Source organism: Serratia sp. X3 (genome assembly GCF_014982455.1).
GTDB lineage: Bacteria > Pseudomonadota > Gammaproteobacteria > Enterobacterales > Enterobacteriaceae > Serratia > Serratia ureilytica.
Genome location: NZ_JADCNB010000005.1, coordinates 224056 through 279831, shown reverse-complemented (window position 1 = coordinate 279831; position 55776 = coordinate 224056). Strand labels below are relative to the sequence as shown.

Annotated in this window: 58 protein-coding genes (2 of these 58 cut by a window edge); 33 read left to right on the top strand and 25 right to left on the bottom strand. The window is 60.1% G+C overall.

Translation table 11 applies throughout. The annotated features are described in order from the left end of the window. Together lpxP and lpxO are read right to left on the bottom strand one after the other, a co-directional pair. Positions 1-574 carry the 5' portion of a kdo(2)-lipid IV(A) palmitoleoyltransferase gene (lpxP, locus tag IMX17_RS19730; protein ID WP_182265477.1) on the bottom strand. It extends 347 nt beyond the left edge of the window, so 574 of the gene's 921 nt are visible here — the first part of the coding sequence; the start codon lies at positions 572-574; its stop codon lies off the left edge, out of view. 297 nt (positions 575-871) lie between these two features. Further along, positions 872-1777, bottom strand: a complete 906-nt coding sequence (lpxO, locus tag IMX17_RS19725) for a lipid A hydroxylase LpxO (RefSeq protein ID WP_182265476.1) — start codon at positions 1775-1777, stop codon at positions 872-874. 248 nt (positions 1778-2025) lie between these two features. Here lpxO and IMX17_RS19720 point away from each other — a divergent pair, with 248 nt between their 5' ends. Then, the gene (locus IMX17_RS19720; RefSeq protein WP_182265475.1) at positions 2026-2367 is read left to right on the top strand and encodes a hypothetical protein; all 342 of its coding nucleotides are present in this window, start codon (positions 2026-2028) and stop codon (positions 2365-2367) included. Between the two features lie 127 nt (positions 2368-2494). Here the strand turns inward: IMX17_RS19720 and fis are convergent, their stop codons facing one another. From fis to IMX17_RS19665, 11 genes are all read right to left on the bottom strand, one after another. Then, positions 2495-2791, bottom strand: coding sequence for a DNA-binding transcriptional regulator Fis (gene fis, locus IMX17_RS19715; RefSeq protein WP_000462905.1), 297 nt, complete (start codon positions 2789-2791; stop codon positions 2495-2497). After that, the gene (gene dusB, locus IMX17_RS19710; RefSeq protein ID WP_046897213.1) at positions 2773-3777 is read right to left on the bottom strand and encodes a tRNA dihydrouridine synthase DusB; all 1005 of its coding nucleotides are present in this window, start codon (positions 3775-3777) and stop codon (positions 2773-2775) included. Before dusB ends, fis begins: the two co-directional genes overlap by 19 nt. Before the next feature lie 394 nt (positions 3778-4171). Next, positions 4172-5053: a 50S ribosomal protein L11 methyltransferase gene (gene prmA / locus IMX17_RS19705; protein WP_033644444.1), complete on the bottom strand. Its 882-nt coding sequence runs from the start codon at positions 5051-5053 to the stop codon at positions 4172-4174. An 11-nt stretch (positions 5054-5064) separates the two neighbouring features. Then, a complete protein-coding gene (panF, locus tag IMX17_RS19700; protein ID WP_046897214.1) occupies positions 5065-6510 on the bottom strand; it encodes a sodium/pantothenate symporter in 1446 nt (481 codons plus the stop codon). Continuing rightward, positions 6500-6742 (bottom strand): YhdT family protein, encoded by a 243-nt coding sequence (locus IMX17_RS19695; RefSeq protein WP_004936865.1) that lies wholly within the window; start codon positions 6740-6742, stop codon positions 6500-6502. Before IMX17_RS19695 ends, panF begins: the two co-directional genes overlap by 11 nt. Before the next feature lie 151 nt (positions 6743-6893). Beyond that, entirely contained in the window at positions 6894-8243 is a 1350-nt protein-coding gene (accC, locus tag IMX17_RS19690) for an acetyl-CoA carboxylase biotin carboxylase subunit (protein ID WP_004936886.1), read from the bottom strand. 12 nt (positions 8244-8255) lie between these two features. Continuing rightward, positions 8256-8723, bottom strand: coding sequence for an acetyl-CoA carboxylase biotin carboxyl carrier protein (gene accB / locus IMX17_RS19685; RefSeq protein WP_046897215.1), 468 nt, complete (start codon positions 8721-8723; stop codon positions 8256-8258). Between the two features lie 32 nt (positions 8724-8755). Then, complete coding sequence (gene aroQ, locus IMX17_RS19680; RefSeq protein WP_193550143.1) at positions 8756-9208, bottom strand: type II 3-dehydroquinate dehydratase; 453 nt, start codon at positions 9206-9208, stop codon at positions 8756-8758. A gap of 287 nt (positions 9209-9495) precedes the next feature. Continuing rightward, complete coding sequence (msrQ, locus tag IMX17_RS19675; RefSeq protein WP_046897217.1) at positions 9496-10095, bottom strand: protein-methionine-sulfoxide reductase heme-binding subunit MsrQ; 600 nt, start codon at positions 10093-10095, stop codon at positions 9496-9498. Beyond that, complete coding sequence (gene msrP, locus IMX17_RS19670; protein ID WP_193550142.1) at positions 10096-11097, bottom strand: protein-methionine-sulfoxide reductase catalytic subunit MsrP; 1002 nt, start codon at positions 11095-11097, stop codon at positions 10096-10098. Positions 11098-11253: 156 nt separating this feature from the next. Next, positions 11254-12231 carry an MDR family oxidoreductase gene (locus IMX17_RS19665; protein ID WP_046897219.1) on the bottom strand — a complete coding sequence of 326 codons (978 nt, stop codon included), beginning with the start codon at positions 12229-12231 and terminating at the stop codon, positions 11254-11256. Positions 12232-12435: 204 nt separating this feature from the next. On the opposite strand from IMX17_RS19665, the gene csrD reads away from it, so the two are divergent. The 10 genes from csrD (at position 12436) to IMX17_RS19615 (ending at position 26637) form a co-directional block, all read left to right on the top strand. After that, positions 12436-14370, top strand: a complete 1935-nt coding sequence (gene csrD / locus IMX17_RS19660) for an RNase E specificity factor CsrD (protein ID WP_193550141.1) — start codon at positions 12436-12438, stop codon at positions 14368-14370. Positions 14371-14782: 412 nt separating this feature from the next. Further along, positions 14783-15826 carry a rod shape-determining protein MreB gene (gene mreB, locus IMX17_RS19655; RefSeq protein ID WP_003855260.1) on the top strand — a complete coding sequence of 348 codons (1044 nt, stop codon included), beginning with the start codon at positions 14783-14785 and terminating at the stop codon, positions 15824-15826. Positions 15827-15920: 94 nt separating this feature from the next. Further along, a complete protein-coding gene (mreC, locus tag IMX17_RS19650) occupies positions 15921-16934 on the top strand; it encodes a rod shape-determining protein MreC (protein ID WP_193550140.1) in 1014 nt (337 codons plus the stop codon). Further along, a complete protein-coding gene (gene mreD, locus IMX17_RS19645; RefSeq protein WP_004936918.1) occupies positions 16931-17419 on the top strand; it encodes a rod shape-determining protein MreD in 489 nt (162 codons plus the stop codon). Before mreC ends, mreD begins: the two co-directional genes overlap by 4 nt. 10 nt (positions 17420-17429) lie before the next feature. Next, complete coding sequence (locus IMX17_RS19640; protein WP_046897221.1) at positions 17430-18014, top strand: nucleoside triphosphate pyrophosphatase; 585 nt, start codon at positions 17430-17432, stop codon at positions 18012-18014. A gap of 38 nt (positions 18015-18052) precedes the next feature. Further along, entirely contained in the window at positions 18053-19522 is a 1470-nt protein-coding gene (gene rng / locus IMX17_RS19635; RefSeq protein WP_019453170.1) for a ribonuclease G, read from the top strand. 88 nt (positions 19523-19610) lie between these two features. Then, a complete protein-coding gene (gene yhdP / locus IMX17_RS19630) occupies positions 19611-23411 on the top strand; it encodes an AsmA2 domain-containing protein YhdP (RefSeq protein WP_193550139.1) in 3801 nt (1266 codons plus the stop codon). After that, on the top strand, positions 23408-24268 hold the full coding sequence (gene nit1 / locus IMX17_RS19625; RefSeq protein WP_046897223.1) for a deaminated glutathione amidase: 861 nt from the start codon (positions 23408-23410) through the stop codon (positions 24266-24268). The genes yhdP and nit1 overlap by 4 nt, the downstream gene beginning before the upstream one ends. Positions 24269-24275: 7 nt before the next feature. Beyond that, entirely contained in the window at positions 24276-25721 is a 1446-nt protein-coding gene (tldD, locus tag IMX17_RS19620) for a metalloprotease TldD (protein WP_046897224.1), read from the top strand. Between the two features lie 151 nt (positions 25722-25872). After that, the gene (locus IMX17_RS19615) at positions 25873-26637 is read left to right on the top strand and encodes a CDP-diacylglycerol diphosphatase (RefSeq protein ID WP_182265492.1); all 765 of its coding nucleotides are present in this window, start codon (positions 25873-25875) and stop codon (positions 26635-26637) included. Positions 26638-26697: 60 nt separating this feature from the next. Here the strand turns inward: IMX17_RS19615 and IMX17_RS19610 are convergent, their stop codons facing one another. Together IMX17_RS19610 and IMX17_RS19605 are read right to left on the bottom strand one after the other, a co-directional pair. Continuing rightward, positions 26698-28380 (bottom strand): PglL family O-oligosaccharyltransferase, encoded by a 1683-nt coding sequence (locus tag IMX17_RS19610; RefSeq protein WP_182265471.1) that lies wholly within the window; start codon positions 28378-28380, stop codon positions 26698-26700. A gap of 691 nt (positions 28381-29071) precedes the next feature. After that, a complete protein-coding gene (locus IMX17_RS19605) occupies positions 29072-30013 on the bottom strand; it encodes a nucleoside hydrolase (RefSeq protein WP_046897226.1) in 942 nt (313 codons plus the stop codon). Positions 30014-30220: 207 nt separating this feature from the next. On the opposite strand from IMX17_RS19605, the gene IMX17_RS19600 reads away from it, so the two are divergent. Both IMX17_RS19600 and IMX17_RS19595 read left to right on the top strand, forming a co-directional pair. Continuing rightward, complete coding sequence (locus IMX17_RS19600) at positions 30221-30496, top strand: zinc ribbon domain-containing protein (protein ID WP_182265470.1); 276 nt, start codon at positions 30221-30223, stop codon at positions 30494-30496. Next, complete coding sequence (locus tag IMX17_RS19595) at positions 30493-30837, top strand: hypothetical protein (RefSeq protein ID WP_182265469.1); 345 nt, start codon at positions 30493-30495, stop codon at positions 30835-30837. The genes IMX17_RS19600 and IMX17_RS19595 overlap by 4 nt, the downstream gene beginning before the upstream one ends. On the opposite strand, the gene aaeR is transcribed toward IMX17_RS19595, so the two are convergent. Continuing rightward, a complete protein-coding gene (gene aaeR, locus IMX17_RS19590; RefSeq protein WP_004936950.1) occupies positions 30828-31739 on the bottom strand; it encodes an HTH-type transcriptional activator AaeR in 912 nt (303 codons plus the stop codon). The two genes, IMX17_RS19595 and aaeR, sit on opposite strands and share 10 nt — an antisense overlap. Positions 31740-32053: 314 nt before the next feature. On the opposite strand from aaeR, the gene aaeX reads away from it, so the two are divergent. The 5 genes from aaeX to IMX17_RS19565 all read left to right on the top strand — a co-directional run bounded on the left by aaeX (position 32054) and on the right by IMX17_RS19565 (position 36219). Beyond that, on the top strand, positions 32054-32257 hold the full coding sequence (gene aaeX / locus IMX17_RS19585) for a p-hydroxybenzoic acid efflux pump operon protein AaeX (RefSeq protein ID WP_004936952.1): 204 nt from the start codon (positions 32054-32056) through the stop codon (positions 32255-32257). Positions 32258-32264: 7 nt separating this feature from the next. Beyond that, positions 32265-33200 carry a p-hydroxybenzoic acid efflux pump subunit AaeA gene (gene aaeA, locus IMX17_RS19580; protein ID WP_033644462.1) on the top strand — a complete coding sequence of 312 codons (936 nt, stop codon included), beginning with the start codon at positions 32265-32267 and terminating at the stop codon, positions 33198-33200. After that, entirely contained in the window at positions 33200-35167 is a 1968-nt protein-coding gene (aaeB, locus tag IMX17_RS19575; protein ID WP_033644464.1) for a p-hydroxybenzoic acid efflux pump subunit AaeB, read from the top strand. Before aaeA ends, aaeB begins: the two co-directional genes overlap by 1 nt. A 279-nt stretch (positions 35168-35446) precedes the next feature. Beyond that, a complete protein-coding gene (locus tag IMX17_RS19570; RefSeq protein WP_182265468.1) occupies positions 35447-35914 on the top strand; it encodes a ribonuclease in 468 nt (155 codons plus the stop codon). A gap of 5 nt (positions 35915-35919) precedes the next feature. Next, positions 35920-36219, top strand: coding sequence for a barstar family protein (locus tag IMX17_RS19565; RefSeq protein WP_033644909.1), 300 nt, complete (start codon positions 35920-35922; stop codon positions 36217-36219). 30 nt (positions 36220-36249) lie between these two features. Here IMX17_RS19565 and yjgA read toward each other — a convergent pair whose 3' ends face one another. Further along, positions 36250-36798, bottom strand: coding sequence for a ribosome biogenesis factor YjgA (gene yjgA, locus IMX17_RS19560; protein WP_019453156.1), 549 nt, complete (start codon positions 36796-36798; stop codon positions 36250-36252). A gap of 179 nt (positions 36799-36977) precedes the next feature. On the opposite strand from yjgA, the gene pmbA reads away from it, so the two are divergent. Beyond that, positions 36978-38318 (top strand): metalloprotease PmbA, encoded by a 1341-nt coding sequence (gene pmbA / locus IMX17_RS19555; protein WP_046897230.1) that lies wholly within the window; start codon positions 36978-36980, stop codon positions 38316-38318. Positions 38319-38456: 138 nt separating this feature from the next. Further along, complete coding sequence (cybC, locus tag IMX17_RS19550) at positions 38457-38843, top strand: cytochrome b562 (protein WP_046897231.1); 387 nt, start codon at positions 38457-38459, stop codon at positions 38841-38843. Between the two features lie 4 nt (positions 38844-38847). On the opposite strand, the gene IMX17_RS19545 is transcribed toward cybC, so the two are convergent. Further along, entirely contained in the window at positions 38848-39630 is a 783-nt protein-coding gene (locus IMX17_RS19545; RefSeq protein ID WP_033644472.1) for a helix-turn-helix domain-containing protein, read from the bottom strand. A 282-nt stretch (positions 39631-39912) separates the two neighbouring features. On the opposite strand from IMX17_RS19545, the gene IMX17_RS19540 reads away from it, so the two are divergent. The 3 genes from IMX17_RS19540 to IMX17_RS19530 are packed head-to-tail and all read left to right on the top strand — an operon-like array spanning position 39913 to position 43026. After that, positions 39913-41367, top strand: coding sequence for an FAD/NAD(P)-binding protein (locus IMX17_RS19540; RefSeq protein WP_182265466.1), 1455 nt, complete (start codon positions 39913-39915; stop codon positions 41365-41367). Further along, positions 41364-42245, top strand: a complete 882-nt coding sequence (locus IMX17_RS19535; protein ID WP_182265465.1) for a formyltransferase family protein — start codon at positions 41364-41366, stop codon at positions 42243-42245. The genes IMX17_RS19540 and IMX17_RS19535 overlap by 4 nt, the downstream gene beginning before the upstream one ends. Further along, positions 42238-43026: a sulfite exporter TauE/SafE family protein gene (locus IMX17_RS19530; protein ID WP_046897234.1), complete on the top strand. Its 789-nt coding sequence runs from the start codon at positions 42238-42240 to the stop codon at positions 43024-43026. Before IMX17_RS19535 ends, IMX17_RS19530 begins: the two co-directional genes overlap by 8 nt. Before the next feature lie 37 nt (positions 43027-43063). Here the strand turns inward: IMX17_RS19530 and rnk are convergent, their stop codons facing one another. Beyond that, a complete protein-coding gene (gene rnk / locus IMX17_RS19525; protein ID WP_004936993.1) occupies positions 43064-43474 on the bottom strand; it encodes a nucleoside diphosphate kinase regulator in 411 nt (136 codons plus the stop codon). A 444-nt stretch (positions 43475-43918) separates the two neighbouring features. Here rnk and IMX17_RS19520 point away from each other — a divergent pair, with 444 nt between their 5' ends. From IMX17_RS19520 to IMX17_RS19475, 10 genes are all read left to right on the top strand, one after another. Beyond that, on the top strand, positions 43919-44245 hold the full coding sequence (locus IMX17_RS19520; protein ID WP_089192640.1) for a glycine dehydrogenase: 327 nt from the start codon (positions 43919-43921) through the stop codon (positions 44243-44245). A 36-nt stretch (positions 44246-44281) separates the two neighbouring features. Next, positions 44282-44647, top strand: coding sequence for a glycine-rich SFCGS family protein (locus IMX17_RS19515; protein WP_004937000.1), 366 nt, complete (start codon positions 44282-44284; stop codon positions 44645-44647). Next, entirely contained in the window at positions 44647-44943 is a 297-nt protein-coding gene (locus tag IMX17_RS19510) for a DUF4312 family protein (RefSeq protein ID WP_004937003.1), read from the top strand. The genes IMX17_RS19515 and IMX17_RS19510 overlap by 1 nt, the downstream gene beginning before the upstream one ends. Positions 44944-44973: 30 nt before the next feature. Further along, positions 44974-45750 (top strand): DUF4311 domain-containing protein, encoded by a 777-nt coding sequence (locus IMX17_RS19505; protein WP_004937006.1) that lies wholly within the window; start codon positions 44974-44976, stop codon positions 45748-45750. 11 nt (positions 45751-45761) lie between these two features. Further along, entirely contained in the window at positions 45762-46412 is a 651-nt protein-coding gene (locus IMX17_RS19500; protein ID WP_004937013.1) for a DUF4310 family protein, read from the top strand. A 63-nt stretch (positions 46413-46475) separates the two neighbouring features. Then, positions 46476-47615, top strand: coding sequence for an amidohydrolase/deacetylase family metallohydrolase (locus tag IMX17_RS19495; protein ID WP_046897236.1), 1140 nt, complete (start codon positions 46476-46478; stop codon positions 47613-47615). Continuing rightward, positions 47599-48717, top strand: coding sequence for a DgaE family pyridoxal phosphate-dependent ammonia lyase (locus IMX17_RS19490; RefSeq protein WP_046897237.1), 1119 nt, complete (start codon positions 47599-47601; stop codon positions 48715-48717). The genes IMX17_RS19495 and IMX17_RS19490 overlap by 17 nt, the downstream gene beginning before the upstream one ends. Continuing rightward, on the top strand, positions 48714-49454 hold the full coding sequence (locus tag IMX17_RS19485; RefSeq protein ID WP_046897238.1) for a KDGP aldolase family protein: 741 nt from the start codon (positions 48714-48716) through the stop codon (positions 49452-49454). Before IMX17_RS19490 ends, IMX17_RS19485 begins: the two co-directional genes overlap by 4 nt. Positions 49455-49665: 211 nt before the next feature. Further along, positions 49666-50880: a lactonase family protein gene (locus tag IMX17_RS19480; protein ID WP_046897239.1), complete on the top strand. Its 1215-nt coding sequence runs from the start codon at positions 49666-49668 to the stop codon at positions 50878-50880. Positions 50881-50931: 51 nt separating this feature from the next. Further along, the gene (locus IMX17_RS19475) at positions 50932-52848 is read left to right on the top strand and encodes a transcription antiterminator (RefSeq protein WP_033644486.1); all 1917 of its coding nucleotides are present in this window, start codon (positions 50932-50934) and stop codon (positions 52846-52848) included. Between the two features lie 4 nt (positions 52849-52852). Here the strand turns inward: IMX17_RS19475 and IMX17_RS19470 are convergent, their stop codons facing one another. The 6 genes from IMX17_RS19470 to hpf all read right to left on the bottom strand — a co-directional run. After that, positions 52853-53275 carry a type II toxin-antitoxin system HigA family antitoxin gene (locus IMX17_RS19470; RefSeq protein WP_182265462.1) on the bottom strand — a complete coding sequence of 141 codons (423 nt, stop codon included), beginning with the start codon at positions 53273-53275 and terminating at the stop codon, positions 52853-52855. Then, the gene (locus IMX17_RS19465) at positions 53272-53583 is read right to left on the bottom strand and encodes a type II toxin-antitoxin system HigB family toxin (RefSeq protein ID WP_046897240.1); all 312 of its coding nucleotides are present in this window, start codon (positions 53581-53583) and stop codon (positions 53272-53274) included. The genes IMX17_RS19470 and IMX17_RS19465 overlap by 4 nt, the downstream gene beginning before the upstream one ends. Positions 53584-53877: 294 nt before the next feature. Beyond that, positions 53878-54150: a PTS phosphocarrier protein NPr gene (npr, locus tag IMX17_RS19460; RefSeq protein ID WP_004937034.1), complete on the bottom strand. Its 273-nt coding sequence runs from the start codon at positions 54148-54150 to the stop codon at positions 53878-53880. Next, positions 54147-55001, bottom strand: a complete 855-nt coding sequence (rapZ, locus tag IMX17_RS19455) for an RNase adapter RapZ (protein ID WP_015379177.1) — start codon at positions 54999-55001, stop codon at positions 54147-54149. The genes npr and rapZ overlap by 4 nt, the downstream gene beginning before the upstream one ends. 127 nt (positions 55002-55128) lie before the next feature. After that, entirely contained in the window at positions 55129-55590 is a 462-nt protein-coding gene (ptsN, locus tag IMX17_RS19450; protein WP_016930212.1) for a PTS IIA-like nitrogen regulatory protein PtsN, read from the bottom strand. Between the two features lie 155 nt (positions 55591-55745). After that, positions 55746-55776 carry the end of a ribosome hibernation promoting factor gene (gene hpf, locus IMX17_RS19445; RefSeq protein WP_004937038.1) on the bottom strand. It continues 257 nt past the right edge of the window, so only the last 31 of its 288 coding nucleotides appear in the window; the start codon falls outside the window, past its right edge — the gene reads right to left on this strand; it ends in the stop codon at positions 55746-55748.

The window sequence follows — 55776 nt, the reverse complement described above, 5'->3', positions numbered from 1 at the left end:
CGCGCTTGAGCGCATGCACCATGCCGCGCAAATCCTTGCGATCGATCATCGCCTTGTTGGAACGCATGCGGCCTTTGGTCTGCGCCCATTCCATCGCCTTGTTGTTATGCGGACGGTACATCGCCATCATCGGCTGACACAGGCCCATCGCCCGGCCGCCCAGCTCCAGCGACATAAAATGCACGCCGATCACCAGCACGCCGCGATCGTCGCGCTGCGCCATTTTGAGGTGGTTGATGCCGGAGACATTGAACCAGCGCTTGACGCGTTTATCTGACCAGAACCAGGCCATGCCGGTTTCCAGCAGGCCCATGCCGAGGGATTCGAAATTGCCCACCACTTTGCGCTCGCGCTGCGCTTCGTCCATCTCGGGGAAGCACAGCTCGAGGTTGCGACGGGTGATGGTGACGCGGCGCTTGAGAAAACGCATCGAGGTGCGCCCCATCCACACCCCCAGACGGTAGAGCCACGGGTAGGGGAGTTGGACCAGCAGGAACAGCAGGGCGAGGCCAAACCAGGTCAGCCAGTAGCGTGGGTGCAGCAAGGAAAGTTGAAATCTCTTTTGGCGTTTCATAGCAGCTCGTTTATGCGTTAGGGGGGTAGCAACCTGTAGCGCATAAAGGATCCACTCGATAGCGATACAACCACTCAGACACCCGGGGACGGCCAGGGTTTAGTCAGATTCCATAATTGACTAAATCTTTACATTCGAAGGGCGGTTTGCGCTGCTATCAGGCTTCGGAGGGATAGCTGTTGGCCAGCGGAGGCGGCTCTAGGAACGTGTATGTTAACACAGGGTACGGGGTGTGGCGGAAGAGGGGCATGCGAATATTCTCATTCGCGTTGCCCCTGAGTTGAGGATTGGCGCGTTTTACAGGCTGGGAATGATAATCGCGGCGAAGATCGCGGCGATCGTCAGCCATTTCAGCAGGTAGTAACCGCGGCGGTTGCGCGCTTTCAGGCGTTGGCCGGCATCGCGCACCGCGTTGACGTATTTGAAGATGCGGTTGATGCCGCCGGTGCGGTCCTGATCGTCGTTCGGCGAGCTGGCTGCCGACATCAGCGTAGCGCCGACCCAGTGGTTGACCGCCTGCGCCCAGCGCCATTTCATTGGCCGCTCGACGTCGCAAAACAGAATGATGCGCGTCTGATCGGTGGCGTTCTGCGCCCAGTGCACGTAGGTTTCGTCGAAGATCACCGCTTGGCCGTCGCGCCAGCTGTGCGGCTCGCCGTCTACTTCGATGAAGCAGCGATCGTCGTTGGGCGTCATCAGCCCCAGGTGATAGCGCACCGAGCCGGCGTAAGGATCGCGGTGTTTACCCAGGTGGCTGCCGGGCGGCAGCTCGGCGAACATCGCCGCCTTGACCGACGGGATGCGGTTGAGCAGCTCGACGGTTTTTGGACACAGCGTCTGCGCTGAAGGGTGACTGTCGCTGTACCATTTCAGATAGAAACGTTTCCAGCCGCGTTTGAAGAAGGTGTTGAAGCCGGCATCGTTGTGCGACTGCGCCTTTTTGATGTGATCCTGCAGGCGCACCGCTTCTTCGCGGATCGTCTGCCAGTTGTCGGTCAGCGTCTGCAGCTCCGGGAAGCCTTTTTCGTCGAAGTAGGGCTGTTTGGCGGGCAAACGGGAGAAACCGGTCATAAACATGTTGATCGGCCCCATAAACGTGGAGTGATCGAACAGCTGACGAGTAAGCTTTTGTTTCTCTTTGCCGCGGGAGTGTGCGTAGAGGAAGCTGATGATAAAAATGCCGATAATGATCGCGGCAACCATAGAATCCATCCCTGTTAGTGCTTGTTAAAAATTCGTATAAATTATAGTTTTGTGACAGGAAAAATTTAACTTTTTCGTGCGCTTTCCCCGCTCATGCTGCTTAGTGGCATAAAAAATCAATAAAACTGTTTGTAATAAAATTTTATATCGATTTTTTTGGTTTTAGTCCTATTCTTAAATCGTTCAAGGGGCGTTTCATGCCATCTTGTTTCATGACGAATGGCACGTATCTGAGAAAAGAGGGACTTATGAAGAAATCAATCATTGCCTTGTCTGCACTGCTGCTCGCTTCCCCGGTGTTCGCTGCTGAAACCGCGACCGACACCACCGCTCACGCCAGCAACGAGGTCGTCGCGGAGGCGCATAAAGGGGCGGATACCGCCAAAGAAAAGCTGCACCAGTCTCAGGACAAGGGTGAAGAGCTGAAGCTGAAAGCCAAGCACGCCGCCGAAGGCAAGAGCGATAGCGTCGGCAGCAAAGTGAGCGAAGGCTCGCAAAAGGCCTGGCACTCCACCAAACAGGGTACGGAGAAGGCTTGGGACAAGACCAAGCAAGGGGCGGAAAGCCTCAAGAACAAAGTGACCGAGTAAGGTCTCCGTTTTACCACAAGGGCCGCGCTGCGGCCTTTTTTATTGCCCGTAAACCGGGAATGCCCTAAAGAAAAAGGCGCTTATCAAATGAGATAAAGCGCCTTTTCAACACGTTAACTGACTAGTATCAGTTCATGCCGTATTTTTTCAGCTTCTTGCGCAGCGTGCCGCGGTTGATGCCCATCATCAGGGCTGCGCGGGTTTGGTTGCCACGGGTGTATTGCATCACCATGTCCAACAGTGGCTGTTCAACTTCAGCCAGTACCAGCTCATACAGGTCATTTACGTCTTGACCGTTCAGTTGAGCAAAATAGTTCTTCAGTGCTTGTTTAACCGAGTCACGCAGAGGCTTTTGAGTCACCTGATCTTGTGAGTTAACGGTAGAAACGGTCAGTACGTCAGAATTTACGCGTTGTTCGAACATAGTTCTGTCAGCTCTTTTTTTACGCTAAGATTTTCGAAATATGCCTCCAACGCCTCCAGCTGTTCGCTGGCATCCTCTATGGCGTTGAATGTGCGCCGAAACTGGTCATTCGGAGCGTGTTCCTGGAGATACCAGGACACGTGCTTACGAGCAATCCGGAATCCCTTGCCTTGGCCATAGAAGCCGTGCAATTCCCGAATGTGCCCAATCAACAAGCGCTTCACCTCGCCAAGCGGCATCGGCGGCAGCAACTCCCCAGTGTCCAGATAATGCTGGATTTCCCGGAAGATCCAGGGTCTCCCCTGAGCAGCGCGGCCTATCATCAGGGCGTCGGCCCCGGTGTAGTCGAGCACTGCTCTGGCTTTATGCGGGTCAGTAATATCCCCATTCGCGATAATCGGAATGGAAACACTCTGCTTAACTGCCCGAATGCTGTCGTATTCCGCGTCGCCGTTAAACAGACAGGCGCGGGTTCGGCCGTGAATCGTCAGGGCCTGAATACCACAGTCTTCGGCCAGTTGGGCAATCTCTACACAGTTACGGTGCTCCGGCGCCCAGCCGGTGCGAATCTTCAGCGTTACCGGCACATCCACCGCGTCAACCACCGCGTGGAGGATCCGTTTTACCAGATCCGGGTACTGCAACAAGGCGGACCCGGCAAGCTTCCGGTTCACTTTTTTGGCCGGGCATCCCATATTGATGTCGATGATCTGCGCGCCGCTGGCCACGTTGATACGCGCGGCGGCGGCCATATCATCAGGATCGCATCCGGCAATTTGCACGGAGCGGATCCCTGGTTCATCGCTATGCACCATACGCAGACGCGACTTATCCGTCCGCCATACCTCCGGGTTGGAGGAGAGCATTTCGGATACAGCCATCCCAGCACCCATTGCATGACAGAGGGTTCTGAACGGGCGATCTGTAATACCGGCCATCGGGGCCGCAATCAGGCAATTAGTAAGCTGGTGGTGTCCAATGCGCATAGACAAAGAGTGACCATACTGTGTCCGCAAGGGCGCGTATATTACGCATTTTTGCGTCGAGATGAAAGGCCAAACTTTAACCAATTGGCCCGATATTAGGACGAAAAATACGCTACGCGGCGATTCATAAAAATATTATATATATTTTACAATAAGTTGACGAAAAGTGCTTATTTTGTGTGCGGCAAAATATTCGCCTTTGCGCAGGATATTATCTGCATTCGCCCGCTATTTTTGCCGGGATAGCCTGCCTGGAAGGCGCATTCTCAGGGCGATCCGTCGTTGAGCGGCGAAAAAGTGCATAAAATTTTGTGCCACCCGAGGGCCGATCGCCGGACAAAAAAAATCCACCGGCGCAGGGCCGGTGGACGAAGGGGACACGATACCGTGACGCTTACTTGCGGCGGCCGGTAATGCGGCACCACTCTTCGCGCTCGGCGACCGGGTCGAGCGTGAACTTCTCTGCATAGGCTTCCGCTACGCTGCTCGCCTGGCTGGCCAGCACGCCGGACAGCCCCAGATGGCCACCGGCCTTCGGCAGACAGCCGATCAGCGGCGCCAGCTCGCGCAGCGGGCCGGCGAGGATGTTGGCGACCACCACGTCCGCCAGCAGGTCGGCAGGCTGGTCTTTCGGCAGATACAGCTCCAGACGCTCTGAAACGCCGTTACGCTGCGCGTTGTCGCGGCTGGCCTGAATGGCCTGAGGATCGATGTCGATGCCGATAGCGCGCGCCGCACCCAGCTTCAGCGCGGCGATCGCCAGGATGCCGGAGCCGCAACCGAAGTCGATGACAGTTTTGCCGGCCAGATCGAGGCCGTCCAGCCACTGCAGGCACAGCGCGGTGGTCGGGTGGGTACCGGTGCCGAACGCCAGGCCCGGATCGAGCATCACGTTGACCGCGTCGGGATCGGGCACGTCACGCCAGCTCGGGCAGATCCACAAGCGCTCACCGAAGCGCATCGGGTGGAAGTTGTCCATCCACTCGCGCTCCCAGTCCTTGTCTTCCAGCTGTTCTATCTTGTGGCGGAAACCGGCGCCCAGCAGCGGGTGCTGTTCCAGCATCGCCACCACCTCGGCCATATCGGTTTCGGCGTCGTACAGGCCGATCACATCGGTATCGCCCCACAGCAGGGTTTCACCCGGCAAGGGTTCGAACACCGGATTGTCGTGGGTGTCCTGGAAGGTCACCGACACGGCGCCGCTTTCCACCAGCGCGTCGCTCAGGTCTTCCGCCTGGCTGCCGGTGGTGTTCAGTTTGAGTTGGATCCAAGGCATAGCAATTCTCTTCAAGAGGGTAATGATGACGCCGCCCGGCGCTTTTCGCCGACGACGTTACCGAGATAAAACGCCAACAGGCTGAGCAACAGCGAAGGCACGATAGGGTGCAGCCCCGCCGGTTGCAGATTGAAGCTGGCCAATAGCGTATAGCATACCGCACCCGACACCATTGAGCTAAGCGCTCCCTGTGCATTGGCGCGTTCCCAATACAGGCCCAGCACCAGCGGCCACAGGAAGACCGCCTCCAGCCCGCCGAAAGCCAGCAGGTTGAGCCAGATGATCATCTCAGGCGGCCGCCAGGCCGCCAGCAGCACCAGCAGGCCGAGGATCAGCGTGGTCAGGCTGGAGAAGCGCTTGATCAACCGTTCGTTGTGGATCTGCTGCGGCCGCACGCCCAGATAGAGATCCTTGATGATGGTGGCGGAGGATTGCAGCAGTTGGGCGTTGATGGTCGACATGATCGCCGCCATCGGCGCCGCCAAAAAGATCCCGGCGGCGTACGGCGGCAGCACGGTGATCATCAGCGTTGGGATCACCTGATCGGGGATCTTGAGATCGGGCAATACCGCGCGGCCGAGCGCGCCGGCCAGGTGCATGCCGAACATCAGCACCGCCACCACCACGGTGCCGAGCAGAATGCCGCGATGCACCGCCTTGCTGTCCTTGTAGGAGATGCAGCGCACGGCGGTGTGGGGCAGGCCGATCACCCCAAAGCACACCAGGATCCAGAATGACGCCATAAACGGCAGGCTGAGGATCTGATCGCCGCCCTGCGGCGACACCAGCGCCGGATCGATCTGCTGCAGTTTGCTTACTGCGCTGTCCAGTCCGCCGGCGGCATGGATCACCGCCACCAGCAGCAGCATGGTGCCAAGCAGCATCACCAGCCCCTGCATGGCGTCGTTCAGCACGCTGGCGCGGAAGCCGCCGAAGGCGGTGTACAGCGCGATGCTGATGCCGAAAATCAGCAGGCCGGTATCATACGGAATGCCGGCGGCGGTCTCCAACAGGCGGGCGCCGCCGATGAACTGCACCGTCATGGCGCCGAGGAACGCCACCAGCAGGCTGAGGCTGGCGAGCCACACCAACAGGCGGCTTTGGTAGCGGCCATACAGCATGTCATTGAGGGTAATGGCGTTGTAGCGCCGCGCCAGGATGGCGAATTTCTTGCCCAGCACGCCGAGCGACAGCCACACCGCCGGCAGTTGGATCATCGCCAGCAGCACCCAGCCCAGGCCGTATTTGTAGGCGGCGCCGGGCCCGCCGATAAACGAACTGGCGCTGATGTAGGTGGCGGTCAGGGTCATCGCCAGCACAAAGCCGCCCATCGAGCGGTTGCCGAGGAAGTATTCGCTGAGGAAATTTCCGTTCTGACGGCGGCGATAGGCATACACCGACAGGCCGAATACCAGCAACAGGTAGGCGACCAGCGGCAGGATCACTTCAGTTTGCATCGCGGTCCTCCAGCGAAATGTCGCGGAACACCGTGCGCACCATTAGCCAGCACAGGCCGATGAACAGCAGCGGCACCAGCAGGCAGGCCATTTCGAACCAGTGCGGCAGGCCGGTGACGCCGATGGCGCTGTCCGGCAGGTAGGCCGCCAGCCCCCAGGCCAGCAGGTAGAGCAACGTCAGCCCCAGCGCCCAGCGCGCTTCGCGGTGCGCCTGAATAAAGCGTTTGTCCATCCGTGTCTCCCATAGGTTTACGGTGATGGATTCATCAAAGGTAGGGAATTTTACGGCATGACGGCGTTTTGCCAAGCCGTTACTGGCGTCAGCGCCAAAGAAAAAGGCCGGTGATTAACCGGCCTTTCGTCAGACGATGCTGCGTGCCTGCTTAGGTTTCCTGCAGACCCAGCTTCTTCTCCAGATAGTGGATGTTGGTGCCACCGTGCTGGAAGTTTTCGTCGTTCATGATCTTCTGCTGCAGCTCAACGTTGGTTTTGATGCCGTCGATGATCAGTTCAGCCAGGGCGTTTTTCATGCGGGCAATCGCCACGTCACGGTTTTCGCCGAAGGTGATCAGTTTGCCGATCATGGAGTCATAGTACGGCGGTACGGTATAACCGGCGTAGATATGCGATTCCCAACGTACGCCGAAACCGCCTGGCGCGTGGAAGCGGGTGATCTTGCCCGGGCTCGGCAGGAAGGTGTTTGGATCTTCGGCGTTGATGCGGCATTCTACCGCATGGCCGTGGATCTTCACTTCTTCCTGTTTGATCGACAGCGGCTGACCGGCAGCGATGCGCAGCTGCTCTTTGATCAGATCCACGCCGGTGATCATTTCGGTAACCGGGTGCTCTACCTGAATACGGGTGTTCATTTCGATGAAATAGAACTCGCCGTTTTCATACAGGAACTCGAAGGTGCCTGCACCGCGATAGCCGATTTCCACACAGGCTTTCGAGCAGCGCTCGCCGATGTAGCGGCGCATTTCGCTGGTGATGCCCGGCGCCGGCGCTTCTTCGACCACTTTCTGGTGGCGACGCTGCATGGAGCAGTCGCGCTCGGCCAGATAGATGGCGTTGCCCTGGCCGTCGGCCAATACCTGAATCTCGATGTGACGCGGATTCTCCAGGTATTTTTCCATGTACACCATGTCGTTGTTGAAAGCCGCTTTGGCTTCCGCTTTCGTCATGTTGATGGACTGCTCAAGGTCTTTGTCGCTGCGCACGACGCGCATGCCGCGGCCGCCGCCGCCGCCGGAGGCCTTGATGATCACCGGATAACCGATGCGCTTGGCGAAGGCACGGTTTTTATCCATGTCATCGGTCAGCGGGCCGTCGGAGCCCGGCACGCATGGCACGCCGGCTTTTTTCATGGCGTTGATCGCGGAAACCTTGTCGCCCATCAGGCGGATGGTTTCGGCTTTCGGGCCGATGAAGATGAAACCGGAGCGTTCAACCTGCTCGGCGAAGTCGGCGTTCTCGGACAGGAAGCCGTAGCCCGGGTGGATCGCCACCGCGCCGGTGATTTCCGCCGCCGAGATGATGGCCGGGATGTTCAGATAGCTTTTTACCGATGGCGCAGGACCGATGCAGACGGTCTCGTCGGCCAGCAGAACGTGTTTCAGATCGCGGTCGGCCGCGGAGTGAACCGCAACGGTCTTGATGCCCAGTTCTTTACAGGCACGCAGGATGCGAAGCGCGATCTCGCCGCGGTTGGCGATAACAATTTTATCAAGCATGGGGGCGCCTCGTTATTCGATGACGACCAGCGGCTCGTCATATTCGACCGGCTGGCCGTTTTCCACCAGGATGGCTTTCACGACGCCGGACTTGTCCGCTTCGATCTGGTTCATCATTTTCATGGCTTCAACGATGCACAGGGTATCGCCGGCGTTCACTTTCTGGCCCACTTCCACGAAGGCTTTCGCGTCCGGGCTTGGGGTGCGGTAGAAAGTGCCTACCATTGGAGAACGAACGACGTGGCCACTCACGGCCGCCGGTGCTGCAGGGGTTTCTGCCGCAGGCGCGGTGGCAACGGCGCTAGCCAGGGCTGGCTGCTGCTGTGCCGGCATCGCGTAGGCCTGCTGCATGACGGGATAAGCCTGCGCCGGTGCGGCACGGCTGATGCGAACCGATTCTTCGCCTTCAGAGATTTCCAGTTCAGAAATGCCTGATTCTTCAACCAGTTCGATCAGTTTCTTGATTTTACGAATATCCATGAGTGTGATTCCGTACTCTTTTTGTGGAGCAATTAGTGGGTTTTCGACAGACGGTTAACCGCTGCCTGTAAAGCGAAAGCGTAGCCATCCGCGCCGAAGCCGCAAATCACGCCTACCGCTACGTCTGAGAGATAAGAGTGATGGCGGAAAGGTTCGCGGGCGTGCACGTTGGACAGGTGGATCTCGATGAACGGGATCTGCACCGCCAGCAACGCATCGCGCAACGCCACGCTGGTATGCGTGAACGCCGCCGGATTTATCAGAATGAAATCGGTATTGCCGCGCGCCTGATGGATGCGATCGATCAGCTGATGCTCGGCGTTGGACTGCAGATGGCTCAGGCTAATATCCAATGCGGATGCCTGGTTTTCCAATCCGTTAACAATCTCTGTCAGCGTCGTGCTGCCGTACTTCTCCGGCTCACGCGTCCCCAGCAGATTGAGATTGGGGCCGTTCAGAAGCAAAATGTGAAACTTATCCGCCATTGTGCTGGTATCTCCGGCAATAAAACCATCATCGTAGAAAATAACCCGATGTTACCGATTTGTCACCTGTTAAGGGGCAAATTCACCCTGAGAACAGAAACAAGGTCGGGCATTATAACGATATCGTAGCAATTCGCAGCTAAATACTGGTCTTATCAGCGAAGATATTCAACCCCAAATCGACGAACTCGGGAAGCCGTGACAGGAATATGAGCGCTGGAACACAAAAAAAGTTCCCGCCGGCGGCGCGTGTTTTTCAGCGGCAATCCCGCGCGCCGCCGCGCGATTCAGCGCCACCAGGCGCGGAATTTCTTGTAACGCAGGCCCAACAGCGCCACCGCCAACAGCGCGTAAATGAACGGCTGGGGTGAAAACGTTTTGACCGACCACAGATAGTGAATGGGCGCGAGGATCGCCGCCAGATAGACGAAGTTGTGCAACATTTGCCATTTGGCGCCCAGTTTGCGCATCGCCCACAGCGTCGAGGTGGCCGCCAGCGCCAGCAGGATCAGCCAGGTGAGGATGCCGAGCGTCAGATACGGGCGGTTCACCAGCTCGCTGCCCAGCAGGCCGAGATTGCTCAGCCCCAGTTCCAGCGTGGAGTAGCTTATCAGGTGCAACGTGCCCCAGGCAAAGCACCACAGCCCGACCAGGCGGCGGCAGCGGATCAGCAGCGGTTGCCGGGCATATCGCGCCAGCGGGGCGATAGCCAGCGTGGCCAGCAGCAGTTTCAGCGTCATCCTGCCGGTAAAATGCTGTATGTCCTTGGACGGATCGGCGCTGAACCAACCCTGGTCCACCGCCAACACCAGCCAGAGAAAGGGCAAAAATGCCGCCAGATGCAGGGCGGCTTTCAGCCATTTGATATGAACAGGTGTCAGGCGCACTTAGAAATTCTCCCGCAGGTCCATGCCGCGATACAGTGACGCCACCTGATCGGCATAGCCGTTAAACAGCAGCGTCGGTTGGCGTTTGACATCGAGAATGCCGCCGGCACCGATGAAGCGTTCGGTAGCCTGCGACCAGCGCGGATGATCGACGTGCGGATTCACGTTGGCGTAAAAACCGTACTCGTTCGGCGCAGATTGGTTCCAGGTGGTCGGCGGCTGATCGCGCACCAAACGGATATGTACGATCGACTTGATGCCTTTGAAGCCGTATTTCCACGGCGTAATCAACCGCAGCGGCGCGCCGTTTTGCGGCGGCAGGGTTTTGCCGTACACACCGACGGTCAGCAGCGCCAGCGGATGCATCGCCTCGTCCAGCCGCAGCCCTTCGACGTAGGGATATTTCAGGCCGCCGCCGATAAAGCGATCTTTCTGGCCGGGCATCTGTTCCGGATCGTACAGCGTCTGGAAGGCCACGTAGCGCGCGTTGCTGTTCGGTTCGGCCAGCTTGATCAGTTTGCCCAACTCGAAACCGATCCACGGCACCACCATCGACCAGGCCTCGACGCAGCGCATGCGATAAATGCGCTGCTCCAGCGGGAAACGCTTCATCAGATCGTCGATATCCAGCGTTATCGGCTTCGCCACTTCGCCGTCGATGCGCACTTTCCAGCCTTCGGTTTTCAGCCCGCCGGCGTTGGCGGCCGGATCGGCCTTGTCGAGGCCGAACTCATAGAAGTTGTTGTAGCCGGTGACCTTGTCTTCCGGCGTCATCGCTAGCTGCGCCTGCCAGGCGGCCGGTTTGCTGAATTCCAGCGCTTTGCCCGGCGGCGCCTTGGGACGATCGTTGCCTTTGAACCACGACAGCAGGTCCGCCTGCGCGCCGGTAGGCAGCGCCAGCGTGGCGGCGGTGATGCCGAGCGCCTGCAGCACTTTGCGCCGCTGGTGGAATACGCTCTCCGGCGTGACGTCGGCCTCGGTCAATTTGGGGTGTTTGTTCATGCTGATGTTCTCCGCGACTGATGCCCGCCGCCCGCGAGCGGTTTACGGGGCTCCATGAAATAAGCATGGCGCTAAAGCCGGCCGGAAGCGAGGGGGGACGGGAAAATATGAAATTTCGCAGACGCCGGTGAGCCCCCCGTCGCCGGGGGGAGTCCGTCAGCGGATTTTCACCAGAGTGCGGCCGGTGATTTGGCTGTTCAGCAGCGCGGCGGCGGTGGCCGGCGCCTGTTCGAGAGTGATTTCGTGCGTGGCCTGCTGATAGAAACTGTCCGGCAGAATGCCAGCCAGCCGTTCCCAGGCGGTTTGGCGGCGATGCAGCGGCGTATGCACCGAGTCCACGCCCTGCAGGCGCACGTTGCGCAGAATGAACGGCATCACGGTGGTCGGTAACTGATAGCCGCCGGCCAGGCCGCAGGCGGCGACGGTGCCGTTATAGTTCATCTGCGCCAGCACCCGGGCCAGCAGCTTGTCGCCGACGGTGTCCACCGCGCCGGCCCACAGCTGTTTCTCCAGCGGACGCGGCGTGTCTATATAGCCATCGCGCGACATCACCTCTTTGGCGCCGAGCGCTTTCAGGTAGTCGGTATTGCTGTCGCGGCCGCTGATGGCGGTCACCCGGTACCCTAGCGCCGCCAGCAGGGCGATGGCGGTGCTGCCCACGCCGCCGCTGGCGCCGGTAACCAGGATATCGCCGTCGTCCGGGTGTACCCCGCCTTCCTCCAGCGCCATCACGCACAGCATGGCGGTAAAGCCGGCGGTGCCGATGATCATCGCCTTGCGCTCATCCAGGCCGTTCGGCAGCGGCACCAGCCACTCGCCGGAGACGCGGGCCTGCTCGGCCAGGCCGCCCCAGTGGTGTTCACCCACGCCCCAGCCGGTGAGCACCACGCTTTGCCCCTCTTTAAAGCGAGCGTCACCGCTGTGGCGCACGGTGCCGGCGAAGTCGATGCCAGGCACCATCGGGAAATGACGCACGATCTTGCCTTTCCCGGTGATCGCCAGCGCATCCTTGTAGTTCAGGCTGGACCAGTTGATGTCGACGGTAACATCGCCTTCCGGCAACCGATCGCTGCCGATATCTTTGATATGAGCCAGAGTTTGGTCGTCTTGTTGTTCCAATAACAGTGCACGCATGTCACTCTTCCTCTCGTTTACACTTTTCTATCAATGGCTGAATCACATTTATTTGACTATATGCATAATAAGCGGCCCATGTCCTGATAAAGGACAAAAACGGCGCTTGCAGGTTTAATTCCTCAGCAAGGCTTGTTAGGGTTGGACGGCCCCTTTTAGCTAAAGGGTGAACACTCACTTAACCATAGCGGACAAGGCACAGGGATGCGATTTACCACCAAACTCTCTGCATTGATCACTCTGTTGGTCGCGCTGGCGATGTTTTTGATGCTGATGGGATGTTCATACAGCTTCTTTTACGTCACGCAAGATCGCGTGGAGCGCCGCTTGGATTCGCTGGTTACCACTCTCGACCAAGCCATGTTGCGCGAGCCACCGCAAGAGCAGGAGAAATGGTTGCCGATTGTCATGCGCACACTCGGCATCGTGTCAGTCCGCGTAGAGGCCGGCGCCAGCAATCTCCTCGACTATAAATTGCCGACGGCGAAAAAAGAGCCCTGGGATGCGCTGAACGGCTATCGTCAGGTCTCGCGCCCTCTGTTGCAGCATCCGGGCAGTACGCTGCAAATCACCTACCTCGATCCCTTCGCCAGCGATGTGCGCACGTTGCAATCCACGGCCGCCGTCACGCTGTCGATCGTCGTCATGGTGGTGATTTTGCTGTTCAGCCTGCGCTGGCTGCGTGAACAGGCCGACGGCGAGGATCGTCTGGAACGCCGCGCGCGGCGCATTCTAAACGGCGAGCGTGAAAACGTCATGCAGGGCGACGTGCGCGAATGGCCGGCCAACGTCAGCGGGGCGCTCGACCGCCTGCTGGCCGATCTGGCGGAAGCCCGGGAGGAGCGCAGCCGGGTCGATACGCTGATCCGCGCCTTCGCGGCGCAGGACGCCAAAACCGGGCTGAACAATCGCCTGTTCTTCGATAACCAATTGACCACTCAGCTGGAAGAGGAAGGCTCTCACGGCATCGTGATGATGGTGCGGTTGCCCGATTTCGAGACCCTGCGCGAGACGCACGGCAGCGTGGCGGTGCAGGAGCTGATGTATTCGCTGGTCAATCTGCTGTCTACCTTCGTGATGCGCTATCCGTCGGCGCTGCTGGCGCGCTATTTTCACAGCGATTTTACCGTCTTGCTGCCGCATCGCACGCTGAAGGAGGCCGACGGCATCGCCTCACAGCTGGTCAACGCCATCGATGCCTTGCCTTCCACGGCGATGATCGACCGTGAGGCCTTCCTGCACATCGGCATCGTGGCGTACCGCAGCGGTCAGACCACGGAGCAGGTGATCGATTACGCGGAGCAGGCGACGCGGCACGCCACGCTGCAGGGCGAAAACGGTTGGTATGTGTACGACAGCCAGGTGCCGGAAAAGGGGCGCGGCAGCGTCAAGTGGCGCACGCTGCTGGAACAGGTGCTGGCGCGCGGCGGCCCGCGGCTGTATCAGAAACCGGCGGTGACCGTGGAAGGCGAGGTGCACCACCGCGAGATCATGAGCCGAATTTATGACGGTGCCCAGGAATTGCTGCCGGCGGAATATATGCCGCTGGTGGAGCAATTGGGGTTGGCGGAGAGTTACGATCGCCAACAGGTGAGCCGCATCATCCCGTTGCTGGCTCAGTGGCCTGAAGAAACGCTGGCGTTCCCGCTGTGCGTGGACTCGATTTTGCAGCGTTCGTTCCAGCGCTGGCTGCGCGATACGCTGTTGCAGTGCGAAAAAAGTCAGCGTCGACGCATTCTGATTGAACTTGCGGAGGCAGATGTGTGTCAACATATCGACCGTTTGCGTCCGGTGCTGAGGTTGCTGTCAGGGCTGGGTTGCCGCCTGGCGGTGTCCAAAGCGGGGTTAACCGTGGTCAGTACGTCCTATATCAAGTCGTTGCAGGTGGAGATCGTCAAGCTCCACCCGGGGTTGGTGCGGAGTATCGATAAGCGGGACGAAAACCAGCTGTTCGTGCAGAGCCTGACCGGCGCCTGCGCGGGCACGCGCGCTCAGGTGTTCGCTGCCAGCGTACGCACGCGCAACGAATGGCAGACGTTGAAAGAGCGTGGGATCCATGGCGGGCAGGGCGACTTTTTCGCGTCGCCGGAACCGATCGACGTGGGGCGTAAAAAATATTCACGTCGTTATCGTGTTTAAGCTGATTGACGGACAAAAATTGACGTAGAATGAGGACCGGATCCATCTGGGCCTCGTTACCGTCTTTTTGGAGTTTTTTCCAAACTGCCTGCGACAACAACGCCTATTTGAGATAGGCTCTTGTCTGCCTTTATCTGGTTGACGTTGGTAGGTGCTTACCACCGGCGGCAATCAGGGAATATGTTAGATTTTATGAGCTGTGTTACGCCGTTTCGTGCGTTGACAGGGTGGTAAACTGAGCCTTTGTTCAGGGAATTCAGGCCTCATCCAATTTCCGTGCATTCGAGCAGAAACAATACAGACTATTTTTCACCGAAGTAGAACGTTTTTGCGCCTTGTCGCTGCTTCGTGTGGTTGGTAAAGTAGGCGGATTTTATTTTCCGCCCCCAGCTTGCAGGATTATCCTTTCGTTATGTTTAAGAAATTTCGTGGCATGTTTTCCAACGACTTGTCCATCGACTTGGGTACCGCCAATACCCTGATTTATGTTAAAGGGCAAGGCATCGTACTGAATGAACCTTCGGTGGTTGCCATTCGCCAGGATCGTGCCGGCTCCCCAAAGAGCGTAGCGGCCGTCGGTCATGACGCCAAACAGATGCTGGGCCGCACCCCCGGCAACATCGCGGCTATTCGCCCGATGAAAGACGGCGTGATCGCCGACTTCTTCGTGACCGAAAAAATGCTGCAGCACTTTATCAAACAGGTTCACAGCAACAGCTTTATGCGTCCAAGCCCGCGCGTGCTGGTCTGTGTGCCGGTCGGCGCAACCCAGGTTGAACGCCGCGCTATCCGCGAGTCCGCCCAAGGGGCCGGCGCGCGTGAAGTGTTCCTGATTGAAGAGCCGATGGCGGCGGCGATCGGTGCAGGCTTGCCGGTTTCCGAAGCGACCGGCTCCATGGTGGTGGATATCGGTGGCGGTACCACTGAAGTGGCGGTGATCTCGCTGAACGGCGTGGTGTACTCCTCTTCCGTGCGCATCGGCGGTGACCGTTTCGATGAAGCCATCATCAATTATGTGCGCCGCAACTATGGCTCGCTGATCGGCGAAGCCACCGCAGAGCGCATCAAGCACGAAATCGGTTCTGCCTATCCAGGCGACGAAGTACGCGAAATCGAAGTGCGCGGCCGTAACCTGGCTGAAGGCGTACCGCGCGGCTTTACCCTGAACTCCAATGAAATCCTCGAAGCCCTGCAAGAGCCGCTGACCGGCATCGTCAGCGCGGTGATGGTTGCGCTGGAGCAGTGCCCGCCAGAATTGGCCTCCGACATTTCCGAACGTGGCATGGTCTTGACCGGCGGTGGCGCGTTGCTGCGCAACCTCGATCGCCTGCTGATGGAAGAAACCGGCATCCCGGTCGTGGTGGCGGAAGATCCGCTGACCTGCGTGGCGCGCGGCGGCGGCAAGGCGTTGGAAATGATCGACATGCACGGCGGCGATTTGTTCAGCGAAGAATAGTCAGCCCCTGGAAGGAGGAATCGTATCGGATGAATGCGCACAGCGAAAATCGGGTACGGTTCCTCTTTCTGTTGTCGAGGAACTCGCATAATTTATGAAGCCGATTTTTAGCAGGGGGCCTTCCCTGCAACTGCGACTTTTTTTGGCGGTGATCGCGGCCATTGGCCTGATCGTTGCCGACAGCCGGCTCGGCACGTTCGTGAAGATACGTAACTACATGGACACCGCAGTCAGCCCTTTCTATTTTCTGGCCAACGGGCCGCGTAAAGTTTTGGACAGCGTGTCAGAAACGCTGGCCACCCGCCAACAGCTGGAGCTGGAAAACCGCGCTCTGCGGCAGGAACTGCTGCTGAAAAACAGCGATATTCTTCTTCTTGGCCAATTCAAGCAGGAAAACGCCCGCTTGCGCGAGCTGCTGGGTTCCCCGCTGCGCCAGGACGAACACAAGATGGTCACCCAGGTGATCTCCACCGGTTCCGATCCGTACAGCGATCAGGTCGTTATCGACAAAGGGTCGGACAACGGCGTCTATGAAGGCCAGCCGGTGATCAGCGACAAGGGCGTAGTTGGCCAGGTCGTGGCAGTGGCGAAGGTGACCAGCCGCGTGCTGCTGATCTGCGATGCCTCGCACGCGTTGCCGATTCAGGTGCTGCGCAACGATATTCGGGTGATCGCCGCAGGCAGCGGCTGCGCCGACGATCTGCAGTTGGAACACCTGCCGAACAATACCGATATCCGCGTTGGCGACGTGCTGGTGACCTCCGGCCTCGGCGGCCGTTTCCCGGAAGGGTATCCGGTGGCGGTCGTCTCTTCGGTCAAGGTCGACAATCAACGCGCTTACACCGTGATTCAGGCGCGGCCGACCGCCGGTCTGCAGCGCTTGCGCTACCTGCTGCTGCTGTGGGGCGCCGATCGCAACGGCGACATGCCGTTGCCGCCGGACGAAGTGCACCGCGTGGCCAATGAACGCCTGATGCAGATGATGCCGCAGGTGCTGCCGCCTGCCGGTTCGGTCGGACCGCAGCTACCGGCGCCGGCCACCGGCGTGGCGCCGCAAACCGTCGCTCCGGCGTCTGTCCAGCCTGCCGCGGCGGGAGTGGTGCAATGAACAGTTACCGCAGCCACGGGCGCTGGATCATCTGGCTGTCGTTCCTGGTGGCGTTGGTGCTGCAAATCATGCCGTGGCCGGAACAGATCTACATGTTCCGGCCTTCGTGGCTGGTGCTGATCCTCATCTACTGGGTGATGGCCTTGCCGCACCGCGTCAACGTCGGCACCGGTTTCGTGCTGGGGTTGATCATGGATCTGATCCTTGGCTCCACGCTGGGCGTGCGTGCGCTGGCGCTGGGCATCATCGCCTACCTGGTGGCGTTCAAATTCCAACTGTTCCGCAATATGGCGCTGTGGCAACAGGCGCTGATCGTCGTGCTGCTGTCGCTGTCGATGGACGTGGTGGTGTTCTGGGCTGAGTTTTTAGTGATCAACGTCTCTTTCCGCCCAGAGGTGTTCTGGAGTAGTGTGGTAAACGGCATTTTGTGGCCGTGGTTATTCCTGTTGATGCGCAAAATCCGCCGTCAGTTCGCCGTACAGTAAGGGTATCTCAATGACTTCGCTTTATCTGGCCTCCGGCTCCCCACGTCGACGTGAACTGCTGACCCTGCTGGGCGTATCGTTCGACATTCTGTTGACGCATACCGAAGAGCAGCGCCGGGAAGGCGAAGCCGCGGAAGCCTATGTGCGCCGCCTGGCGCAGGACAAGGCCAAAGCGGGCGTGGCGCTGGCGCAGGAAGATCGGCCGGTGCTGGGCGCCGACACCATCGTGGTGCTCAACGGTCGGGTGCTGGAGAAGCCGCGCGACGAAGCTCATGCGGCACAGATGCTGGCGGCCCTGTCGGGCAAACAGCATCAGGTGATGACGGCGGTGGCGATCGCCGATCGCCAAGACGTGCGTTGCCAGCTGGTGGTGACCGAAGTGACGTTCCGCAGCCTGTCGCAACAGGATATCCGCGACTATATTGCTACGGGCGAACCGATGGATAAAGCGGGCGCCTACGGCATTCAAGGAAAGGGTGGTTGTTTCGTCAGAACGATAACCGGGAGTTATCACGCGGTGGTCGGTCTGCCACTGGTCGAAACACATGAGCTGCTCAGTAATTTTGTCGCATTACGTGATGTAAGAACCGGTTGATGGGCGCTGCCATTATCGACCGGCTCTGAGGAGAAGGCATGACAGCTGAGCTACTGGTTAATATCACACCGTCTGAAACGCGGGTCGCCTATATCGATGGCGGCATTCTGCAAGAGATTCATATCGAACGCGAATCCAAACGCGGCATCGTCGGCAATATCTATAAAGGGCGCGTCAGCCGCGTCCTGCCGGGGATGCAGGCGGCGTTCGTCGACATCGGCCTGGACAAGGCCGCCTTCCTGCACGCCTCCGACATCATGCCGCATACCGAATGCGTCGCCGGCGACGAGCGGAAAAACTTCCACGTGCGCGATATCGCCGAGCTGGTGCGCCAGGGGCAAGACCTGATGGTGCAGGTGGTGAAAGATCCGCTCGGCACCAAGGGCGCGCGTCTGACCACCGACATTACGCTGCCTTCGCGCTATCTGGTCTTCATGCCGGGCGCGGCGCACGTCGGCGTATCGCAGCGCATTGAAAGCGAAGCCGAGCGCGAACGCCTGAAGTCCATCGTTGCGCCGCACTGCGACGAGCTGGGCGGTTTTATCATCCGCACCGCGGCGGAAGGCATCGGCGAGGAGGAGCTGGCGCAGGACGCGGCGTTCCTCAAACGCCTGTGGACCAAGGTGATGGAGCGCAAGAAGCGCAACCAGACCAAATACAAGCTGTACGGCGAGCTGGCGCTGGCGCAGCGCATCCTGCGTGACTTCGCCGGCGCGGCGCTGGATCGCATCCGCGTCGATTCGCGGTTGACGCACGATCTGCTGGTGGAGTTTACCGGCGAGTATATCCCGGACATCACCCGCAAGCTGGAGCTGTACACCGGCAGCCAACCAATTTTCGATCTGTACGATGTGGAAAACGAGATCCAGCGCGCGCTGGAGCGCAAGGTAGAGCTGAAGTCCGGCGGCTATCTGATCATCGATCAGACCGAGGCGATGACCACCGTCGACATCAACACCGGCGCCTTCGTCGGCCACCGCAACCTCGATGAAACCATCTTCAATACCAACATCGAGGCGACGCAGGCCATTGCCCGCCAGCTGCGGCTGCGCAACCTGGGCGGCATCATCATTATCGACTTCATCGATATGAACAACGAAGAGCATCGCCGCCGGGTGCTGCACTCGCTGGAGCAGGCGTTGAGTAAAGATCGGGTAAAAACCACGATCAACGGCTTCTCTCAGCTAGGCTTAGTTGAAATGACGCGTAAACGAACGCGTGAAAGCATTGAACATGTGCTCTGTCACGATTGTCCTACTTGCAATGGGCGCGGCACCGTGAAAACGGTGGAAACCGTGTGCTACGAGATCCTGCGCGAAATTGTGCGCGTGCATCACGCCTACGATTCCGATCGCTTCCTGGTGTACGCTTCCGCGGCGGTCGGCGAAGCGCTGAAGAGCGAAGAGTCGCACGCGCTGGCCGAAGTGGAGATCTTCGTCGGCAAACAGGTGAAAGTGCAGATCGAACCGTTGTACAGCCAGGAGCAGTTCGACGTCGTCATGATGTAGCCCGCCCGACATCGGTAGGGGCCCGGCACGCCGGGCCCGTCAGTGCATAGATATTCCCGTTGCCAGGCAGCGGAGCAAGGAGAACTGCGTGAGGCGACTGCCTGGGATTCTGTTAGCAACAGGCGCCACCCTAATTGTGATTGTGGCGCTGCTGATCAGCGGGCTGCGCCTGATGCTGCCGAAGCTGAACGACTACCGCCCCCAACTGCTGGCGCAGGTGGAGAAGCTGTCCGGCGTGCCTGTGCGAATGGATTTCGTGCAGGGCAGCTGGGAAACGTTCGGCCCGCAGCTTGAAATGCGCAACCTGAGCGCTACGCTGCCCAAAAGCGATGTGCATATCGAGCGCGTGACGCTGGCGCTGGACGTGTGGCAGTCGCTGCTGCACTGGCGCTGGCAGTTCCGCGATCTGACCTTCTACCAATTCCGCCTCGATTTGAACGCCACGCTGGGCGGCGACCAGCAGGGCGAAGGCCTTGAGCCGGGCAAAATCAGCGATTTGATGCTGCGCCAGCTCGATCATTTCGATCTGCGCGACAGTCGTATTTCATTCCTGACGCCCGCCGGCGCGCGCGCCGAATTTGACATTCCCCAGCTGACCTGGCTCAACGGCCGCGATCGTCACCGCGCCGAGGGGCAGATCAGTCTGTCTACGCTGAACGGCCAACACGGCGTGGTGCAGCTGCGCATGGACCTGCGCGATAATCAGGGCCTGCTGGATACCGGCACGGTCTACCTGCAGGCCGATAACATCGACATGAAACCCTGGTTTACCCGCTGGCTGCGCGCCAACACCGGGCTGGAAAGCGCCGACTTCAGCCTGGCGGCCTGGCTGCAGGTGCAGAACGGCCAGATCGCCGGCGGCAATGCGTTGCTCAAGCAGGGGGCGGCCAACTGGGACACCGGCGCCGCGCAGCACCGGCTGGACGTGGATAATCTGGCGCTGTCGCTGCGCCGCCAGGGCACCGGCTGGCAACTCGACGTGCCGCAACTGCGGTTGAGCACCGACGGCCAGGCCTGGCCGCAGGGCGGGTTTTCCGCGCTGTGGCTGCCGGAAAACAACGAATTCATGGGGCCGGCGCAGAATGAAGAACTGCGTGTGCGCGCGACTGATATTCAGCTGGAGCGTCTGTCGGCGCTGCTGCCGACCTTCTCCTTCCTCAGCCCGGACGTGCTCGACCGCTGGAACGATCTGCAGCCGCAGGGGCAATTGGAAGCGCTGGCGCTGGACATCCCGCTCAAGCAGCCGGAAAAGAGCCGTTTCCAGGCGCTGTGGCGCGATGTCAGCTGGCAGCGTTGGGAACTGCTGCCGGGCGTTAACCACTTCTCCGGGGCGTTGAGCGGCGGGGTGGAGAACGGCCGCCTGACGCTGGGGCTCACCGACAGCACCCTGCCTTACGGCGACATGTTCCGCGCGCCGCTTGAAGTCAGCCGCGCGCGCGGCGCGCTGACCTGGCGTTATAACGATCAAGGTTGGGAACTGGCGAGCCAGGGGCTGGACGTCAAGGCGAAGTCACTGTGGGTCAACGGCGATTTCCGCTATCAGCAGCCGGCCAAGGGCGAGCCGTGGCTGAACATCCTGGCGGGTATCCGCCTGTATGACGGCGCCGACGCCTGGCGGTATTTCCCTGAACCGCTGATGGGCAAGCATCTGGTGGACTACCTGAGCGGCGCCATTCAGGGCGGCCAGGTGGATAACGCCACGCTGATTTATGCCGGCGATCCGCAGCACTTCCCGTATCGCAAAAACGAAGGACAGTTCGAAGTCTTCGTACCGCTGCGCCATGCCACCTTCCAGTTCCAACCGGGCTGGCCTGCGCTGACCGATTTGGCGATCAATCTCGATTTCGCCAACGAGGGGCTGTGGATGCATGCGCCGCAAACCCGGCTGGGTAAGGTGGCGGGCAAAAATATCAGTGCGGTGATCCCGGATTACCTGAAAGAGCGGCTGCTGATTGACGCCGACGTGGCCGGCGCGGGCAGCGATGTGCATGACTACTTTATGCAGACGCCGTTGCACGATTCGCTGGGGGCGGCGCTGGAGCAGCTGCAGATCGGCGGCGATGTCAGTGGGCGCTTACATCTGGATATCCCGCTGGACGGCGAGCAGGTCAAAGCCACCGGTGAAGTGGCGCTGAACAATAATTCGTTGCTGATAAAACCGCTGGAAAGCGAGCTGCAGAAGCTCAGCGGCAAATTCCGTTTCAACAACGGCAATCTGGAGAGCGACACCCTGTCGGCCAACTGGTTCGGGCAACCGGTGGCGGTCAACTTCACTACGCAGGAAGGCGAGCGTGACTACAAGGTCAACGTGGGTCTGAAAGGAGACTGGCAGCCGGGCAAGTTCCCCGGCCTGCCGAAAGAGGCCGCCGATGCGCTCAACGGCAGCGCGCCCTGGCAGAGCCAGGTGGCCATCACGCTGCCGCACCAAGGTTCGGCCAGCTACGATATCGGTCTCGACGCGGATTTGAAGAAAGTGAGCAGTCACTTACCTTCGCCGTTGGACAAGGCGCCGGGAGAGGCGCTGCCGGTGAACGTCAAGGTCAAAGGCGGCCTGAACGGCTTCATGTTGACCGGCAGCGCGGGCAAACAGAACCGTTTCAACAGCGAATGGAACTTCGATAAAAAACAGGTGAATCTGGCGCGCGCTGCCTGGCAAACCAACGGGGGCGGCACGCCGCCGCTGCCGGCCGGCAAGTCGATGACGCTGAATCTGCCGGCGCTGGACGGTGAGCAGTGGCTGGCGCTGCTCGCGCCGGCGCTGAAACAGGGCGGCGGCAGCGGCCAGGTGGGCGGTTTCAGCTTCCCCACCACCGTGGCGCTGACCACGCCGCAGCTGCTGTTGGGCGGCCAGGCCTGGCACAAGCTGACGCTGTCGGCCGAGAAACAGCTTGGCGCTACCCTCGTGAGCGCCAAGAGCGACGAAGTGGACGGCAGCCTGCGGGTGGCCGATCGCGGGCCGTGGCGCGCCGATATCAACTACCTGTATTACAACCCGCAGTTCGCAGAGACTAAAAGCGCGGCGGGCACGCCGCCGCCGCCGGAGAAAATCAGCTTCCGCGACTGGCCTTCGCTGATGTTGCGCTGCAAGTCGTGCTGGGTGCTGGGGCAGAACCTCGGCAAGGTCGAGGCGGATCTGACTAATCGGGGCGATACTCTGACGCTGGATCACGGCCTGGTCGATACTGGCCAAGGGCGCATGACCGCCACCGGCCTGTGGAAACAAAACGCGCAGGAAGAGCGCAGCTCGCTGAAAGGCAAGCTGCTCGGCGGCAAGATTGATGAAACCGCCGCCTTCTTCGGCATCACCATTCCGCTCAAAGGGGCGCCTTACGACGTGGATTTCGATCTGTACTGGCATGGCACGCCGTGGCAGCCGCGGGTCGATACGCTGAGCGGCGCGTTGCAGGTCAAAATGGGCAAGGGCGAGATCGACAGCATGGGCGGCGGCCGCGCCGGTCAGCTGCTGCGGCTGGTCAGCTTCGACGCCTTGCTGCGTAAGCTGCAGTTCGACTTCAGCGATACCTTCGGCAAAGGTTTCTACTTTGATTCCATCCGCAGTACCGCCTGGCTGAAAGATGGCATAATGCATACTGATAATCTATTGATCGATGGCTTGGCGGCGGATATTGCTATGAGCGGCCAGATCGATTTGGCGCGCCGCCGCATCGATATGGAAGCGGTGGTGGCGCCGGCGATTTCAGCGACCGTCGGCGTGGCCACGGCGTTTGTCGTTAACCCGATCGTCGGCGCGGCGGTGTTCGCCGCCTCGCAGGTGCTGGGGCCGCTGTGGAGCAAGATTTCGCTGATTCGCTACCATATCGGCGGCGATCTCGACCAGCCGAAGATCAATGAGGTACAGCGTAAGTCAAAGGAGGATAAGGCGTCATGAGGAATGCTAACGTTGCGTTGTTGCAGTTGTGCAGTGGCGATCAGGTGCGCGATAACCTGGCCCAGATTGAACAGCAGATTAAGCAGCTCAATGCCGGGGTAAAACTGGTCATGACGCCGGAGAACGCGCTGCTGTTCGCCAACTCCGCAGCCTACCGCCAACAGGCGGAAAAACAGGGCGATGGCCCGCTGCAGAATGCGGTGCGCGAACTGGCGCGCCGCTATGGCGTGTGGTTGCTGGTGGGCTCGATGCCACTCGTCAGCCGTGAGAACCCGGCGCTTATCACCACCAGCAGCCTGTTGTTCGACGAGCAGGGCGAGATCCGCGCCCGCTACGATAAGCTGCACATGTTCGATGTGGACATCAACGATGCGCACGGCCATTACCGCGAGTCGGATACCTACCAGCACGGGCAGCACCTGACGGTGGTGGATACGCCGGTCGGGCGTTTGGGCATGACCATATGCTACGATCTGCGCTTCCCCGCGCTGTTCCAGGCGCTGCGGGCACAGGGCGCCGAACTGATTTCGGTGCCGGCGGCCTTTACGCGGGTAACCGGCGAGGCGCATTGGGAAATCCTGCTGCGCGCCCGAGCGATCGAGAACCAGTGCATGATCCTGGCGCCGGCGCAGGTGGGGCGCCACGGGCCGACCCGTCGCACCTGGGGCCACACGCTAGCCGTCGACGGCTGGGGCAAGGTACTGGCCGAGAACCCGGACGCCGTGGCGGCACTGAAGGTGCGTGTGGACGCCGCAAGCCTGAAAAATATTCGTGCGCAGATGCCGGTGCTGCAGCACAACCGATTCCAGACGTCGCTGACGGCGCCGTCTGACAAGTTATCCTCCAATCAAGAGTGAAACCATTATGAGTCTGACGTTTGTCAGTGAGCAGTTACTCGCTACCAACAAGCTGAGTCATCAAGACCTGTACTCGGTACTGGGTCAACTGGCAGAACGCCGTATCGACTACGCCGATCTCTATTTTCAGTCCAGCTATCACGAAGCCTGGGTGATCGAGGACGGCATCATCAAGGATGGCTCTTACAATATCGACCAGGGCGTCGGCGTGCGCGCCGTCAGCGGTGAGAAGACCGGCTTCGCCTATGCCGATCAGATCACCCTGAATGCGCTGCAGCAGAGCGCCCAGGCGGCGCGCAGCATCGTGCGCGAGCAGGGCGACGGGCGGGCGCATACCCTGGGTGAGATCGGTTATCGAGCGCTGTACCCGCTGCTCGATCCGCTGCAAAGCCTGCCGCGCGAAGAGAAAATCGCCCTGTTGCACCGCGTCGACAAGGTGGCGCGCGCCGCCGATGCGCGGGTGCAGGAAGTGAACGCCAGCATCACCGGCGTTTACGAGCAGGTGTTGGTGGCCGCCACCGACGGCACGCTGGCGGCGGACGTTCGCCCGCTGGTGCGCCTCTCCGTCAGCGTGCTGGTGGAGCAGGACGGCAAGCGTGAGCGCGGCTCCAGCGGCGGCGGCGGCCGTTTCGGTTACGACTATTTCCTGGAAACCGTCGACGGCGACGTGCGCGTCGATACCTACGCCAAAGAAGCGGTGCGCATGGCGCTGGTCAATCTTGGCGCGGTGGCGGCGCCGGCCGGCAATATGCCGGTAGTGTTGGGCGCCGGCTGGCCGGGCGTGCTGCTGCATGAGGCGGTGGGCCACGGCCTGGAAGGCGACTTCAACCGACGCGGCACCTCGGTATTCAGCGGCCATATGGGCGAGCGGGTGGCGTCTGAGCTGTGCACCGTGGTGGATGACGGCACTCTGCAAGGGCGCCGCGGCTCGCTGGCGATCGACGACGAAGGCGTGCCGGGCCAGTACAACGTGCTGATCGAAAACGGCGTGTTGAAAGGCTACATGCAGGACAAGCTCAACGCGCGACTGATGGGCGTCGCGCCGACCGGCAACGGCCGCCGCGAGTCTTACGCGCATCTGCCGATGCCGCGCATGACCAATACCTACATGCTGGCGGGTAAATCGACGCCGGAAGAGATCATCGCCAGCGTTGAGTACGGCCTGTACGCGCCGAACTTTGGCGGCGGCCAAGTGGATATCACCTCCGGCAAGTTCGTGTTTTCCACCACCGAAGCCTATCTGATCGAGAAGGGCCGCATCACTAAACCGGTGAAGGGGGCGACGCTGATCGGCTCCGGCATCGAGGCGATGCAGCAGATCTCGATGGTCGGCAACGATCTGGCGCTCGATAAAGGCGTGGGCGTGTGCGGCAAAGAAGGCCAGAGCGTGCCGGTGGGCGTCGGCCAACCGACGCTGAAACTGGACACGCTCACCGTCGGCGGCACGGCGTAATTTTTCCTCCAGGGGCCACGCGTTGGCCCCTCAATCATGCTCCATTTTGCGGCCTTTCTCGCATTCGTAACGCTAAGCTCGGCAGGACGCCGTAGCCTGCACGATATAATGGAATAAAATTGACGTGGCGAAAAAACAGAGCAATACGATGATGACGCGTCTGGCTATGCCCGCCCGGCGTTGGCTGCTGGCGCTGGGCGTCCTGTCCCTGACGGGCTGCGCCCGCTCCGATGCGCTGTGGGGCGTGGTCGATAAGCTTTGCATGGCCAATTATCAGCAAAAGCGCGATCCGGCACCCTGTGAGCAGATTTATATGCCGCAGGGGAAGGCCCTGGGCTTCAGCGTGCTGCAAAACCCGCGTTACCCCTATCATTTTATTCTGGTTCCGACGGCGCCGCTCTCCGGCATCGAAAGCCCGCAGCTGCTGGCCGGGGAACGGACGGACTATTTTGGCTATGCCTGGCTGATGCGTTACCGGCTGGCCGCCGAATATGGCGGGCCGGTGCCGGATGATATGTTGGGCATGGCGATCAACTCCGCTTACGGCCGCAGCCAAAACCAATTGCATATTCACCTGACCTGTCTGCGTGAGGACGTGCGGCGTCAATTGCAGGCGGAACGCCCCTACATACAGGAACAATGGCGGCCCTTGCCGGATAAGCTGTTGCGCCACACCTACTACGCGCGCCGCGTGATGCAGCCAACTGCGATGGGCGTTTACCCGATTAAGGATCTGGCGGATTATTTCCATCTGTCGCCGCCGCAGATGGCGGAATATGGTGTGGCGTTAGTGCCCACCACGTTTGGCGGCCAACGGGGGTTTATTTTGCTGGCCTCGAAGCGCGGCTGGGATGTCGGCAACCGCGCTTCGGTAGAATCGCTGCTGGATAAAGAGTGCGCGATTTTGCCGCGTTAATTTTGCTACATAAAATGACGCAGGTGAGAGCGGCGAGGCATCGCTCTCACCTCGTTGTCCCTACCTGAACCGCGCATCCCGCGCAAACAGAAAAGCGGCCTCCCGCAGGCGAGCATCGGCTTGTGCCTGATCCCCCTGATAGCGCAAGATCATGATCAGCGTGGCGTAGACGTTGGCGTCGATGCGGCGCTGCAGATAGGCATTGGCCCACTGCCGATAGCCGGTCAACAGGGCATCATCGCGCGTTTGGTTATAGACCAGCAGAGCGTGAGATTGCTCGTCGAAGGTTTTGCGCTCCCGGTAGATCCAGGCGGCCGGCGGCGGCATCTGCTCGATGCTGTCGATGTTGGCCAGCATAGTGCGCTCCGACTGAGTGAGCGCCATGCGCCCTTGCCAGGCGAAGGCCGCCATCACCAGCACGCCGAGCGCCGCAAGCGCCACCGGCAGGCTCAGGGCTTTGGCGAACGGCAGCGGGCGGGGCTCGCCGGTTTGGCCGTCCAGCAGCGCCAGCAGCAGCAGAAACGCCAGCCAGTGCGGCGCAGACAGATAGAAAGGGTATTCCAGCTGAGTGTGTATCAGCATCGGCAGCAGCACCAGGAACAAGCCGACGCGCGCACCGTTCGGCTGTTCTCGATCCCGTTGCCAGGCGCTTTTCAGCAGCCGTACGCCGGCGGCAAGGACGATAGCGATACCCGCCAGCGCCGTCAGGCCGCCCTCGACCCACCACAGCAGGATTTCATTGTGCGGATGCCCGGCGACTTCCAGCACTTCGCGCCAGGGCATTGTCTGCAGGCGGAAGTGCGCGAAGCTGTATTCAAAGCCGCCGTAGCCCCAGCCCAGCAGCGGCTTGGCCAGGATCATGGCGCCGACGTCGTGCAGCATGGTCAGGCGCGCGCTGTTGGAGAATTCGCGGTCGAGCAAGACGCTACTTGTCTCTAGACCAAAACTGGTGAACAGCACCGTCAGGCCGATCGCGGCGCCCAGCAGCAGCGCGCCGCCTGCCCAGCGGCTTGCGGCCGGGCGTTGGCGGGCAAAACGCCACAGCAGCAGCGTCGCCGCCAATGCGGCCCCCAACCAGGCGGCGCGCGACTGGATCAGCACCAGCAGGGTGGAGAAAGCGGCCAGCAGCGCGAGCAGCGGGATTTGCCGCCGCCGCGTCGGCGCAGAGAGGGGAGCCAGCAGCAGCCAGAGCGCCAAAGCCAGCCCGGTGGCGATAAAGCTGCCCAGCACGTTCGGCTGCTGAAAGACGCCGTAGACCCTGCTGCCGTTAGGGGATACCCAGGCCAGCGCGGGGGCGAACAGCTGTAAAGCCGCCAACAACGCCTGAATGCCGACGGCAAACAACAGGCCGAACAGCAGCAGCTCGCGCTGCCGGGCGGTGACGCGCAGCTGCAGGCAGGCGACATAGAACAACCAACCGCCGAGCAAACCGGCGCAGCGCCACAGGGCGTCTTCGCGCCATTCGGGGCGGGTATACAGCAACGGCAGCGCCAGCACGGCGATGCCGAGCAGTAACAGGCGCGCGGTGGGCGTGAGCGAAAGGCGGATGCGACCCAGGCAAACGGTAAACGTCACGATCAGCGTGGTCAGTGCCATGACGCTCCAGGCCAGAATATTTTGCGGCAGCGCCAGGCCGCCGCCGCCCATGTTGGGGTGATAGACCGGCAGGACCGCAGCCATCCAGATCAGCAGCAGGGGCAGCACGGCGATGGTTGCTGCGTTAGCGGGAGATTTATCGGCCATGGTTAACCTGCCAAGGTCTGAGAGCGTTTATTAAATGCATGTTTTGATTATTCCCTATCCTTTATCCTGGTATTGAAATGCGTGTAATGTTGAAATCGAAAATGTCTCACGGGAAATTTAAACCGTCTTTATGGTGAAGCGATAAATAATGTTTGCCCTGAGAATGCGCGAGGCTGTGTGCCCAAAGAAAAATTAAGCCGTATTTTTCACCCGCAAAGGCATTTTTGTTGTTTGCAAAAACAGACGCGCCATTTTCTCAAATCTATTGTGATTCAGTCAATTTGTAATCACATCCTTTTTTTTATTAATTAAAATCAATTGGTTGATTGTGATTCCTGCATGCGTGGATATCGTGGGGTATCCCGGTAGTGGCCCATAGTGGCAGGCAATGTGAACAATAAAAGCGGTATCTGCTTGTTTAATTGATGCCGTCAGTGGCGGCGTGACGGTGGAGATTTATTTCATCGTTTCTCATTGCTGATTTTTAAATTTAAAGTGATTTTGATGGTTTTATTTTTATTAAGATTTTTCTTTTCTTTGTCTGTTTTTTTAATCTTTATGAAATGATTAATTATTAGGATTGTTCTGCTGCATTGGAAATAAAAGAGGGTATGGCTTGAGCCTCCCGTTGCCGCGGCAGAATACGGACTAACGCGCCTGCCCAAGCGCGTTAATCTCGTCTCTTGTGCGCTTACTCCACGTCGCCGATCCGCTCCAGCGCATCCACCACCAGATGCCAGAATTTATCCTGATCCAGTTTGACCGCGACCTGGGTGTGGCAATCCGGCGGCGGCGGCGCGCGGAAGTCCGCGACCGTCATGCCTAAGGTGAGGGTGCCGGTCAGCTCTATATTTACCGGCGCTTTGCGCACCGACATGACGCTCGGATCGATCACATAGGCCACTGCGCAAGGATCGTGTACCGGCGGGGCGCTGAAGCCCTGCGCCTGCTGATACATATGGCCAAAGAATGCCAGTAGTTCGCCGACGAAGGTGGCCGGCCGGGTGCCGAGGGTGGCGATGCGTTCGCAGACTGCCGGCGTGGCCAGCGCCTGGTGGGTGAGATCCAGCCCGACCATGGTCAGCGGCCATTTTTCATTGAACACGATGTGCGCCGCCTCGGGATCGATTTTGATATTGAACTCCGCCACCGCGCTCCAGTTGCCCACATGATAGCCGCCGCCCATCAGCACCACTTCCTTGACCCGCTCGGCAATGCGCGGCTCTTTACGCACCGCCATGGCGATATTGGTCAGGCCGCCGGTCGGCACCAGCGTCACGCTGCCGGGCGGGTGGGCCATCACGGTCTCAATGATCAGGTCAACTGCGTGGCGCGAGTCCAGCTGCAGGTGGGGTTCCGGCAGCACCGGGCCATCGAGGCCGGAGTCGCCGTGAATGTCGGGCGCCACTTCGATATCGCGCACCAGCGGACGCGGGCAGCCGGCGGCGAAGGGCACGCCGGTGATGTTGGCGATGCGCGCCACCGCCAGGGCGTTGCGCGTCACTTTGTCCAGCGTTTGGTTACCTACCACGGTGGTGACCGCCAGCAGGTCGATCTGCGGATTGCCCCAGGCCAGCAGCAGGGCGATGGCGTCGTCATGCCCCGGGTCACAGTCCAGTATGATTTTTTTCATGGTTATTCCTGATGCAGGGAGAGGTGCTCGCAGCATAACGCAGCGCAGCGGCGTGGGATAATGCCGATGATGCTTTTGTTAACGGCATCAAAGCCTTGCCATTGTTACGATGTAATGAAACGTAAATCCTCATCGCCGGGCTTTACCCTGGAGTTTACTCCAGGGTTTACAGTGAGCTTCAGCGTGAATGCACAGAGGAGAGGCGAGATGAGCTTACTGAAAAGGTTGTTGGGGCAAGGCGGTATTAACGGCGGTCATCGGCGCGCGGGCCACGGCGGTGGCCACCATGGCAACCGCTATAGCCAGCATGGCGAGCAGGGGCTGCAGTGCCCGGAATGCCGGGCTGTGAATAAGCCGGGCGCGCGCTATTGCCATCGCTGCGGTCAGCCGTTTGCCGCGGTGAGCGCTACCTGCGCACAGTGCGCCGCGCCGTTGCCGCCGGGCAGCCGCTTTTGTCCGCAGTGCGGCGGCGGTGTGCCGTGAATCGGGGCGGCTGGACGGTCGCGCTGCTGCTCGGCGCCATGGCGCTGTGGACGTTGCTGGCCTGGGGCGTATCCGGCCTGCTGACCTGGCTGCCGGCGTTGGCAGAGGCGGCCGGGAACGCAACGTTGCCGGTGAACGGTGCGCTGAGCCTGGTGCCGCAGACGGTGTTGGACGCCTGGCTGCCGTGGCTGAAACAGCTGGGCAGCGGGCTGGCGAGCTATTTTCCTCTGCTGCTGGTCTGGGCGGGCTACGCCGTCTGGCTGCTGTGGGGCATCGGCATGTTGGCACTGATGCTGCTGGCCGCGCTGGCGCGCCGCTATTTAAGCGCTGCTCAGCGATAGCCCTGATAGACCGCCGCTACGCGTTCGAAATAGTCGGTTAAATAGTTGATGCACACCTGCACCTTCAGCGGCAGTTTGTCCTTCTCGGTATAGAGCGCGTAGATTGGCCGCGGATCCGAATGGTAGCTTTTGAACAGGATCTCGATCTCGCCGCGTTTGATTTCTTCGATCACCCACATCAGCGGGGCGTAGGCGATGCCGGCGCCGTTTTTCAGCCAACGGATCATGGTGGAGGAGTCGTTGGTGACGAAGCGCCCCTGCGGGGAAATGCGCGTGGTGATGCCTTCCGGCGACATCAGTTCGAATTCGCTGTCGGGCCGCACGCTGTACTCCAGCCAGGAAAAGTTGACCATGTCGCTCGGCTTCTGCGGCGTGCCGTGCTGGCTCAGGTAGCTTTTGGCGGCGCACACCACCATCGGCATCTGCCCCAGGCGGCGCGAGAACAGACTCGAGTCTTGCAGCGCGCCGGTGCGGATCACCAGATCCAGACCGTCGGTGATCAGATCCGGCGCCGGTATGCCGGTCACCAGGTTGACCGTCAGGCCCGGATACTCTTTCATCATCTCGGCGGTCATGTTCGCCAGCACGTTTTGCGCCATGGTGGACGAGCTGCCGATGCGCAGCGTGCCGGCGGGCGTATTGTTAAACGCGTACAGCTGCTCATGCACTTCGCTGACTTCCTGCAGCATGCGTCGGCAGCCCTGATAGTAAATCTTGCCGGCCTCGGTCAGGCCGATGCTGCGCGTGCTGCGGTTCAACAGCTTGACCTGCAGCTCATTTTCCAGTTTCGAGACGGTTTGGCTGATCGATGAAACGCTCATGTCGAGTTGGCGCGCGGCCGCGGTAAACGACCCGAACTCAACCACTTTGGCGAATACCGACATGCGTTTTAATCTTTCCATTATTCACTCTGGCTTAAAAGTGATTTAGATCACAGATTGTTGATGCCTTGATAGTAAGCAGGCTAATATAACGTGGTCGGGTGAATAGACCTCACCAACGTGCGAGAGCGAGCGGCGACGTCATCCTGCCGCTCCTCCGGCACCCTCGCAATCCCTGTCGTGGATGTCTGCCCCAAAGTTTAACCTTTTTTCGGGTTCGTGACCTGGACAAGCTGCCTGGTCAAGATTTGTGGCGCGCGCACGCTAAAATGTAAAGAGAATGTGAATGGCGAGACCTGTCTTTCCCCGGCGCAGTGAACAATAAGGAAAAAGTGATGAGTTTGCTTCCGGTTATGGTCATCTTCGGACTGTCGTTTCCGCCGGTGTTTTTCGAGCTGCTGGTGTCGCTGGCGCTGTTTTTTCTCTTGCGCCGCCTGCTGCAGCCGACGGGGATTTACGATTTTGTCTGGCATCCGGCGCTGTTTAATACCGCGCTGTATTGCTGCTTGTTTTATCTGATTTCGTGTCTTTTTGTTTGAGGTCGCTGTGAAAAATTTTTCGATAAAAATAACCCGAATCGCGATCACTTTGATTCTTGTGCTGCTGGGCATTGCCGCGGTATTCAAGGCCTGGGTGTTCTACACCGAGTCGCCGTGGACGCGTGACGCCAAGTTCACCGCCGACGTGGTGGCGATCGCGCCGGACGTCAGCGGCCTGCTGACCGACGTGCCGGTGGTGGACAACCAACTGGTCAAGAAAGGCCAGGTGCTGTTCGTGGTCGATCGGCCGCGTTATGAGCAGGCCTTGGCGGAAGCCGGCGCCGACGTCGCCTACTATCAGACGCTGGCGGCGGAAAAACGGCGTGAGGCCGGCCGCCGCGTGAAATTAGGCGTGCAGGCGATGTCGCAGGAAGAGATTGACCAGTCGAACAACTCGCTGCAGACCGTGCAGCACCAGTTGGCGAAGGCCATTGCGGCTCGCGAGCTGGCGCAGTTGGATCTGGAGCGCACCACGGTGCGCGCCCCGGCCGATGGCTGGATCACCAACCTCAACGTACACGCCGGTGAATACATCACCCGCGGGTCGGTTGCGGTGGCGCTGGTGAAGAAAGATTCCTTCTACATCCTGGCGTACCTGGAAGAGACCAAGCTTAACGGCCTGAATAAGGGCGATCGCGCGGAGATTACCCCGCTCGGCAGCAACCGCATCATGCATGGCACCGTCGACAGCGTGGCGGCGGCGGTGAACAACAGCAGCAGCACGGTGAACAACAAAGGGTTGGCCTCGATCGACAGCAACCTGGAGTGGGTGCGTCTGGCGCAGCGCGTGCCGGTGAAGATCCTGCTGGACGCCAAGGACCAACAGCATCCGTACCCGGCCGGCACCACCGCCACCGTGGTGATCGTCGGCAAGAACGATCGCAATGCCGACAGCGGCTCGCCTTTTGTGCGCCTGATGCACCGGCTGCGTGAGTTCGGCTAATGAGCAGCCCAACCTTTATCCGGCTGAGATTTGCCTTCAAACTCAGCTTCGCGATTGTGTTTGCGCTGTTCGTCGGCTTCCATCTCAATCTGGAAACCCCGCGCTGGTCGGCGATGACCGCCGCCATCGTCGCCGCCGGCCCGGCCTTTGCCGCCGGCGGTGAACCCTTCTCCGGCGCCATTCGTCATCGCGGCTGGCTGCGCATCATCGGCACCTTTATCGGCTGCTTCGTCGGCCTGCTCATCATCATCACCACCGCCCGCGCGCCGGTAGTGATGCTGATGCTGTGCTGCATGTGGGCCGGTTTCTGCACCTGGCTTTCTTCGCTTATCAAGGTGGAGAACTCCTACGCCTGGGGGCTGGCCGGCTATACCGCGCTGATCATCATCGTGACGGTCGCCACCAGCGAGGCCCACCTGCTGGAAGCGCCGCAGTTCGCCATCGAGCGTTGCAGCGAGATCGTGCTGGGGATCGTCAGCGCCGTGTTGGCCGATCTGCTGTTTTCGCCGCGTTCGATCAAGCAGGACATCGATCGGGCGGTGGATAAGCTGCTGGTGGATCAATACCGCCTGATGCAGATGTGCATCAGCCATGCCGACAAAGAGGACATCGACCGCGCCTGGAGCAATCTGGTGAAGAGCACCACGGCGCTGGACGGCATGCGCAACAACCTGATGATGGAATCCTCGCGCTGGCAGAAGGTCAACCGGCGGGTGAAAGCGCTGCATACCCTGTCGCTGACGCTGATCACCCAGGCCTGTGAAACCTATCTGATCTTGTTGAATCACCCGCAGGCGCTGAAAGAAAGTTTGCGGGAACAGCTGATGGTGCCGGCGGAGACCCCGCAGGAGATCCACAAACGCATGAAGCTGTTGCGTCAGGTGCTGACCACGCATCGCTCCGAGGAAACGCTGCCGACCATCACCGGCTGGGTCGGCGCGGCGACGCGCTACCTGCTGCTGTCGAAAGGCGTGCACACCAACTGCAGCATCAGCGCGGTGGAAGAGGGCGTATTGAGCAACGAAACCGTGGTCAAGCCGACCTCGGCGGAAGGGCATCACGCGATGATCAACGGCCTGCGCACCTTTGTGGCGACGGCCTTCGGCTGCCTGCTGTGGCTGTGGACCGGCTGGACGTCCGGCAGCGGTTTTATGGTGATCATCGCGGTGATCACCTCGCTGGCGATGCGCACCCCGGCGCCGCGCATGGTGGCGATGGATTTCGTGCTGGGCATGCTGGCGGCAATCCCGGTCGGTTCTCTGTTCTTCATGGTGATCCTGCCGGCGACCCAGCAGAGCATTCTGCTGTTGTGCCTCAGCCTCGGCCTGCTGGCGTTTTTCATCGGCATCGAGGTGCAGAAGCGGCGGCTCGGTTCGCTGGGGTTGTTGGCGGGGACCATCAACATTCTGGTGCTGAGCAACCCGATGGAGTTCAACGTGACCCAGTTTCTCGACGGGGCGCTGGGCCAGTTCCTCGGCAGCTGCGTTGGGCTGATGGTGCTGCTGCTGATCCGCGATAATTCGCGCGAACGCACCGGCCGCACGTTGCTCAACCAGTTCGTCAGCAGCGCGGTGTCGGCGCTGACCACCAAGGCGGCGCGCCGTCGGCAAAACCACCTGCCCGCGCTGTATCAGCAGCTTAATCAGCTGCTGATGATGTTCCCGAACGACATCGCCAAGTATCGTTTGGCGCTGAACCTGATCATCGCCCACCAGCGCATGCAGCGAGCGGAAATTCCGGCCAGCGAAGAGCTGTCGGCCTTCCACCGCCAGATCCGCAGCACCGCCGATCGGGTGGTCTCCGCCAAGAACGACGTCAAGCGCGCCTATTACTACGATCGCTTGCTGGGCGAAATGAACGAGTACCAGCAGAAGCTGGTCGACAATCAGGCGCCGCTCAGCGTCACCGGGCCGGTGAAACGCCTGGCCGACATGCTGCACCGCTATCGCCACGCCTTGATCGATTGATGCGTTCCCTCCTGTTGCGCCGCGCTGTGCGGCGCCTTCCCTGACTATACTGTAAGCAGTCGTTGTTCGGCGGGCCGTCTCAGAGCAGGCGGCTCGTTTTCAGAGAGACTCCGAGTGCCAGAACGGCTGGAAAGTGGCATCATTGACATGAATGGATGAAACCCTCACCGCCGCGAAAACGCAAGGTGTCGGTCATCTTAGTGTCATCCAGCTCGACTATATACCTAACTAGCCTGGGGGAGCTGCGGCGCTTCCGGCGGCATAATTTCAGGGAATGTCATGAACAAGCGGATTCTGTTGGCGATTGTCATCGCCGTGGTCATCGCCGTCTTCAGCGCGTTGCGCGGCAACGAGCACCGTGCGAGCGGCGGCAATGCGGCGGCGGTGCAAGCGCCGGCGGGGCAGCAACAGAGCATCGATCGGCTCACGCAGCAGCAAACGGTGGTGAGTTACCTGCAGCAGCATCAGCGGCTGCCGGATTATTACATCACCAAGAAGCAGGCGCGCGAGCAGGGCTGGGACCCGCGTTCAGGTAACCTCTGTTCGGTATTGCCGGGCAAGGCGATTGGCGGCGATCGATTTTCTAACCGTGAAGGGCAACTGCCGAGCGCCGGCGGCCGGGTCTGGCGCGAAGCGGACATCAATTACCAGTGTGGCCGGCGCGGCGCCGATCGCCTGCTGTATTCGAGCGACGGTCTGATCTTCGTCTCGCGTGACCATTACAAAAACTTCATTCGTGTGGAGTGAGTTTGATGGCAAAAGTAGAGTTTGATTTTGAGCAGATCCAGGATGTGCCGGCATTCTACCGCGATTTCGCGCATAAGTTTGCGCTGGACGAGGGGTTTGGCGCCAACCTCGACGCGCTGTGGGACGTGGTGACCGGCGATATCGGTCTGCCGGTGGAAATCGAGTTCACCCACCTCAATGCCCGCAGCAAGCGTCGTTTTGGCGCGATCATTCTGCTGTTTGAAGAAGCGGAAGAAGAGCTGGAAGGCAGCCTGCGTTTCAATATCCGCGAAAGCAGCGGCGAACCGGCGCATCACCGGGGATGAAACGGGTTCATCCCGGGATGACGGCGGCGCTTAGTCAGCCGCTTCGGCCAGCTCGCGCAGGTATTGGAAGATCTGGCGGTAAGCCTTAGGCGGCTTGTTGGCGGCCTTCTCTTTCTGCGCGTTGCGCACCAGTGAACGCAGCTGTTGACGATCGGCGGCCGGATACAGATCCAGGATCGACGGGATAGCGTCATCGCCTTCTTCCACCAGGCGGTCGCGCAGCGCTTCCAGCTTATGGAACAGCGAAACCTGCTGGTTGTGGCGGTTTTTCAGCTTGTCGAGCGCGGTCTGGATCGGCTCGATATCGCGGGCGCGCAGCATCTTGCCGATCAGCTGCAGCTGACGGCGACGGCCTTCTTTCTTGATCTTCTGCGCCAGCTCGATGGCGGCGCGCAAATCTTCGTCCAACGGAATGCGATCCAGCGCGTTTTTGCCCAGATCGACCATTTCGGCCCCCAGGTCTTTCAGCGCTTCGGCATCACGTTTAATTTCACTTTTACTGACCCAGATAATCTCGTCATCGTCCTCGTTTTCATTCTCCGGGACATCGTCGAGCCAGTCTTCAGGCTGTTTGTTCATGGTAGGCTCCGTTAAAAAGAGGCTAATCCTAACAGGTTGCCGGCTTTATGCGAAATTCAACGCGGTTCCTGTTAGACTCAACGGCAGAGATCTCAGGATTTTTGCGCGCCGCCCCGCGCGCACAACTACGCCGCTCCGGCACTTTTCTCAACGATTTTCTGATTAATTATGGCAGATTGATGAAAGTAGTCACTCAAGTTGCAGAACAGCGCAAGGCGCTGGAACAGGCCGTTTCTCAGGCTCTGGAGCTGGCCCGCGCCGGTTCCGACGCGGCGGAAGTCGCGGTCACCAAATCGACCGGCATCAGCGTCAGCACCCGCTTCGGCGAGGTGGAAAACGTCGAGTTCAACAGCGATGGCGCGCTGGGCATTACCGTGTATCACCGTCAGCGTAAAGGCAGCGCCTCTTCCACCGATCTCAGCCCGGACGCCATCGCCCGCACCGTACAGGCGGCGCTGGACATCGCGCGTTACACCTCTGAAGATCCCTGCGCCGGCCCGGCGGAGAAAGAGTTGTTGGCGTTTGAGGCGCCGGATCTCGATCTGTTCCACCCGACCGAGCTGGACGCCGAGCGCGGCATCGAGCTGGCGGCGCGCGCCGAGCAGGCTTCGCTGGCGGCGGACAAACGCATTACCAACACCGAAGGCGGCAGCTTCAACAGCCACTACGGCATCAAGGTGTTTGGCAACAGCCACGGCATGCTGCAAAGCTACTGTTCCAGCCGTCACTCGCTGTCCAGCTGCGTCATTGCGGAGCAGGACGGCGACATGGAGCGGGATTACGCTTACACCATCGGCCGTGCGATGGGCGATCTGCACAGCCCCGAGTGGGTGGGGCAGGAGTGCGCCCGCCGCACGCTGGCGCGTCTCGCGCCGCGTAAACTGTCGACCATGAAAGCGCCGGTGCTGTTCGCCTCAGAAGTGGCCACCGGGCTGTTCGGCCATCTGGTGGGGGCCATCAGCGGCAGCAGCGTCTACCGCAAATCCACTTTCCTGCTGGACGCGCTCGGCAAGCAGATCCTGCCGTCGTGGCTGACCGTCGAGGAACACCCCCATCTGCTGAAAGGGCTGGCGTCAACGCCGTTCGACAGCGAGGGCGTGCGCACCCAACGGCGCGATATCGTCAAGGATGGCGTGCTGCAAACCTGGCTGATGACCAGCTACTCGGCGCGCAAGCTGGGCCTGCACAGCACCGGCCATGCCGGCGGCATCCATAACTGGCGCATTGCCGGGCAGGGCGCAGACTTCGCCGGCATGCTGAAACAGCTTGGCACCGGCCTGGTGGTCACCGAATTGATGGGCCAGGGCGTCAGCGGCGTCACCGGCGATTATTCTCGCGGCGCCGCCGGTTTTTGGGTGGAAAATGGCGAGATCCAGTACCCGGTCAGCGAGATCACCATCGCCGGCAACCTGAAAGACATGCTGCGCAACATCGTCAGCGTCGGCAGCGATATCGAAACCCGCAGCAATATCCAGTGCGGTTCGGTGCTGCTGCCGGAAATGAAGATCGCCGGGCAGTGATCCTCTGTGCGGTCGGCGTCCGCCGGCCGCGCGTTATCCCGTCTCAACCTTGCTTACAAATCTCCGGTTTCGATTTTGCCCGGCCTTGCCTATGGTAGCGGTGGGTTAACTAAAACAATAACTGGAAGGTGAGCAAACATGCAGAATACCCTGAAAGCGCTGGCGGCGTTGACGCTGCTGGCGGCCAGTTCGCTGGCGGCCGCCGCCGATCTGGGCGACGATATGGACACCCTGGCGGAAAACTACAAAACGGTGCTGAATACCGACTCCGCCGCCACCCTCAAACAGAGCCTGCAGAACATGCGCGCCGCCGCGCAGGATGCCAAGCAGGGTACTCCGCCGAAACTGGAGAGCAAAGCCGCCGACAGCCCGGAGATGAAAGATTTCCGCAGCGGGTTGGATACCCTGATCGGCCAGATCGATCAGGCGCTGGCGCTGGTCAATCAGGGCAAAGTCGCCGAAGCCAAGCAGCTGGCGCAGGGCTTCAAGCAGACCCGCGACGCCAACCACAAGAAATTCCGCTAACCCGTCAACCGTCGCGCCCGTCTTCCGTCAGATAGGAGGAGGGCGCCTGCCCCAGCACGCGGCGAAACATGGTTGAAAACGCCGCGCTGCTGTCATATCCCATCTCCATGGCCACCTGCGTCACGCTGCGCCCTTCGGCCAGCAGCGCCAACGCCAGCACCACGCAGGCGCGCTGACGCCATTGCGAAAAAGGCAGGCCGGTCTGCGCGCGAAAGAAGCGGCTGAAGGTGCGAATACTCATGTACAGACGAGGGGCCCATTGCTGCGCGGAGTCGTGGGCGTCGGGGTGCTGCAAAAAGGCGCGGCACAGCTCGCCCAGCCGAGGATCGGCGGGCAGCGGGATGTGCAACGGCAAGGGTTGCAGCCGGGCCAGCTCGTGCAGCAGCAACGTCGCCAGCGCCCCGTCGCGTCCCTCCCGCTCATACTCCAGCGGCATGTCCACCGCCGCCATCAACAGTTGGCGCATCAGCGGGGTGACGCTAACCACCTGGCAAACCTGAGGCTGTTCGGCGGGTAATGCGCCCGGTTCGAGGTACAGACTGCGGGTAGTGACGCCGACCATCCTCACCGCGTGCGGCATCTGCGGCGGCAGCCACACCGCGTGCTGCGGCGGGACGATCCAATTGCCTTGCTGCGTGAAAACGTGCATGACGCCGGTGGCGCCGTACAACAACTGCGCGCGCCGATGGCTGTGCATCGGCAGCAAATGCCCCGGCGGATAATCGGTGCCGATGGCGATCACCGCGCGCGCTACGTGGTCGATGTCATCAATGCGGACGTTGCGCATGTGCCCCCTTTGGCGGCAGGTTGGCCGAAACGCAATGATAGTTGGCCTTTCATATAAAGCAAGCCAGCGACGGTCGCCCTACTATCGGGGCAGAAAAATAACGCTTGTCCGGGGCGCCGTTATTTTATCGGCCATAAAGCCCGCGCAAGTTTTCACACCGGGGTGAGAAGAAGGTTTTCGTTCTCGCAATACAAGAAGTTAATAAGGAATAAATCGTCATTTTATTCCAACACCTGAAGCAATAGTTCTTAGCGCAGTTCAATGACTATAAGGTGATATTTCATGTATAAGTTCGGTGTGATTGGCGGCGGAGCCGCCGGCATCTCTTTTGCGTATAACTTTATAAAAAATAAGTCGGTTAATCATTGCAAAAGGCCGCTTTCCCTGACGGTGTTCGACAAGCAGGGCTTCAAGGGCGGTATGGCATACAGCAGCGATTTTGACAGCCATATCTTAAATATGACGCCAGAAAATATGTCGGCGGATATTTTCGATGACGCGCACTTCGTCGATTGGATCGCCATGCATTTCCCGCAGTTTTGCCAGGATCGTTATCCGCCGCGTTGGCTGTATCGGGAATATCTCGATTTTATTCGCGACATGACGATGTATATGGCGGCGGACAGCAACGTGGCGCTGAATTTCGTGACCGCCGAAGTGAATGCCATTGCGCCGCACGAGGCAGGCTATCGGCTGACCACCGCCTGCGGCTCCGCCGAACAGATGAACGCGCTGGTGTTGTGTTCGGGGCATAACCCGCCGGAATGTCTCTATCCGGTGGACGGGGTGATCGCTTATCAGGCCCACCGGGATCTGCCGCCGATCAACCCTTACTCAACCATCGGCGTGATCGGCTGCAGCCTGACGGCGATCGACGCCATCGTTGAACTGATGGAGCGCCTGGGGGCCACCGATATCTGCGCCCTGTCGCGTTCGGGCCTGTTCCCCAGCGTGCAACCGGCGTTGATGCGTCCGCCGCCGGAGGCGTTTGTTGAGGGGCTGCGGCGCTTTGTCGCCGGTAACGATTTTATTGATGCGCATCAGTTGGTGCATGCGATCAACGCCGCGCTGGCGCGTCACTATCCGGGGCCGGAACGATTGACGGTGCTCTCGGCGCTGGGGGAAAGGCGCGATTGCTACCGCGATCTGGCGGACAGCCTCGACCGGGCGCGCTTTGCCCGGGAGCACATCTGCAGCTACCTGGCGGCGATCCATCCGACGGTGTGCGCCGCCTGGGTCAAAATGGATGCCAACAACCGGCAGATCTTCATGCGCTTTTACAACTCCTCCTGGATGCGCAATCGGCACGCCATGCCGATCAAGAACGCCTACAAGATCGTGGCGGCGTTGGAGAGCCAACGCCTGCGCGCCTGCGGCGGCCTGACGGATATCAGCAAGGGGGCGGACGGATTTATCCTTCGTTGCCATGAGACGCGGGTGCATGCGCAGTATCTGTTCAACTGCACCACGCCTTCTTATCAACTGCCGCCCAACCGCCTGAGCCATCAACTGCTGCAAGACGGGGTGGTGCAGGAGAACCTGTTCGGCGGCGTGAAGTGCAACCCGCACACGCTGAAAATCGCCGATCGCCGCGGCCGCGAGCAGCATCTCTACTCGCTTGGCGCGCCCGCCAAGGGCGACCTTTTTTACACCTCGGCGATGGAATCCATCACGCGAGATATCAGCAAAATCGTGTTTAACAACCCTATTTTCAACGCAAAGAAGGCTGAAGCATGAAAAACGTAGCGCTCTTTGTCGGCAACGACATTTTCTCCTGGCTGGTGTGTCAGGATCTGATCGCCGCCCTGAAAGGCGAGTGTGCTTTTACGGTATATTTCCCCCTGGCGAAAAGCGGCGGCCGCGCCCAGGAGCCGGCGGTTCGCCGCCTGGGGCTGTATGAGCGCGAGGTGCTGAACGATTTCGTGTTCCCGTTCGTTGGCCGCAACGCCGCCGCCTGTGAGGGCGCCTATCAGCCGCCGGCCCTGTTCCTGGCCGCCGCCGGGGTCAAAGCGCATCGCGTTCTCGACATCAATGACACCGCGTTTATCAGCAGCCTGGGTCATATGGACGGGGTGATTTCTTTGCGCTGTTATCAGAAATTTTCCGCCGACTATGTGCGCGCCTTCAGCCGGCGCGGCAAGCTGCTGTGGAACCTGCATCCGGGCGACTTGCCGCGCTATCGCGGGGTGATGACGCTGTTCCGCGCGATGATGAACGGTGACAAGGACTGTGCGGTGACGCTGCATGAAATGGACGAACATTGGGATGCCGGCCCGGTGCTCGCCCGCCTGCCCGCCGAGCTGCGCCACGACCTGTCGTTCCTGGAAAACATGATGTTGCTGGGCGTGCAGAGCGGCACCTTCCTGGCGCGCCAGCTTATGCGGGCGGAACGGAGCGAAGCGATAGCGGCGGAAAAGCAGGGCGATTCGCGCTATTGGGGCTTCCCGGATGCGCAGACGCTGGCGCAGGCGGAACAGGCGGGCATTGAGCTGGTGGATCATGACGCCGTGCGTGAGCAGTATCTGGGGCTGTTCGTCGGCGATCGTTTCCACCCGCTGGCGGGGCAGTTTTGCGCCGGGTTCGACGACTTCGTGCGGGCGCACGGCCATGATTGAAATGTTAATCGTGCTGGGTGCCGGTTTTCTGACCGGCATCACCACCATTCTGTTCGGCTTCGGCGGCGGCTTTGTGGTGGTGCCTTTCGTTTACCATTTGATCTCCGCCTCAGGCGAGCAGCCCGGCCAGGCGATGCATATTGCGGTGGCGACCTCGACGGCGGTGATGATCCTCAACGCGGGGTACGCCACCCTGACCAACTGGCGCAGCGGCAACCTGCTGCGGGAAACCATCGTGCCGCTGATCTTTTTTATCGGCATCGGCGCGGCACTGGGCGCGTTTGCCTCCTCGCTGCTGGCGGACGGCGTGATCCGCGTGCTGTTCGTGGTCTATATGGCGGTGACCATCGCCGACTGTCTGTTCCGCCGGGGGTTCCTGACCAAACCGGCGCGCGCTGAACTGTCCCCCGCCACGCTGTGGGGCGGTGGGCCGCTGATCGGCGGCATCGCTACGCTGCTGGGGGTGGGCGGCAGCGTGATGACCGTGCCGCTGCTGCGCCGCCATGGCTATGACATGAAGTATTGCGTCAGCGCCGCCAACCCGCTGTCGATCCCGGTGGCGGTGATCGGGGCGCTGATGTATATCGTGTTGGGGTGGCGCGAGATGAGCGGGCCGCAGTATCTGGGCTACGTCAATCTGAACATTCTGGGGCTGCTGGTGGTGGCGGGGATTGCGGGGATCGTGTTTGCCAGGCGCTGTTTGCCGAAGGTGAGCGATGCGCTGCATGCCAAAATCTACGTGCTGCTGCTGATCGCCGTGCTGATCGCTATCTGCCTCTGAAACAGAAAGGGCGGCCGGATGCCGCCCTGAGAACCGCTTAACGGTGGTATTCGCCCGCCGCTTCCGGCTGGTACAGCAATTCCAGCACTTCAATCCGCGCTTCTTCACCGTTCGGCAATTGCCAGGAGATCTGCTTGCCGACGTGCATGCCGAGCAGCGCTGCGCCCAGCGGCGCCATCACCGACAGCTGATCGTGGCTGTCTTTCAGCGAGGCCGGGTAGACCAGCGTGCGCACGTGCTCTTCATCGGTGTGCAGATCGCGAAAACGCACGCGGCTGTTCATGGTCACCACGTTGGCCGGCATTTTCTCCGGCGGCAGGATTTCCGCGCGATCCAACTCGTCGTTCAGCGCGGCGGCGACGTCGGTGTTGGCAAAGGCCGGTTGTTCCAATAGCGCATCCAGGCGTTCCGCATCCAGCTCATTAATAGTAATGATGGGTTTGGTCATTCCACTCTCCAGTCAAATCAAAGGGCGCCAGTCTGTGCACCCATAAATTCGGAAAAACAACACAAAGCAACACCCCCGCGCCAGAGGAGCGGGGGTGTGGGTAATGTCGATTTGTCCCATTGATAGTAGGCGGTTGGGGCGAGAAAAGAAAGAGATCCCGATCACGAAGGCTTTTATCGTCAATCGAGGCAAAAAAAACCGTTAGCCGGGTTATGTAATTGTTATCTCATTTACTTTTTCGCCGTAGCGCCGTTTTGCGAAATGGATCTCCACGCGTCATTCGATTTCCACTTCGAACTGGAAAAAACCGGTCTCCACAGAAAATCTTACCGGGGGTAGGGTAAAGACATCACAGAAAGCGGGTTATTCAGGTGATGCGCTTTACGGCTTACTGATTAATGTGGGATCTAGGGGTACTGAAAAGTGAATGATGGATCTGCTTCGATAAAAGAAATTGAACAATCCGATATCAGCGAAGCCGGTGAGATCACCGCTCGGGTGCTGGCGGATATTACCGCGATGCTGAATGCTGAGAATATTTATACCAATGCGGTGCAGCAACAGATGCTGGAATCGCATATTCGCGCCATGGTGCTGCGCTCAATAACCGGTGAACCGTTGCCGGAGGTGGATAAATCACTGTTCGACGAAATTTCCGCCGAGTCCATGCAAATGGCGGAGCGCGTGGTGGATCAGTTTGGCACATTGCCTATCGAAGAAGCCTATTTGCTTTCAGTGCACTTCGAAGTGGCGAAAGATAATAACGCATAGCGGTTAACGCATCGATTTCAATCAGGAGAATATACCATGGGTCAAATTACCGTAGTGATCGGCGATCGTTTAGGTAAAGGGCAAAAAGTCGGACAAGGTGTTGAAAACGCAGGCGGAAAAGCGGTGGTTATTCCCGGCGTGGCGGCGGATATGAAGCTGGGCGACGTCATGAAAGCGGAAAACGCGCAGCTGGGCATCTCTTTTTGCGGCAGCGGCGGCGCCGGCGCGATTACCGCACAAACCAAATACGGCTACAAAGCCAAATACGGCATGCGTTCGGTGGAAGAGGGCGTGACGGCAATTAATGAAGGCTGCAACGTGCTGGGTTTCGGCTTTATGGATAAAGAAGAGCTGGGCCAGAAACTGGTGGAAGCCTACGTCAAAAAACATGGCAACCCATAATGAAAGAGCAATATACCACATCGGTAAAGGTGGAGGGTAAAGGCGACAGCAAAGCGAAAGCTTTTGCTTCCGCCTTGGCTAATGTGCAGGGCGCGGTATTAAAGTCCACCAACAATATTCTGCTGCGCATAGAGCCGCAGGACGTCAGCGTGGTGAAAGCGGAAGAGAAAATAACAAAAGAGAAATTTCTTTTCTTCTTTTTGCCGCGTGAAAGAAAGAGCTATGCCGTTTCTCTGGAAATAACCGTGAACGTAACCATTATCAATACCGAGAAGGTTGTCTTCGTCACGAAATAAAAACGTTAGCATAAATGAAAGGGTATACTGATGTTTTTAATCATCTTATTTAAATCGATTATTATCGGTGGGCTGGTGGGGGTCGGCGTAGGGGCCGGCGCTGCACGCATGTTCCACGCGCCGACAACACAGGGCATGGGGGCGTTTCGCACCCTGGGCGAGCTGAACTCCTGCGAGGGCGATCCGGCTTCCCACTTCTCATTCGGTCTGGGCTTCTTCTTCAACGCCTGGGCGTCTTCCGTGGCGGCGGGCTCCTTCACGCAGGACGTCGATCACCGCATCATCCCGCACTGGGGCGCGGCGGCCCTGATGGTCAAGAACCGCAATCTGGCGCAAACGCTGCACGATCCGAAAAAAATGGCCATCGCCTGCGGCATCATCGGCATGCTGGTGGTGGCGTTCCTCAATACCACCGCTTCCGCCGTGCCTGCCGCGCTGCAGGTCACCGCGATCAAGGTGCTGGTGCCGGCAGCCAACCTGCTGGTGAACACCGTGATGCCGGTGATCTTCTGGCTGGCGGCGATCGACGCCGGGCGCCGTTCCGGCTTCTGGGGCACCATTTTCGGCGGCCTGGCGCAGCTGATCATGGGCAACGCCGTACCGGGCCTGGTGCTGGGCATTCTGATCGGCAAAGGCGTCGAAGAGAGCGGCTGGAACAAAATCACCAAGATCATGATGGCGGTGATCGTGCTGCTGTTCGTGCTGAGCGGCTTCTTCCGCGGCTTCGACATGAAAGTTCTCGAGTCCTTCAGCCTCGGCGTGCCGGGCTGGCTGGACGCCATTCACAACACCCTGAGCGGTAAATAAGGAGCGGGATGATGGAAGAGCAAACCCAAAAAGGCTTCTGGTACGCCGACTGGTCATTCCCGATTTTTGTTGGCCTGCTGTCCTCCGGCGTGTTCGCCGGGACGCACATGTACTACCTGTACGGCATCGGCGCCTTTAACGAAGTGGCCTTCGTCTCCATGCTGCGGGCGGGGATGGATACCGGCGTGTACGGCGCGGTGGCGGCGTTCGGCGCCAGCTTCCTGTTCGCGCGCATCATCGAAGGTTCGCTGGTGGGCATCCTCGACATCGGCGGCGCGATCCAGACCGGCGTCGGGCTGGGCGTACCGGCGCTGCTTTTGGGGGCCGGCATCGTGTTCCCGGTCGCCAACTTCGCCGCTTCGCTGGCCACCGGCCTGATCATCGGCCTGGCGATCGGTTATGTGATCATTCTGGCGCGCAAATTCACCATCAATCAGAGCAACTCCACCTACGGGGCAGACGTGATGATGGGCGCGGGCAACTCCTCGGGCCGCTTCCTCGGGCCGTTGATCATCCTGTCGGCGATGACCGCCTCGATCCCGATCGGCATTGGTTCGCTGCTCGGCGCGCTGCTGTTCTATATCTGGGGTAAACCGATCACCGGCGGAGCGATCCTCGGCGCGATGATCCTGGGGGCGATCTTCCCGGTAGCCATTTCTTAAGAGGCCTGCGCCAGGCGCCGCCCGAGGCTGCGGCGGCGCCCGGGCTAACAGGAGCAATGCGGTATGTATGACTTAGTAATCAGAGGCGCCAGACTGGCGGACGATACGCTGATCGATCTGGCGGTGAAAGACGGCAAAATAGCCTCGGTGGGGCGATTGGCGGCGGACGTCAGTGCCGTTCGCCAGCTGGATCTGGCGGGCAACTGCCGCCTGAGCGCCGGTTGGATCGATGCGCACGTGCACTGCTATCCCGAATCGCCGATCTACCATGACGAGCCGGATCGGGTCGGCGTCGCCAGCGGCGTCACCAGCGTGGTCGACGCCGGCAGCGCCGGCGCCGACGATATCGACGCCTTTTATCAGCTGACGCGCAGCGCCAAAACCAACGTTTTCGCCTTCCTCAACATCTCGCGTATCGGCCTGCTGCGGCAGAACGAGCTGGCGGAGTTGACGGACATCGACAAGCGCGAGGCCGGCCAGGCCATCGCCAACCATCCCGGTTTCATCATCGGCATCAAGGCGCGCATGAGCAGCAGCGTGGTGGGCAAGAACGGCACCCGGCCGCTGGTGTTGGCCAAAGAGATCCAGCAGGAAAACCGTCGGCTGCCGCTGATGGTGCATATCGGCAACAATCCGCCGGATCTGGACGACATCGCCGATCTGCTGACCCGTGGCGACATCATCACCCACTGCTACAACGGCAAACCGAACCGCATTCTGACGCCGGCGGGCACGCTGCGCGCGTCTATCCAGCGCGCGCTGCGGCGCGGCGTATTGCTCGACGTAGGGCACGGCACCGCCAGCTTCAGCTTCGAGGTGGCGCGCCAGGCGATCAAGCTGGGCATTTTGCCGCACACCATCAGCTCCGATATTTACTGCCGCAACCGCATGAACGGACCGGTGCACAGCCTGGCGACGGTGATGTCCAAATTCTTCAGCGTCGGCCTGACGCTGCCGCAGGTGATCGCCTGCGTGACGGAGAACGCCGCGTCGGCGCTGCAGCTGAGCGGCAAAGGGCGGCTGGAGCCGGGCTATGACGCCGATTTCACGCTGTTTGAGCTGCGCCGCGAACCGCAGGTATTCGCCGACGCCGAAGGGCAAACCGCCGAGGGCGAACGGCTGCTGGTGCCGCTGGCCGCGGTGGTGGCCGGGGAAATCCTATTAACCGAACAAGGGGAGGCAAGCCATGTCTTCGATTTATGAAAAATACGGTTTGAAGCAGGTGATCAACACCTCCGGCCGCATGACCATTCTCGGCGTTTCCACGCCGCGCCAGGACGTGATCGACGCCGTTGATTACGGCCTGAACCACTATTTCGAAATCAAGGATCTGGTCAACAAGACCGGCGCCTATATCGCCGATCTGCTCAACGTGGAGGACGCGGTGATCGTCTCTTGCGCCTCGGCGGGCATCGCCCAGTCGGTGGCGGCGGTGATCGTTAAAGATAACGCCAATCTGCTGGTGAACCTGCATTCGGCGCCGATCGCCGTGCCGCGCGAGATCGTGCTGCCGCGCGGCCACAACGTCAACTTCGGCGCGCCGGTGGACACCATGGTGGCGCTGGGCGGCGGCAAGGTGGTGGAGGCGGGCTACGCCAACGAATGTTCGCCGGAGCAGATTGAAGCCTGCATCACGCCGCAGACGGCGGCGATCCTGTACGTCAAATCGCACCACTGCGTGCAGAAAAGCATTCTGTCCGTCGAGCAGGCGGCGGTGGTGGCGCGCAAACATAATCTGCCGCTGATCGTCGACGCCGCGGCGGAAGAAGATCTGATGTGTTACTACCAGATGGGGGCCGATCTGGTGATCTACAGCGGCGCCAAAGCCATCGAGGGGCCGACCAGCGGCCTGGTTATCGGCAAAAAACAGTACGTCGAGTGGGTGAAGCTGCAGTCCGGCGGCATCGGCCGGGCGATGAAGGTCGGCAAAGAGGGGATTCTCGGCCTGACGCAGGCGATTGAAAGCTATCTGACGCTTGAGAAAACCACCGGGCAACAGATGGTGGAGCGGATGACGCCGTTCCTCGACGCCCTCAACACCCTGACCGGCGTCAGCGCCAAGACCGTCTGGGACAGCGCCGGCCGCGATATCGCCCGCGCCGAGATCACTTTCGACGAAGCGGTACTGGGGCGGTCGACCTATGACATCGTCCAGGCGTTGAAAACCGGCGATATCGCCATCTACTTCCGCGGCTACAAGGCCAACGAGGGCAAGATTGAAGTCGACGTGCGCAGCGTCGACGAGCGGCAACTGATGACCGTCTTTAGCTGTATCAAGAACCTGTTTACGGAGAAACAAGCATGAAGCTGCAGCCTAACTACTATCGCGACCGCGTCTGCCTGAACGTGCTGGCCGGTTCCAAAGCCAACGCGCAGGACATCTATGCCGCGGCGGAAGGGCATGTGCTGGTGGGCGTGCTCTCCAAGAACTACCCGGACGTCGACAGCGCGGTGACCGACATGCTGCGCTATGCGCGCCTGATTGAAAACGCGCTCTCGGTCGGCCTGGGCGCCGGCGATCCGAAGCAGTCGGCGATGGTCAGCCTGATCGCTCAGCAGGTGCAGCCGCAGCACGTTAACCAGGTGTTTACCGGCGTCGGCGCCAGCCGCGCGCTGCTGGGCCAGAACGACAGCGTGGTCAATGGCCTGGTGTCGCCGACCGGCCGCGTCGGCTGGGTGAAGATCTCTACCGGCCCATTGAGCGCCGCGGCGGCGGACGGCATCGTGCCGGTGGAAACCGCCATCGCCCTGCTGAAGGACATGGGCGGCAGCTCCATCAAGTATTTCCCGATGGGGGGCCTGAAGTGCAAGGACGAATACCAGTACGTAGCCAAGGCCTGTGCCGAGCATGACTTTATGCTGGAGCCGACCGGCGGCATCGATCTGGAAAACTACGAGCCGATCGTCGAGATCGCGCTGGCGGCCGGTGTGAAACGCGTGATCCCGCATATCTACAGCTCGATCATCGACGCCGCCAGTGGCGACACGCGGCCGCAGGACGTGAAAGCCCTGCTGGCGATGACCAAAAAGCTGGTGGGCTGAACGCGTAATGGGATGAGGTAAACGCAGGGAGGCGAAGGTTTTCCCGTGGCGCGGCATGCCGCGCCGTTACCTATAGCCTATAGCTTTCAAGTTGCAGCTAGGCGGCAAGCGCAGGAGCCCCAGGAGCTTACTTAAGTAAGTGACTGGGGTGAGTGTGGGCAGCCAACAACGCTGCGGCTTGAAAGATGACGGGTATATACTGAGGACTACTATGCGAAACTGGCAGGTTCCAACCCGACGCGCCGCGTTGTTTCTGGCGCTGCTGGCCGTGACCGGCCCGGCGCTGCATGCTGAGGATGCAATGAACTCCACGTCATCTCATTTTGCCTATATCGGCACCTACAATCCCAACGGCGAAGGCGTTTACCGAGTGCGGGTCGATCCGGCCAGCGGCGCGTTGAGCCACGCCACGCTGGTCAGCAACGTGCCGAATCCGGCGCAGCTGACGTTGGGCGCCGATGGCAAGACGCTGTATGTCGCCAGCGAAGTGGCCGATTTCAACGGCGGCAAGCACGGCGGCATCACCGCTTACCGGATCAATCCGGCCGATGGCGCACTGACGCAGCTCAACCAGGTGGATTCGCAGGGGGCGGGGCCGGTGTATCTCACCTCGACGCCGGACGGGCGGCATCTGCTGGTGGCGAACTACGTCAGCGGCAGCGTGGCGGTCTTCCCGATTGAAGCGGACGGCAGCCTGGGCGCCGCCAGCTCGGTGCAGCAGCAACAGGGCCCGGCGGGCGCGGCTAAACCGGCGGCCGCGGTGAACGGCAGCTTCGCCGTCAGCGATCACAACGGCCCGCATGCTCATATGATCGCCAGCGATCCGAGCGGCAAGTTCGTGTTCTCCACCGATCTGGGGTTGGATCGCATCTACCAATGGCGCTTTGACGCGGCGAGCGGCCGGCTGACGCCGAACGATCCGCCGTGGATCGCCGCCTCTTCCGCCGGCGCGGGGCCGCGTCACTTTGTGTTCCATCCGGACGGCAACACCGTGCTGCTGGTGAACGAAGAGGCCTCGACGTTGACCAGCTACCGTTTTGATCGCCAAAAAGGTACTCTGAAACAACTGCATGCGGTTTCCGCGCTGCCCGCCGACTATCAGGGCACCAGCTTCGCTTCGGGGCTGGCGCTCAGCAAGAACGGCGACACGCTGTACGTCGCCAACCGGCTGCATAACAGCATTGCCCAGTTCAGCGTGGGCGCCGGCGGTGAGTTGAAACCGGTGGCGGAAACCTGGACGCGTGGCGATTATCCGCGTTCGCTGGCGCTGAGCTTGGATGGCCGCTATCTGTATGCGTTGAACCAGCGCAGCGATAACGTCACCCGCTTCAGCGTCAACCCGACGGACGGCAAACTCAGCTTTGTGGGCGGCTATCTGCCGATCGGCAGCCCCTCGCAAATGGCGTTTCTGCCGCCGGCGAAGTAACCCGTGGCCCGCCCGGTTCGCCGGGTGGGCCGCCTGATTGACGGACACAGAATGGTGCGATTTCCTTACCCGCGTTTGGCTTACTTGTTCGATGCTTTGCAAACCGAGACTTTGCCGCAGGATGAGCTGGCGAAGCGTTTCGCCGTGTCCACCCGCACGGTGCGTGCGGATATCACCGCGCTGAACGAGATCCTGGACAAATACGGCGCGCGCTTCGTGCATAGCCGCGGGGCCGGCTATCGTTTGCAGGTCGATAATGCTGCGCTGTTCAGCGCCCTGCAGCATCAGGAGCGCCGCAAACACGCCACCCCGCGCAGCGCGCAGGAGCGGGTGCATTATCTGCTGGTGCGTTTTTTGACCTCAGCCTTCTCCCTCAAACTGGAAGATCTGGCTGACGAGTGGTTCGTCAGCCGCGGCACGCTGCAAAACGACATGGCTGAGGTGAGAGAGCGTCTGGCGCACTATCAATTAACGATCGAAACCAAGCCGCGTTACGGCATGAAGCTGTTCGGCGCGGAGATGGCGATCCGCGCCTGCCTGACCGACCTGCTGTTCCAGCTGCAGTTGGCCGACGCCGAGAACCCGCTGCTCAACAACGAGATCCTGCTGCAGCCGCAGGTGGCGGCGTTCGCCGGCTTGCTGCACCCGCTGCTGTCGCAATACGCCATTCGCCTGACCGACGAGGGCGAGCAGTACCTGATTTTCTACTGCGCGGTGGCGCTGCGGCGCATCAACGATGGCTATCCGCTGTCGGACTTCGAGGTGGAGGACGGCGACGAGGCGGTGCGCCAGGTGTCGACCCGCCTGGCGGCCGAGCTGCGTGCGGCCTCCGGCAAAGAGATCTCGATGGCCGAAGAGGCCTATCTGCGGGTCAACATCGCCGCGCGCCGCGTGCAGGACGTGCAGCCGACCGAAATCAACGCCGACGATGAAGAAGCGCTGGTGGACTACATCCTGTCCTACATCAACGCACACTATAACTACAACCTGCAGGGCGACGAGCAGTTGCGGGCCGATCTGCTTACCCATATCAAGACCATGATTACGCGGGTGAAATACCAGATCAACATCCCCAATCCGCTGTTGGCCAACATCAAGCAGCACTATCCGATGGCTTACGACGTGACGCTGGCGGCGGTCTCCAGCTGGGGCAAGTACACGCCTTATACGCTGAGCGAGAACGAAATCGGTTATCTGGTGCTGCACATCGGCGTGGGGCTGGAGCGGCATTACAACATCGGTTATGAACGCCACCCGCAGGTGATGCTGGTGTGCGACACCGGCAACTCGACGGTGCGCATGATCCAGGCGCAGATTGCGCGCAAGTACCCGCAGCTGGTGATGACGCGCATCGTCTCGCTGCGCGATTACGAGATGCTCGCGCACATCGACGAAGACTTCGTGATTTCTAACGCCCGCATCGGCGAGAAGAACAAGCCGGTGGTGGTGATGTCGCCGTTCCCGACCGATTATCAGCTGGAGCAACTGGGCAAACTGGTGCTGGTGGATCGCACCAGGCCGTACATGCTGGAGAAGTTCTTCGACGCCGAGCATTTCATGGTTCTCAACGAGCCGCTGACGCAGGCGGAACTGTTCAGCCGGGTGTGCGGCCAGCTGGAGCGGGAAGGGTACGTCGGCGCGGACTTTTATCCGTCGGTGGTCGAACGCGAGGCGATCGTCTCCACACTGCTGGGCGAAGGCATCGCGCTGCCGCACTCGCTGGGGCTGCTGGCGAAAAAGACCGTGGTGGTGACGCTACTGGCGCCGCAGGGCGTCGCCTGGGGCGAGGGCGAAGTCGCGCACGTGATTTTCCTGCTGGCGATCAGCAAGAGTGACTATGAAGAGGCGATGGCGATCTACGAGCTGTTCGTCACCTTCGTGCGTGAACGCTCAATGAGCCGCCTGCTGGGCAGCGACAGCTTCGACAGCTTCAAAGCGGTGGCGCTGGACTGCCTGAGCCGGAGTTGAGGGGCTAATCCGCTTCCGGCAGGAACAGGGCTGGGGGCAGATTGAAGCGTTTGGCCAGCGCCATAATGTGCGGAATGGTCAGCGATCTTTTGCCGTTCAGGATTTGGTTAACCAACGACTTTTTGCCGATCTCCTGTTCAAAATCACTTTGGCTGAGTTGGTGCTGTTCCATCAATACGCGAAGCGCGGCCACCCCTTGCGGGAGTTGGGCGATACGCTGGTTGAATGCGGTAAATTCGGCGCTGTTGTCTTCATATTCGGCGATTTTTTTTGCCAACATGTCAATCAGCGGATGGCGTTCATCGTTTTCCAGCAGATATTCCACCAATTCGAGCGCTTCTCGGTAGTCTTGCTGAGCGTGGCTGCCCTGCAATAAGGGTACGGCGCGCAGTAGCGCATCGGCCGCCTTAATGGCATCTGTAATCATGACGAACTCCTTCGATAGTGCTGCATCAGCTTGTCGTATTCGGCGTGGCTAACGATATGCTTTATGAAGACTTTCTGTGTCTCGAAGCTGGCAAAGAACAAGATCCGCAGGTGGTTGCCGCCGACGTCAATGACCCACCATTTCTCTTTGTGCTTCATACGATCGAGCGAAGGAAAAAGCGCTTTTAACTCGTCCGGCGTGCGGAACTCGCCCCGTCGCAACGCTTTATAAATGGCCTCGAGAGCAGTGGCTTCATTGGGATATTGCTTCGTTGCGTTATTGAACGGTTCCCTGGAAATGATATGCATCGTTCCTTCGATTCCTACCCGGTGAACATTATAGCGACTGCCGGTGAAGTTCACAAATTGTAAACTTTCTGTTGTCCCGCAAGCAAAGCGTGGGGAAACATCCGCCTGTTGTCTGTTTTTGCGTTACACACTATTGCGATTAACGTGGTGGGGGTAAATCCATGACGTGAATTTACAGGCGGTTACGGCTGATTCTGGAAGCGGATTCGCAAAATGAGAAACGGGAGGGCTACGTTATGGGAGGGGCGGAGGCAACACATGCGCCGAGGCGACGCATGGGAAGAGTCTCAGCGGCTAATCTTCATCAAACCCGGAGTTGAACAGCTCGACCACCGCCGCCAGCGCGTTGACTTCATCGGGGCCGGTCGCTTCGACTTCGATGTGCCGACCCTGGGCGGAGTCCAGCATCAGCAGCGCGATGACGCTGCTGGCTTCGGCTTCGGTGCCGCTTTCGTTGCGCAGCATCACTTCGGCGTCGAAGCTTTGCACCAGTTCGAACAGTTTCATCGCCGGGCGCGCGTGCATGCCCAGCTTGTTTTTGATTTCAACCGTCTGTTTGACCGTCATTGTTTGCGCTTTTCCAGCGTGCGGTGGCGCGATTGCACGTTCTTGCCGCGCGAGCGGAAGTAATCGGCCAGCTGTTCCGCCACGTACACCGAACGGTGTTTGCCGCCGGTACAGCCGATGGCGACCGTCAGGTAGCTGCGGTTGTTGGTTTCCAGCATCGGCAGCCACTGTTCCAGATAGCTGCGGGTCTGGTAGATGAAGTTGTGTACTTCGGTATGGCGATCGAGGAACGACGCCACCGGTTTGTCCAGGCCGGTCATCGGCCGCAGCTTCGGATCCCAGTGCGGGTTCGGCAGGAAGCGCACGTCGAACACGTAGTCGGCGTCGATCGGGATACCGTGTTTGAAGCCGAAGGATTCGAACACCATGGTCAGTTCGCGCTCGCGCTTGCCCAGCAGGCGGGTGCGCAGCATTTCGGCCAGCTCATGCACCGACATTTCCGAGGTGTCGATAATCAGGTCCGCCCGCGAGCGCAGCGGTTCGAGCAGGTCGCTCTCTTCGTCGATGGCGCTTTCCAGCGACAGGTTTTTGCTGGAGAGCGGGTGCAGGCGGCGGGTGTCGCTGTAACGGCGGATCAGCGTGTTGCGATCGGCGTCGAGGAACAGCAGCTGCGGCGAGAAGCTGTCCGGCAGCTGAGTCATCGCGTATTCGAACACTTCCGGTGATTCAGGCATGTTGCGCACGTCGATGCTGACCGCCGCGGAGATATTGCGTTCCGCCAGCGTATTGGCGAGCTGCGGCAGCAGCACCACCGGCAGGTTGTCAACGCAGTAAAAACCCATGTCTTCCAGCGCCCGCAAGGCGACGGATTTTCCGGAACCGGAACGGCCGCTGACAATCATCAGCACCATGTGGCAACTCCCCTGGCATCGCGGCGGCGTTCATCGCCACCGTTAAACTTTGTTATTCCGGCCGTGGCCGGATCCATCATCGTAAAACAGTATCGTTATCCGGGCTGGAAGTCACGCCGGCCGGGCATCACTCGGTGATGATTTGGTAAAGTTCTTCGTCGCTCTGCGCGGCGCGCAGGCGGCGGCATACGGTTTTGTCGGCCAGGCGTTTGGCGACCAGCGACAGCGTATGCAAATGAGTTTTGCACTGATCGGCAGGCACCAGCAGCGCGAACAGCAGGTCGACCGGCTGGTTGTCGATAGCGTCGAAAGCGATGGGTTGGTCGAGACGGATAAACACGCCAACGGCCCGCAGTGTGTCCTCTTCCAGTTTGCCGTGGGGAATGGCGATACCGTTGCCGATACCGGTGCTGCCCATGCGCTCCCGGGTGAGAACCGCGTCAAACACCACCTGCGAAGGCAGGTTGAGCTGTTTGGCGGCCAGTTCGCTGATAATTTCCAAAGCCCGCTTCTTGCTGGTGCAGTGTACCGAGCTTTTGGTGCACTCGATGTTTAACACCGAGCTTAATTGCATATATTCGTTGTTCATCTCATCTTCACTTAAAACCGCGCCGCCGGGCGTGCCCGGCAAGGCGGTTTTTCGTCGGTTTTGACCCTGATTACCGTTCGGCGCGTCACCCATGCGGGTCACGCGCCGAAGGGGGAGGCGGCGACGGATGCCGCCTCATGGAATGGGTTAGGGTGTCAGTGTTGCTTCAATTTGTCTTTATGTTTG

Excerpts from the sequence above, each read along its gene's own strand:
- lpxO (WP_182265476.1), bottom strand. The coding sequence starts at position 1,777 with ATGGTTGCCGCGATCATTATCGGCATTTTTATCATCAGCTTCCTCTAC.
- IMX17_RS19720 (WP_182265475.1), top strand. The coding sequence starts at position 2,026 with ATGAAGAAATCAATCATTGCCTTGTCTGCACTGCTGCTCGCTTCCCCG.
- fis (WP_000462905.1), bottom strand. The coding sequence starts at position 2,791 with ATGTTCGAACAACGCGTAAATTCTGACGTACTGACCGTTTCTACCGTT.
- dusB (WP_046897213.1), bottom strand. The coding sequence starts at position 3,777 with ATGCGCATTGGACACCACCAGCTTACTAATTGCCTGATTGCGGCCCCG.
- prmA (WP_033644444.1), bottom strand. The coding sequence starts at position 5,053 with ATGCCTTGGATCCAACTCAAACTGAACACCACCGGCAGCCAGGCGGAA.
- panF (WP_046897214.1), bottom strand. The coding sequence starts at position 6,510 with ATGCAAACTGAAGTGATCCTGCCGCTGGTCGCCTACCTGTTGCTGGTA.
- IMX17_RS19695 (WP_004936865.1), bottom strand. The coding sequence starts at position 6,742 with ATGGACAAACGCTTTATTCAGGCGCACCGCGAAGCGCGCTGGGCGCTG.
- accC (WP_004936886.1), bottom strand. The coding sequence starts at position 8,243 with ATGCTTGATAAAATTGTTATCGCCAACCGCGGCGAGATCGCGCTTCGC.
- accB (WP_046897215.1), bottom strand. The coding sequence starts at position 8,723 with ATGGATATTCGTAAAATCAAGAAACTGATCGAACTGGTTGAAGAATCA.
- aroQ (WP_193550143.1), bottom strand. The coding sequence starts at position 9,208 with ATGGCGGATAAGTTTCACATTTTGCTTCTGAACGGCCCCAATCTCAAT.
- msrP (WP_193550142.1), bottom strand. The coding sequence starts at position 11,097 with ATGAACAAACACCCCAAATTGACCGAGGCCGACGTCACGCCGGAGAGC.
- IMX17_RS19665 (WP_046897219.1), bottom strand. The coding sequence starts at position 12,231 with ATGCGTGCACTGTTATTGGAACAACAAGACGACCAAACTCTGGCTCAT.
- csrD (WP_193550141.1), top strand. The coding sequence starts at position 12,436 with ATGCGATTTACCACCAAACTCTCTGCATTGATCACTCTGTTGGTCGCG.
- mreB (WP_003855260.1), top strand. The coding sequence starts at position 14,783 with ATGTTTAAGAAATTTCGTGGCATGTTTTCCAACGACTTGTCCATCGAC.
- mreC (WP_193550140.1), top strand. The coding sequence starts at position 15,921 with ATGAAGCCGATTTTTAGCAGGGGGCCTTCCCTGCAACTGCGACTTTTT.
- mreD (WP_004936918.1), top strand. The coding sequence starts at position 16,931 with ATGAACAGTTACCGCAGCCACGGGCGCTGGATCATCTGGCTGTCGTTC.
- IMX17_RS19640 (WP_046897221.1), top strand. The coding sequence starts at position 17,430 with ATGACTTCGCTTTATCTGGCCTCCGGCTCCCCACGTCGACGTGAACTG.
- rng (WP_019453170.1), top strand. The coding sequence starts at position 18,053 with ATGACAGCTGAGCTACTGGTTAATATCACACCGTCTGAAACGCGGGTC.
- nit1 (WP_046897223.1), top strand. The coding sequence starts at position 23,408 with ATGAGGAATGCTAACGTTGCGTTGTTGCAGTTGTGCAGTGGCGATCAG.
- tldD (WP_046897224.1), top strand. The coding sequence starts at position 24,276 with ATGAGTCTGACGTTTGTCAGTGAGCAGTTACTCGCTACCAACAAGCTG.
- IMX17_RS19615 (WP_182265492.1), top strand. The coding sequence starts at position 25,873 with ATGACGCGTCTGGCTATGCCCGCCCGGCGTTGGCTGCTGGCGCTGGGC.
- IMX17_RS19610 (WP_182265471.1), bottom strand. The coding sequence starts at position 28,380 with ATGGCCGATAAATCTCCCGCTAACGCAGCAACCATCGCCGTGCTGCCC.
- IMX17_RS19605 (WP_046897226.1), bottom strand. The coding sequence starts at position 30,013 with ATGAAAAAAATCATACTGGACTGTGACCCGGGGCATGACGACGCCATC.
- IMX17_RS19600 (WP_182265470.1), top strand. The coding sequence starts at position 30,221 with ATGAGCTTACTGAAAAGGTTGTTGGGGCAAGGCGGTATTAACGGCGGT.
- aaeR (WP_004936950.1), bottom strand. The coding sequence starts at position 31,739 with ATGGAAAGATTAAAACGCATGTCGGTATTCGCCAAAGTGGTTGAGTTC.
- aaeX (WP_004936952.1), top strand. The coding sequence starts at position 32,054 with ATGAGTTTGCTTCCGGTTATGGTCATCTTCGGACTGTCGTTTCCGCCG.
- aaeB (WP_033644464.1), top strand. The coding sequence starts at position 33,200 with ATGAGCAGCCCAACCTTTATCCGGCTGAGATTTGCCTTCAAACTCAGC.
- IMX17_RS19570 (WP_182265468.1), top strand. The coding sequence starts at position 35,447 with ATGAACAAGCGGATTCTGTTGGCGATTGTCATCGCCGTGGTCATCGCC.
- IMX17_RS19565 (WP_033644909.1), top strand. The coding sequence starts at position 35,920 with ATGGCAAAAGTAGAGTTTGATTTTGAGCAGATCCAGGATGTGCCGGCA.
- yjgA (WP_019453156.1), bottom strand. The coding sequence starts at position 36,798 with ATGAACAAACAGCCTGAAGACTGGCTCGACGATGTCCCGGAGAATGAA.
- pmbA (WP_046897230.1), top strand. The coding sequence starts at position 36,978 with ATGAAAGTAGTCACTCAAGTTGCAGAACAGCGCAAGGCGCTGGAACAG.
- cybC (WP_046897231.1), top strand. The coding sequence starts at position 38,457 with ATGCAGAATACCCTGAAAGCGCTGGCGGCGTTGACGCTGCTGGCGGCC.
- IMX17_RS19545 (WP_033644472.1), bottom strand. The coding sequence starts at position 39,630 with ATGCGCAACGTCCGCATTGATGACATCGACCACGTAGCGCGCGCGGTG.
- IMX17_RS19540 (WP_182265466.1), top strand. The coding sequence starts at position 39,913 with ATGTATAAGTTCGGTGTGATTGGCGGCGGAGCCGCCGGCATCTCTTTT.
- IMX17_RS19535 (WP_182265465.1), top strand. The coding sequence starts at position 41,364 with ATGAAAAACGTAGCGCTCTTTGTCGGCAACGACATTTTCTCCTGGCTG.
- IMX17_RS19530 (WP_046897234.1), top strand. The coding sequence starts at position 42,238 with ATGATTGAAATGTTAATCGTGCTGGGTGCCGGTTTTCTGACCGGCATC.
- rnk (WP_004936993.1), bottom strand. The coding sequence starts at position 43,474 with ATGACCAAACCCATCATTACTATTAATGAGCTGGATGCGGAACGCCTG.
- IMX17_RS19515 (WP_004937000.1), top strand. The coding sequence starts at position 44,282 with ATGGGTCAAATTACCGTAGTGATCGGCGATCGTTTAGGTAAAGGGCAA.
- IMX17_RS19510 (WP_004937003.1), top strand. The coding sequence starts at position 44,647 with ATGAAAGAGCAATATACCACATCGGTAAAGGTGGAGGGTAAAGGCGAC.
- IMX17_RS19505 (WP_004937006.1), top strand. The coding sequence starts at position 44,974 with ATGTTTTTAATCATCTTATTTAAATCGATTATTATCGGTGGGCTGGTG.
- IMX17_RS19500 (WP_004937013.1), top strand. The coding sequence starts at position 45,762 with ATGGAAGAGCAAACCCAAAAAGGCTTCTGGTACGCCGACTGGTCATTC.
- IMX17_RS19495 (WP_046897236.1), top strand. The coding sequence starts at position 46,476 with ATGTATGACTTAGTAATCAGAGGCGCCAGACTGGCGGACGATACGCTG.
- IMX17_RS19490 (WP_046897237.1), top strand. The coding sequence starts at position 47,599 with ATGTCTTCGATTTATGAAAAATACGGTTTGAAGCAGGTGATCAACACC.
- IMX17_RS19485 (WP_046897238.1), top strand. The coding sequence starts at position 48,714 with ATGAAGCTGCAGCCTAACTACTATCGCGACCGCGTCTGCCTGAACGTG.
- IMX17_RS19480 (WP_046897239.1), top strand. The coding sequence starts at position 49,666 with ATGCGAAACTGGCAGGTTCCAACCCGACGCGCCGCGTTGTTTCTGGCG.
- IMX17_RS19475 (WP_033644486.1), top strand. The coding sequence starts at position 50,932 with ATGGTGCGATTTCCTTACCCGCGTTTGGCTTACTTGTTCGATGCTTTG.
- IMX17_RS19470 (WP_182265462.1), bottom strand. The coding sequence starts at position 53,275 with ATGATTACAGATGCCATTAAGGCGGCCGATGCGCTACTGCGCGCCGTA.
- IMX17_RS19465 (WP_046897240.1), bottom strand. The coding sequence starts at position 53,583 with ATGCATATCATTTCCAGGGAACCGTTCAATAACGCAACGAAGCAATAT.
- npr (WP_004937034.1), bottom strand. The coding sequence starts at position 54,150 with ATGACGGTCAAACAGACGGTTGAAATCAAAAACAAGCTGGGCATGCAC.
- rapZ (WP_015379177.1), bottom strand. The coding sequence starts at position 55,001 with ATGGTGCTGATGATTGTCAGCGGCCGTTCCGGTTCCGGAAAATCCGTC.
- ptsN (WP_016930212.1), bottom strand. The coding sequence starts at position 55,590 with ATGAACAACGAATATATGCAATTAAGCTCGGTGTTAAACATCGAGTGC.